Annotated in this window: 61 protein-coding genes (1 of these 61 cut by a window edge); 25 read left to right on the top strand and 36 right to left on the bottom strand. The window is 74.1% G+C overall.

What is annotated here, in order from left to right:
* Positions 1–368, bottom strand: the 5' portion of a protein-coding gene (locus tag ACFYE3_RS14870) for a Pr6Pr family membrane protein (protein ID WP_387610379.1). It extends 355 nt beyond the left edge of the window; the window shows 368 of its 723 coding nt (coding positions 1–368); it begins with the start codon at positions 366–368; its stop codon lies beyond the left edge, outside the window.
* 92 nt (positions 369–460) lie between these two features.
* On the opposite strand from ACFYE3_RS14870, the gene ACFYE3_RS14865 reads away from it, so the two are divergent.
* Positions 461–1,309 (top strand): GmrSD restriction endonuclease domain-containing protein, encoded by an 849-nt coding sequence (locus ACFYE3_RS14865; protein WP_387610377.1) that lies wholly within the window; start codon positions 461–463, stop codon positions 1,307–1,309.
* A gap of 142 nt (positions 1,310–1,451) precedes the next feature.
* Here the strand turns inward: ACFYE3_RS14865 and ACFYE3_RS14860 are convergent, their stop codons facing one another.
* Positions 1,452–1,766, bottom strand: coding sequence for a hypothetical protein (locus ACFYE3_RS14860; protein ID WP_387610375.1), 315 nt, complete (start codon positions 1,764–1,766; stop codon positions 1,452–1,454).
* A 467-nt stretch (positions 1,767–2,233) separates the two neighbouring features.
* Here ACFYE3_RS14860 and ACFYE3_RS14855 point away from each other — a divergent pair, with 467 nt between their 5' ends.
* Entirely contained in the window at positions 2,234–2,884 is a 651-nt protein-coding gene (locus ACFYE3_RS14855; RefSeq protein WP_387610373.1) for a dihydrofolate reductase family protein, read from the top strand.
* A gap of 19 nt (positions 2,885–2,903) precedes the next feature.
* Here ACFYE3_RS14855 and ACFYE3_RS14850 read toward each other — a convergent pair whose 3' ends face one another.
* Positions 2,904–3,791 (bottom strand): LysR family transcriptional regulator ArgP, encoded by an 888-nt coding sequence (locus ACFYE3_RS14850; protein ID WP_387610371.1) that lies wholly within the window; start codon positions 3,789–3,791, stop codon positions 2,904–2,906.
* Positions 3,792–3,861: 70 nt separating this feature from the next.
* On the opposite strand from ACFYE3_RS14850, the gene ACFYE3_RS14845 reads away from it, so the two are divergent.
* Positions 3,862–4,458 carry a LysE/ArgO family amino acid transporter gene (locus ACFYE3_RS14845; RefSeq protein WP_387610370.1) on the top strand — a complete coding sequence of 199 codons (597 nt, stop codon included), beginning with the start codon at positions 3,862–3,864 and terminating at the stop codon, positions 4,456–4,458.
* Between the two features lie 24 nt (positions 4,459–4,482).
* Here ACFYE3_RS14845 and ACFYE3_RS14840 read toward each other — a convergent pair whose 3' ends face one another.
* Complete coding sequence (locus ACFYE3_RS14840; protein WP_387610369.1) at positions 4,483–4,905, bottom strand: hypothetical protein; 423 nt, start codon at positions 4,903–4,905, stop codon at positions 4,483–4,485.
* A 189-nt stretch (positions 4,906–5,094) separates the two neighbouring features.
* On the opposite strand from ACFYE3_RS14840, the gene ACFYE3_RS14835 reads away from it, so the two are divergent.
* Positions 5,095–5,592, top strand: coding sequence for a DedA family protein (locus tag ACFYE3_RS14835; RefSeq protein WP_387610368.1), 498 nt, complete (start codon positions 5,095–5,097; stop codon positions 5,590–5,592).
* 93 nt (positions 5,593–5,685) lie between these two features.
* Positions 5,686–5,991, top strand: coding sequence for a hypothetical protein (locus ACFYE3_RS14830; RefSeq protein WP_387610367.1), 306 nt, complete (start codon positions 5,686–5,688; stop codon positions 5,989–5,991).
* Positions 5,992–6,019: 28 nt separating this feature from the next.
* Here ACFYE3_RS14830 and ACFYE3_RS14825 read toward each other — a convergent pair whose 3' ends face one another.
* From ACFYE3_RS14825 to ACFYE3_RS14810, 4 genes are all read right to left on the bottom strand, one after another.
* Positions 6,020–6,160, bottom strand: a complete 141-nt coding sequence (locus tag ACFYE3_RS14825) for a hypothetical protein (RefSeq protein ID WP_368832328.1) — start codon at positions 6,158–6,160, stop codon at positions 6,020–6,022.
* Positions 6,161–6,193: 33 nt separating this feature from the next.
* Positions 6,194–7,261, bottom strand: coding sequence for an NAD(P)-binding domain-containing protein (locus ACFYE3_RS14820; protein ID WP_387610365.1), 1,068 nt, complete (start codon positions 7,259–7,261; stop codon positions 6,194–6,196).
* A 193-nt stretch (positions 7,262–7,454) separates the two neighbouring features.
* Entirely contained in the window at positions 7,455–8,354 is a 900-nt protein-coding gene (locus ACFYE3_RS14815) for an alpha/beta hydrolase (protein ID WP_387610364.1), read from the bottom strand.
* 25 nt (positions 8,355–8,379) lie between these two features.
* Positions 8,380–8,928, bottom strand: coding sequence for a CueP family metal-binding protein (locus tag ACFYE3_RS14810; RefSeq protein ID WP_387610362.1), 549 nt, complete (start codon positions 8,926–8,928; stop codon positions 8,380–8,382).
* Positions 8,929–9,091: 163 nt separating this feature from the next.
* On the opposite strand from ACFYE3_RS14810, the gene ACFYE3_RS14805 reads away from it, so the two are divergent.
* Complete coding sequence (locus ACFYE3_RS14805; RefSeq protein WP_387610360.1) at positions 9,092–9,904, top strand: hypothetical protein; 813 nt, start codon at positions 9,092–9,094, stop codon at positions 9,902–9,904.
* A gap of 105 nt (positions 9,905–10,009) precedes the next feature.
* Here ACFYE3_RS14805 and ACFYE3_RS14800 read toward each other — a convergent pair whose 3' ends face one another.
* The 3 genes from ACFYE3_RS14800 to ACFYE3_RS14790 all read right to left on the bottom strand — a co-directional run bounded on the left by ACFYE3_RS14800 (position 10,010) and on the right by ACFYE3_RS14790 (position 11,951).
* Positions 10,010–10,372: a YciI family protein gene (locus ACFYE3_RS14800; protein ID WP_368822497.1), complete on the bottom strand. Its 363-nt coding sequence runs from the start codon at positions 10,370–10,372 to the stop codon at positions 10,010–10,012.
* Positions 10,373–10,407: 35 nt separating this feature from the next.
* On the bottom strand, positions 10,408–10,752 hold the full coding sequence (locus tag ACFYE3_RS14795) for a nuclear transport factor 2 family protein (RefSeq protein WP_387610358.1): 345 nt from the start codon (positions 10,750–10,752) through the stop codon (positions 10,408–10,410).
* Between the two features lie 62 nt (positions 10,753–10,814).
* Complete coding sequence (locus ACFYE3_RS14790; RefSeq protein ID WP_387610356.1) at positions 10,815–11,951, bottom strand: Gfo/Idh/MocA family protein; 1,137 nt, start codon at positions 11,949–11,951, stop codon at positions 10,815–10,817.
* 176 nt (positions 11,952–12,127) lie between these two features.
* On the opposite strand from ACFYE3_RS14790, the gene ACFYE3_RS14785 reads away from it, so the two are divergent.
* Together ACFYE3_RS14785 and ACFYE3_RS14780 are read left to right on the top strand one after the other, a co-directional pair.
* Positions 12,128–12,802, top strand: coding sequence for a hypothetical protein (locus ACFYE3_RS14785; protein ID WP_387610354.1), 675 nt, complete (start codon positions 12,128–12,130; stop codon positions 12,800–12,802).
* A gap of 43 nt (positions 12,803–12,845) precedes the next feature.
* The gene (locus ACFYE3_RS14780) at positions 12,846–13,004 is read left to right on the top strand and encodes a hypothetical protein (RefSeq protein WP_387610352.1); all 159 of its coding nucleotides are present in this window, start codon (positions 12,846–12,848) and stop codon (positions 13,002–13,004) included.
* Positions 13,005–13,079: 75 nt separating this feature from the next.
* Here the strand turns inward: ACFYE3_RS14780 and ACFYE3_RS14775 are convergent, their stop codons facing one another.
* The 5 genes from ACFYE3_RS14775 to sigK form a co-directional block, all read right to left on the bottom strand.
* The gene (locus tag ACFYE3_RS14775) at positions 13,080–14,033 is read right to left on the bottom strand and encodes a hypothetical protein (protein ID WP_387610350.1); all 954 of its coding nucleotides are present in this window, start codon (positions 14,031–14,033) and stop codon (positions 13,080–13,082) included.
* A gap of 88 nt (positions 14,034–14,121) precedes the next feature.
* Positions 14,122–14,991 carry a hypothetical protein gene (locus tag ACFYE3_RS14770; RefSeq protein WP_387610349.1) on the bottom strand — a complete coding sequence of 290 codons (870 nt, stop codon included), beginning with the start codon at positions 14,989–14,991 and terminating at the stop codon, positions 14,122–14,124.
* Between the two features lie 41 nt (positions 14,992–15,032).
* Positions 15,033–15,815, bottom strand: a complete 783-nt coding sequence (locus tag ACFYE3_RS14765; protein ID WP_387610347.1) for an aldolase/citrate lyase family protein — start codon at positions 15,813–15,815, stop codon at positions 15,033–15,035.
* 40 nt (positions 15,816–15,855) lie between these two features.
* Positions 15,856–16,626: an anti-sigma factor gene (locus tag ACFYE3_RS14760; RefSeq protein WP_387610345.1), complete on the bottom strand. Its 771-nt coding sequence runs from the start codon at positions 16,624–16,626 to the stop codon at positions 15,856–15,858.
* Entirely contained in the window at positions 16,623–17,231 is a 609-nt protein-coding gene (sigK, locus tag ACFYE3_RS14755; protein ID WP_387610344.1) for an ECF RNA polymerase sigma factor SigK, read from the bottom strand. The genes ACFYE3_RS14760 and sigK overlap by 4 nt, the downstream gene beginning before the upstream one ends.
* Before the next feature lie 292 nt (positions 17,232–17,523).
* On the opposite strand from sigK, the gene ACFYE3_RS14750 reads away from it, so the two are divergent.
* Both ACFYE3_RS14750 and ACFYE3_RS14745 read left to right on the top strand, forming a co-directional pair.
* Entirely contained in the window at positions 17,524–18,294 is a 771-nt protein-coding gene (locus ACFYE3_RS14750) for a hypothetical protein (RefSeq protein WP_387610342.1), read from the top strand.
* 21 nt (positions 18,295–18,315) lie between these two features.
* Positions 18,316–18,987 carry a class F sortase gene (locus tag ACFYE3_RS14745; protein WP_387610340.1) on the top strand — a complete coding sequence of 224 codons (672 nt, stop codon included), beginning with the start codon at positions 18,316–18,318 and terminating at the stop codon, positions 18,985–18,987.
* Positions 18,988–19,099: 112 nt separating this feature from the next.
* On the opposite strand, the gene ACFYE3_RS14740 is transcribed toward ACFYE3_RS14745, so the two are convergent.
* The 6 genes from ACFYE3_RS14740 to ACFYE3_RS14715 form a co-directional block, all read right to left on the bottom strand.
* Complete coding sequence (locus ACFYE3_RS14740) at positions 19,100–19,399, bottom strand: antitoxin (protein WP_387610338.1); 300 nt, start codon at positions 19,397–19,399, stop codon at positions 19,100–19,102.
* Positions 19,400–19,460: 61 nt separating this feature from the next.
* The gene (locus ACFYE3_RS14735) at positions 19,461–20,876 is read right to left on the bottom strand and encodes an FAD-binding oxidoreductase (protein WP_387610337.1); all 1,416 of its coding nucleotides are present in this window, start codon (positions 20,874–20,876) and stop codon (positions 19,461–19,463) included.
* Between the two features lie 182 nt (positions 20,877–21,058).
* Positions 21,059–22,606 (bottom strand): gluconokinase, encoded by a 1,548-nt coding sequence (locus tag ACFYE3_RS14730; RefSeq protein ID WP_387610335.1) that lies wholly within the window; start codon positions 22,604–22,606, stop codon positions 21,059–21,061.
* A complete protein-coding gene (locus ACFYE3_RS14725; protein WP_387610334.1) occupies positions 22,606–23,628 on the bottom strand; it encodes a zinc-binding dehydrogenase in 1,023 nt (340 codons plus the stop codon). Before ACFYE3_RS14725 ends, ACFYE3_RS14730 begins: the two co-directional genes overlap by 1 nt.
* 136 nt (positions 23,629–23,764) lie before the next feature.
* On the bottom strand, positions 23,765–24,532 hold the full coding sequence (locus tag ACFYE3_RS14720; RefSeq protein ID WP_387610332.1) for an SDR family oxidoreductase: 768 nt from the start codon (positions 24,530–24,532) through the stop codon (positions 23,765–23,767).
* 7 nt (positions 24,533–24,539) lie between these two features.
* The gene (locus ACFYE3_RS14715) at positions 24,540–25,919 is read right to left on the bottom strand and encodes a GntP family permease (RefSeq protein ID WP_387610330.1); all 1,380 of its coding nucleotides are present in this window, start codon (positions 25,917–25,919) and stop codon (positions 24,540–24,542) included.
* 122 nt (positions 25,920–26,041) lie between these two features.
* On the opposite strand from ACFYE3_RS14715, the gene ACFYE3_RS14710 reads away from it, so the two are divergent.
* The 3 genes from ACFYE3_RS14710 (at position 26,042) to ACFYE3_RS14700 (ending at position 27,669) form a co-directional block, all read left to right on the top strand.
* Complete coding sequence (locus tag ACFYE3_RS14710; protein ID WP_387610329.1) at positions 26,042–26,782, top strand: FadR/GntR family transcriptional regulator; 741 nt, start codon at positions 26,042–26,044, stop codon at positions 26,780–26,782.
* 50 nt (positions 26,783–26,832) lie between these two features.
* Positions 26,833–27,312, top strand: coding sequence for a nucleoside deaminase (locus tag ACFYE3_RS14705; protein WP_387610327.1), 480 nt, complete (start codon positions 26,833–26,835; stop codon positions 27,310–27,312).
* A gap of 156 nt (positions 27,313–27,468) precedes the next feature.
* Complete coding sequence (locus ACFYE3_RS14700; RefSeq protein WP_368822532.1) at positions 27,469–27,669, top strand: antitoxin; 201 nt, start codon at positions 27,469–27,471, stop codon at positions 27,667–27,669.
* A 151-nt stretch (positions 27,670–27,820) separates the two neighbouring features.
* Here the strand turns inward: ACFYE3_RS14700 and uvrA are convergent, their stop codons facing one another.
* The 7 genes from uvrA to ACFYE3_RS14665 form a co-directional block, all read right to left on the bottom strand.
* Positions 27,821–30,292 carry an excinuclease ABC subunit UvrA gene (uvrA, locus tag ACFYE3_RS14695; RefSeq protein WP_387610571.1) on the bottom strand — a complete coding sequence of 824 codons (2,472 nt, stop codon included), beginning with the start codon at positions 30,290–30,292 and terminating at the stop codon, positions 27,821–27,823.
* 89 nt (positions 30,293–30,381) lie between these two features.
* Complete coding sequence (locus ACFYE3_RS14690; protein WP_387610325.1) at positions 30,382–31,212, bottom strand: FAD:protein FMN transferase; 831 nt, start codon at positions 31,210–31,212, stop codon at positions 30,382–30,384.
* Positions 31,209–31,337 carry a hypothetical protein gene (locus ACFYE3_RS14685; protein WP_387610323.1) on the bottom strand — a complete coding sequence of 43 codons (129 nt, stop codon included), beginning with the start codon at positions 31,335–31,337 and terminating at the stop codon, positions 31,209–31,211. The genes ACFYE3_RS14690 and ACFYE3_RS14685 overlap by 4 nt, the downstream gene beginning before the upstream one ends.
* 177 nt (positions 31,338–31,514) lie before the next feature.
* Positions 31,515–31,949 carry a hypothetical protein gene (locus ACFYE3_RS14680; RefSeq protein ID WP_387610321.1) on the bottom strand — a complete coding sequence of 145 codons (435 nt, stop codon included), beginning with the start codon at positions 31,947–31,949 and terminating at the stop codon, positions 31,515–31,517.
* Between the two features lie 226 nt (positions 31,950–32,175).
* A complete protein-coding gene (locus ACFYE3_RS14675; protein ID WP_387610320.1) occupies positions 32,176–32,547 on the bottom strand; it encodes a hypothetical protein in 372 nt (123 codons plus the stop codon).
* A 234-nt stretch (positions 32,548–32,781) separates the two neighbouring features.
* A complete protein-coding gene (locus ACFYE3_RS14670; protein ID WP_387610569.1) occupies positions 32,782–33,462 on the bottom strand; it encodes a YqjF family protein in 681 nt (226 codons plus the stop codon).
* A 49-nt stretch (positions 33,463–33,511) separates the two neighbouring features.
* Positions 33,512–33,775 carry a hypothetical protein gene (locus ACFYE3_RS14665; protein ID WP_387610318.1) on the bottom strand — a complete coding sequence of 88 codons (264 nt, stop codon included), beginning with the start codon at positions 33,773–33,775 and terminating at the stop codon, positions 33,512–33,514.
* Positions 33,776–33,973: 198 nt separating this feature from the next.
* On the opposite strand from ACFYE3_RS14665, the gene ACFYE3_RS14660 reads away from it, so the two are divergent.
* Entirely contained in the window at positions 33,974–34,849 is an 876-nt protein-coding gene (locus ACFYE3_RS14660; RefSeq protein ID WP_387610316.1) for a serine hydrolase, read from the top strand.
* Positions 34,850–34,865: 16 nt separating this feature from the next.
* On the opposite strand, the gene ACFYE3_RS14655 is transcribed toward ACFYE3_RS14660, so the two are convergent.
* The gene (locus ACFYE3_RS14655) at positions 34,866–36,554 is read right to left on the bottom strand and encodes an ABC-F family ATP-binding cassette domain-containing protein (RefSeq protein WP_387610315.1); all 1,689 of its coding nucleotides are present in this window, start codon (positions 36,552–36,554) and stop codon (positions 34,866–34,868) included.
* A 379-nt stretch (positions 36,555–36,933) separates the two neighbouring features.
* Between ACFYE3_RS14655 and ACFYE3_RS14650 the strand changes: the two genes are divergently transcribed.
* The 5 genes from ACFYE3_RS14650 to ACFYE3_RS14630 all read left to right on the top strand — a co-directional run bounded on the left by ACFYE3_RS14650 (position 36,934) and on the right by ACFYE3_RS14630 (position 41,581).
* Complete coding sequence (locus ACFYE3_RS14650) at positions 36,934–38,037, top strand: glutamate--cysteine ligase (RefSeq protein WP_387610313.1); 1,104 nt, start codon at positions 36,934–36,936, stop codon at positions 38,035–38,037.
* A 213-nt stretch (positions 38,038–38,250) separates the two neighbouring features.
* Positions 38,251–38,511: a hypothetical protein gene (locus ACFYE3_RS14645; RefSeq protein WP_387610312.1), complete on the top strand. Its 261-nt coding sequence runs from the start codon at positions 38,251–38,253 to the stop codon at positions 38,509–38,511.
* 91 nt (positions 38,512–38,602) lie between these two features.
* Complete coding sequence (locus ACFYE3_RS14640; RefSeq protein WP_387610310.1) at positions 38,603–39,571, top strand: LysR family transcriptional regulator; 969 nt, start codon at positions 38,603–38,605, stop codon at positions 39,569–39,571.
* 81 nt (positions 39,572–39,652) lie between these two features.
* Positions 39,653–40,612, top strand: a complete 960-nt coding sequence (locus ACFYE3_RS14635; protein ID WP_387610308.1) for a helix-turn-helix domain-containing protein — start codon at positions 39,653–39,655, stop codon at positions 40,610–40,612.
* Between the two features lie 6 nt (positions 40,613–40,618).
* A complete protein-coding gene (locus ACFYE3_RS14630) occupies positions 40,619–41,581 on the top strand; it encodes a helix-turn-helix transcriptional regulator (protein WP_387610307.1) in 963 nt (320 codons plus the stop codon).
* Between the two features lie 104 nt (positions 41,582–41,685).
* Here the strand turns inward: ACFYE3_RS14630 and ACFYE3_RS14625 are convergent, their stop codons facing one another.
* Both ACFYE3_RS14625 and ACFYE3_RS14620 read right to left on the bottom strand, forming a co-directional pair.
* A complete protein-coding gene (locus ACFYE3_RS14625; protein ID WP_387610305.1) occupies positions 41,686–42,381 on the bottom strand; it encodes an SCO1664 family protein in 696 nt (231 codons plus the stop codon).
* A 10-nt stretch (positions 42,382–42,391) separates the two neighbouring features.
* On the bottom strand, positions 42,392–43,036 hold the full coding sequence (locus ACFYE3_RS14620) for an MSMEG_4193 family putative phosphomutase (protein WP_368822552.1): 645 nt from the start codon (positions 43,034–43,036) through the stop codon (positions 42,392–42,394).
* A gap of 153 nt (positions 43,037–43,189) precedes the next feature.
* On the opposite strand from ACFYE3_RS14620, the gene ACFYE3_RS14615 reads away from it, so the two are divergent.
* Both ACFYE3_RS14615 and ACFYE3_RS14610 read left to right on the top strand, forming a co-directional pair.
* On the top strand, positions 43,190–44,599 hold the full coding sequence (locus ACFYE3_RS14615) for a magnesium chelatase (protein WP_387610304.1): 1,410 nt from the start codon (positions 43,190–43,192) through the stop codon (positions 44,597–44,599).
* A 70-nt stretch (positions 44,600–44,669) separates the two neighbouring features.
* A complete protein-coding gene (locus ACFYE3_RS14610; protein WP_387610303.1) occupies positions 44,670–46,658 on the top strand; it encodes a vWA domain-containing protein in 1,989 nt (662 codons plus the stop codon).
* Positions 46,659–46,710: 52 nt separating this feature from the next.
* On the opposite strand, the gene ACFYE3_RS14605 is transcribed toward ACFYE3_RS14610, so the two are convergent.
* Positions 46,711–47,811, bottom strand: a complete 1,101-nt coding sequence (locus tag ACFYE3_RS14605) for a DUF808 domain-containing protein (protein WP_387610302.1) — start codon at positions 47,809–47,811, stop codon at positions 46,711–46,713.
* Positions 47,812–48,049: 238 nt separating this feature from the next.
* Here ACFYE3_RS14605 and ACFYE3_RS14600 point away from each other — a divergent pair, with 238 nt between their 5' ends.
* Positions 48,050–48,769: an alpha/beta hydrolase gene (locus tag ACFYE3_RS14600; RefSeq protein WP_387610300.1), complete on the top strand. Its 720-nt coding sequence runs from the start codon at positions 48,050–48,052 to the stop codon at positions 48,767–48,769.
* A gap of 117 nt (positions 48,770–48,886) precedes the next feature.
* Here the strand turns inward: ACFYE3_RS14600 and ACFYE3_RS14595 are convergent, their stop codons facing one another.
* The 3 genes from ACFYE3_RS14595 to ACFYE3_RS14585 form a co-directional block, all read right to left on the bottom strand.
* The gene (locus ACFYE3_RS14595; RefSeq protein ID WP_387610298.1) at positions 48,887–49,714 is read right to left on the bottom strand and encodes a gamma-glutamyl-gamma-aminobutyrate hydrolase family protein; all 828 of its coding nucleotides are present in this window, start codon (positions 49,712–49,714) and stop codon (positions 48,887–48,889) included.
* 498 nt (positions 49,715–50,212) lie between these two features.
* Complete coding sequence (locus tag ACFYE3_RS14590; protein ID WP_387610297.1) at positions 50,213–51,250, bottom strand: zinc-binding dehydrogenase; 1,038 nt, start codon at positions 51,248–51,250, stop codon at positions 50,213–50,215.
* Positions 51,251–51,363: 113 nt separating this feature from the next.
* Complete coding sequence (locus ACFYE3_RS14585; protein ID WP_387610295.1) at positions 51,364–51,741, bottom strand: TIR domain-containing protein; 378 nt, start codon at positions 51,739–51,741, stop codon at positions 51,364–51,366.
* Positions 51,742–52,353: 612 nt separating this feature from the next.
* Here ACFYE3_RS14585 and ACFYE3_RS14580 point away from each other — a divergent pair.
* The 3 genes from ACFYE3_RS14580 to ACFYE3_RS14570 form a co-directional block, all read left to right on the top strand.
* On the top strand, positions 52,354–53,088 hold the full coding sequence (locus tag ACFYE3_RS14580) for a GAF and ANTAR domain-containing protein (protein WP_387610294.1): 735 nt from the start codon (positions 52,354–52,356) through the stop codon (positions 53,086–53,088).
* A 275-nt stretch (positions 53,089–53,363) separates the two neighbouring features.
* On the top strand, positions 53,364–53,729 hold the full coding sequence (locus tag ACFYE3_RS14575) for a hypothetical protein (RefSeq protein WP_387610292.1): 366 nt from the start codon (positions 53,364–53,366) through the stop codon (positions 53,727–53,729).
* 114 nt (positions 53,730–53,843) lie between these two features.
* Positions 53,844–54,271, top strand: a 428-nt coding sequence (locus ACFYE3_RS14570; RefSeq protein WP_387610290.1) for a manganese catalase family protein, incomplete at its 3' end; no start/stop codon positions are given.

Genomic DNA, 54,271 nt, shown 5'->3' with positions numbered 1-54,271 from the left:
ATCGTGTGCAGCACCTCGTTGGCCCACGGCTGCTCCAGGCCCAGCTCCTGCGGGAGCCCGCGCAGCAGCGCGTTGTAGACGACCCCGGTGGTGACCGTGTACGTCGTCGCCGCGGCGCGCAGGGCACCGAGCCAGCCGGGGTCGGTGCCCCGCCGGGCGAGCAGGAACCACGCCCCGATCCCGAACACCACGGCGTGGAACAGCGAGGTCTGGATGGTGAAGTAGCTGAAGAAGTTGACGACGTCGACCGCGATGGCCCGGTCCCCGCGGTCGATCCAGAACCTCAGGTAGGCCTGCAGCCGCCCGGCCACGGCCGCGACGAGGGCCAGGCCCATCAGCACGCGGGCCGCGGCGAAGAATCGTCTCATGTCTGCCTTCCTCCGGTGCCGCCATCAACCCACACCGGCTGACCTGCGAGAATAGGACCTCCGAGACCACCGGTCGGAGCGGAGGGAACACCGTGCGCAGGTTCGAGCCACCCCGGCCCCGTGCGCGGTGGGCGGTGCTCGTCCCGCTCGTGCTCGCCCTGGGCCCCGTGACCGGGTGCACCCCGCAGGCCACGGAGGGCGCCTCCCCCGCCGCGCGAGCGCTCGCCGCTCTGCCGGTCGAGGACGCCGGTTCCGGTGAGGACTACGACCGGCTCGCCCAGTTCGGGGACTGGGCCGATCCCGACGGCAACGGCTGCGACGCCCGCAACGACGTCCTGGCCCGGGACCTGACCGGTGACGTCGTCGACGACGACGGGTGCAGGGTCCTCTCCGGGACCCTCGAGGACCCCTACACGGGGCGGACGATCGCGTTCGAGCGCGGACCGCTGACCTCCGCCGACGTGCAGATCGACCACGTGGTGGCCCTGAAGAACGCGTGGGTCTCCGGGGCCGACCGGCTCGCCCCGGACGAGCGCACGGCCCTGGCCAACGATCCCCTGAACCTGCGGGCCGTGGACGGGCCGACCAACGGGGAGAAGTCCGCCGCCGACGCCGCCGAGTGGCTGCCGCCGAACGAGTCGTTCCGGTGCGAGTACGTGGCCACCCAGATCGCGGTCAAGACCCGCTACGAGCTGTTCGTGACGGCTCGCGAGCGGGACGCCATGGCGGACGTGCTGGCCGGGTGCCCGGACCAGGGCGTGCCCAGCGACGTTCCGCCCGCCGCGGACGCCGTCGGCGCGGGTCCGTCCCCGGCGGAGGAGGTCTACTACGCCGACTGCGCCGCCGTGCGCGCGGCCGGCGCGGCGCCTCTGCGCTCGGACCAGCCCGGTTACCGCCCGGCGCTGGACCGGGGCGGGGCCGAGGGCCTGGCCTGCGAGTGACCGCGGGAACCGGGGGACGAGGGTGCTGCGGCAGCGCTCGTGCCGCAGCACGGGGTGCGCGCAGCCTCGTCCGCCGCATGTCCTCGGGTGCGTGCTGGACGACCGTCGTCGACCCGCCCACCGCCCTGACCGATCCGCGGCATCACCTCACGCGGCGGCAGGCGGGCTCGCTCGTGTAGGTGAGGATCACCTCGTCGTCCTCGGGTCGTTCCCGGAAGGAGCGGTGGGGGACGGCGGCCAGCACCGCGGTGATGACCGCTTCGTCGTCCTCGGGGCGTTCCCGCTCGGGACTCCACCGGTGGGGGGAACGCCCGACCTTCTCGACTGGTGAGGCGCCGTGCCGGGTCCGTTCGAGGAGCTGTGCCGGGAACCCTCGAACGGTGCCCTCGATCTCCTGGGGGGCCGGCTGTGCAGGAGGTGTTGATCCGGAGTGGATGCTGGTTGCCGTGGTTGTCATGCTCGCCTACTTCGTTGTAGTGGTGTGCCTGGCCGGTGTCCGCCCGCACAGGGCGTGAGGGACCCGGCGAAGTGCTCCGCTCCCTGGACCCCGCTCCGTCGCGGGGCCGGTGGGATCTCGACGGTCCGGGCGTGCTCGTAGACGCCGAGGACTTCAAGAGGTGCAGACGCCGCACTGGTGGGGACTCGCGTTCGCCCGCAGGTGCACCTGACCATAGTGAACTCGGTCATGGACCGGAACCACTCGACGAAATATGTCGACTCATCGGGACGTGGGGACGAGCAAGAGCGTGCGGGGCCCCGCGCGACCCGGGCCGGCGGCCCGGTGTTCGGCGACGCATTCGGAACGCACCAGCTCCCGGTCTGCGGCGGCGCAGGGCCTCGGCGACAGGTGACTCTTTCCCCGAGTGCGCCGAGCAGTCATCATCGTCGGAGGACTGAGTCGCCGGGATCGAAGGAGCACCCACCATGTCACTGGCCCGCGTCCACAGCTTCTCCGTCTCGCTCGACGGCTTCGGCACCGGTGAGGGCCTGAGCCAGGACGCCCCCTTCGGGCACGCCGGGGAGAGGCTGCATCAGTGGATGGTCGCCACCCGGTGGTGGGATCCCGGCGGCAGCGGTGGCGTGGACGACGCTTTCGCCCAGCAGCACGGTGTGGGGATCGGCGCCGAGATCATGGGGGCGGGGAAGTTCGGGCCTCCCGGGTGGCACGAGGACCCCGGGTGGAAGGGCTGGTGGGGTCCCAATCCGCCGTTCCACACACCCGTCTTCGTCCTCACCCATCACCCGCGCCCATCGATCGAGATGGAGGGCGGCACCACGTTCCACTTCCTGGACGCCTCACCCGCGGAGGCCCTCGAGACGGCCCGCCGGGCCGGAGACGGCCGGGACGTGCGCATCGGCGGAGGTCCCACCCTGGTCCGCGACTTCCTGGCGGCCGGGCTCGTCGATCATCTGCACGTGGTGGTGGTCCCGATCCTGCTGGGCCGTGGTGTGCGGCTCTGGGAGGGACTCGAGGGTCTGGAAGCGGGCTACCGGGTCGAGGCCACCTCCTCGCCCAGTGGAGTCACCCACGTGACCTTCACCCGGACGGTGCGCGGCGTCGCCGAGGCCCCGTGACCGCAGCGGGGGCCGCCGCTCAGCCGTCCTGCGCCGTGCTGCGCAGGTGCGCCCGGCCGATCCGGCGGACGCACTCGGTGATGCGGTGCAGCCGCCCGGAGTCCAGTGACCAGCTCTGCCAGTAGAGCGCGACGTCGTGGTGCGCGTGGTCCTCGAGCAGGTCCAGGGACCCGTCGGCGAGGTCGGTCCCCAGTTGCAGCTCCGGGAGCATGCCCCAGCCCAGGCCGGCCCGCACGGCGGCGAGGAATCCTTCGGCGGACGGGACGGTGTGGGTGGGCGGGGACCGGTCGACGCCGCGGGCGCGCAGGGCGTGCTGCTGCAGGTCGTCCTTGGCGTTGAACCGGAGCACCGGCATGTCCGCCCAGTCGACTCCGGCGTCGGTGGTGAACCGCCGGCGCAGGGCGGGGGCGGCGACGGGGACGTAGCGCATGTAGCCCAGCCGCTCGAGCCGGCACCCGCTGACGGGTGCGGGGTCCCCGGTGACGGCACCGATGACGTCCCCCTGGCGCAGGAGCCGGCTGCTGTGGTCCTGGTCCTCCACGTGCAGGTCCAGGGTGGTGTCCGTCCAGCCGGCGGCCTCCTGCAGGACGGGCACGAACCAGGTGGCCAGGGAGTCGGCGTTGACGGCCACCGGGGTCACCGTCCGGGAGGAGATCCCGTGGCCGAGGGAGTGCAGGGCCTCTGCTTCGAGGACCTGCACCTGGCGGGCGGTGCGCAGCAGCACGGCCCCGGCCTCGGTAGGGGTGCAGGGCACGCCGCGGCGCACCACGACCTGTCCCACGGAGGTCTCCAGGGCCTTGATCCGCTGGCTGACCGCCGAGGGGCTGATCCCCAGGGCGTCCGCGGCGGCCTCGAAGGTGCCCTCGTCGACGATCGCGGTCAGGGCGCGCAGGTGCTCGAAGTTCATGAAGCAAATCTAATGCACCCGTCGATTGTTTCGTTTGTCTGAATCCAGCCGGCTGGCTACCGTCGAAGCCATGTGGAGCATCTGGGGTACCGGGCTGATGAGCGGGCTGGCACTGATCGTCGCCCTCGGCGCGCAGAACGCATTCGTGCTGCGGCAGGGCATCCGCCGCGAGCACGTGGGCGTGGTGGTGGTGCTGTGCGCGGTCAGCGACGCGGTGCTGATCCTCGGCGGCACGGCCGGGATCGGGGCCCTGGTGTCCCGGTTCCCCGAGGCCCTGGTCGTGCTGCGGTGGGGTGGTGCCGCCTACCTGGCGTGGTGGGCCGCGCGCTCCTTCGCCTCGGCCCTCAAGCCGTCCTCCTTGACCGTGGAGGCCCCGCGGTCCCGCGGATCGGTGATCGCCACCACCCTGGCCCTGACCTACCTCAACCCCCACGTCTACCTCGACACCGTGGTGCTGCTCGGCAGCCTCGCCAACCAGCACGGCCCCGACGCCCGGTGGATTTTCGCCGGCGGGGCCGTGGTGGGCAGCGTCGTGTGGTTCTCCGCCCTGGGCTACGGCGCCCGGGCGCTGTCCGAGGTGCTCAGCAGCCCGCGCACCTGGCGGGTGGTGGACCTGGTGATCGGCGTGGTGATGCTCGCCCTGGCCGTCAACCTGATCCAGGGCTGATCCCGCCGCCACGCACCACGACCGCTACCGCCCCGATGTGCTCTCGTGGGACTCCGGGCCGGACCGTGTCGAGACCGGATCGCCCTCGGCCGGGATCGGCTCCTCGGCGGCAGGATCCTCGGTGGCCGGCTCCTCGGTGGCCGGCTCCTCGGTGGCCGGCTCCTCGGTGGGCGGCTCCTCGGTGGCCGGCTCCGGCGGCGTCGCCTCGGTCCAGGAGGCGCCGGGTTGCCGGGGCACCCCGGCGGCGAAGGCGCGCCGGACGGCTTCGGCCTGCTCCTCGGGGCCGGCGTGCTCGGCGGCGGCGATCACCGTGGCGAACGCCTTCGTGTCCCGGACCAGCTCGGTGATCGTCTCCGGCGAGTCGACGCACCAGGCGTAGGCCGTCGCGTAGTCCACGGGGCGCCCGTTGGCGGTCACGGTCCCGTGCTCGTCGATCTCCACGCTCATGCGTCCTCCTGGGTCGGGGTTTCGGCTCCGAGGGCGGGCCGGCCGTACGGCGAGAGTACCCTCGGGCGGCACGACGGGACCGAAGGACAGCTCCTGCCGACCGGAGCCGTCCTGCCTCCCCGGCGTGCCCCCTCCCAGAATGACAACCTGTCGTCAGTGGTTGTCAGGCGCGCTCCCTAGACTGGACGGGTGCAGGCCTGGCTGGAGTCCCTCCCCCTCGGTGCCGCGATTCTGTTCTTCTGGGCCGGGGCCATCGTGCGGACCACCACCATCTTCGCCCTGGGCCGTGCCGCCGCCACCGGTGGGAGCCGGCGCTCCGACCGCGTCCGCGGGCTCATGGACACCGCCGTCTACCGGCGGGCCCAGCGGCTGGTGCACCGCTGGGGCGTCCTGGCCGTCCCCGCCTGCTTCCTGACCGTCGGCTTGCAGACTGCCGTCATCCTCACCACCGGCGTCACGGGCATGCCCCTGCGCCGGTGGATCCCCGCGATGCTCGTCGGCACCCTCATCTGGGGTGTCGTCTACGGCACCGTGGGCATGGCGGTCGTCTGGGCGTGGCTGGAGCAGCCGTGGGTGGTCGCGCCGGTCGTCGTCGTGGTGCTCCTGCTGCTGCTCGGCCGCAGGGCCCGCGCGCGGTGCCGAGCCCGCGGCGAGCGCCGCGACGAGGACCTGCCGATCCCCCGGTGAGCACCCCGGGCCCGGCGAAAGCCGACCGGTCCTCCCGCCGGTCTCAGCGAACTCTTATGAACGGGGGGTAATATTTCGGCAGTGATGTCACCGATGCACACCCCCATTCCCCACATGTATGCCGCGCCCCTCTATGCCGCCGAGCGGCTGCTCGCGGAGGCCATCCACGACGAGCACGTCAGCGTCGACGCCGTGGTCGTCCTCGACGCCCTGGCCGAGCACGTCACGGCCGAGGAGGGTCCCGCCCTCGAGGCCGTCGCCGAGAACGCCCAGCTCACCTGCGAGGAGCTCACGGCCGCCCTGGGCGACCTCGAGGACCTGGGCTACCTCCAGGAGCTGGCCGAGCACGCGCCGCCCCTGTCCGCCCTTCGCGCCTCGCTCCTCGGAACGGCTGCCTGACCCCGGCGGAACGGAGCCCGGGACCGGCTCAGTCCTGCTGGTCGGACTCCTCGTTCTTGGCGTCCCCGTGCTCGTGCGGGACCGGGGTCATCTCGGTGGTCATGTCGGCGTCGTCGTTGGAGGCCGCGTCCTCGATGGGGTCCGGACTGGAGGTCGGCTGCTCGCTCACGGGGTGCTCCTTCGTCGGAATGGCTCAGTGGTCTCAGCCTACGGCTCCGGCGGGAGCCGGGGACAGCAGCCGCACCGCCTCGCGGGCGGCCGCCCACCCCGCACGGGTGGCGCCGAGGGTCGAGGCCGAGGCGCCGTAGCCCACCAGCAGCACCCGCGGGTCGCGAAGCACCCGCACTCCGTCCATCCGGATGCCGCCGCCCGGTTCCCGCAGCCCCAGGGGGGCCAGGTGGTCCAGGGCGGGCCGGAACCCGGTGGCCCACAGGATCGCGTCCGCCCGCACCTCCCGGCCGTCGGCGAGCCGGACGCCCACGGGCGTCACCGCCCGCAGCGGCCCGGCCGAGACGAGCGTCCCGCTCTCGATCCCGGCCCGGTACGGTGCGGTCAGCGGCAGCCCGGTGGCCGAGACCACGCTGGCCGGCGGCAGCCCCGCCCGGGTCCGCTCGTCGACCCGGCGCTCGACGTCCCGCCCCCAGTCCGGGTCGAACTCCCGGTCCGTGAAGCGCGGGGGCCGGCGGGTGACCCACGTGGTGGTGGCGCCCGCCGCGGCGAGCTGGAGCAGGAACTGCACGGCCGAGGTGCCGCCGCCCACGACCACCACGTGCCGGCCGCGGAACTCCTCCGCCGAGCGGAAGTCGTGGGTGTGCAGCTGCCGCCCCCGGAAGGACTCCCGCCCGGGGTAGTACGGCCAGTACGGGCGGTCCCAGGTGCCGGTGCCGTTGATCACCAGCTCCGTCCGCCAGGTGCCGGCGCCCGTGACCACGTCGAGCGGTCCGTCGTCGGACTCCGCCTCGACCCGGCGCACGGCGACGGGCCGGTGGACCGGCAGCCCGAAGCGCCGCTCGTACTCGCCGTAGTAGCGGGCGACGACGGCGGAGGCCGGCTCGGCCGGGTCCGGCACCCCGAGGGGCAGCCCGGGCAGGTCGTGGATCCCGTGCGCGCCGCCGAAGGTGAGCGAGGGCCAGCGGTGCCGCCACGCTCCTCCGGGGCCGGGATTGGCGTCGAGGATCACGAAGTCCTCCTCGGGGACCAGTCCCCGGCGCCGCAGGTGGTGGGCCGCGGACAGACCGGCCTGCCCCGCCCCGATGACCACGACCTTCATGCCGCACTCCCCTTTGGTTGATGCATCACCAAACAGGGAACGGCCGGGGCGCCCGGGCTATTCCGGCCCGTGGCGCCCGAGGGGAGGCCGGCGCTCCCGCCGGGCACGGCCGGGCGCCGCACCCCGCATCCTCTCGGGCGCGGCGGGGGAATCCTCCGGACGGACCGCGCCGATCCGCGGCGGATCCGGCGGACTACCCCGCCGCCGGGAAGGGGGCCCCGAGCAGGGAGCGCACGTGCCGCACCGCCCGGCGGGCCTCCGGCGTCCACCAGGCGCCCACGTAGACGTGGAAGGCGCCGGGCTCGTAGAGCAGCTTCCCCGGGTTGCCCGCCCGCGCCAGGTCCCGGGCGAAGGCCAGGGCGTCGGCGGCCAGGATGTCCTTGCCGCCCTGGACCACGTGCACCGGTGGCAGCCCGGCCACGTCCCCGTAGAGCGGGCTGACCAGCGGATCGGTGAGCTCGCGGTCCCGCGCCCAGGCCGCGGCCAGGGGCACCACCCGGTCGGTGCTCAGCATGGGGTCGTGCGGGTCGATCTCCCGCACGGCCGGGTGCGTGGCGGAGACGTCCACCGCCGGGGAGAAGCCCACCACGTGGTCGGGCAGCCGCCGCCCCGTGTCCCGCAGGCGCATGGCCAGCCCGATCGCCAGGCACCCGCCGGCGGAGTCACCGGCGACCACGATCCGGTCCGCGCCGGGCCGGGCCACGAGGTCGGCCCAGGCCGCGGCGAGGAAGTCGTAGCCCTCGTCCACGTGGCCCTCCGGGGCCAGCCGGTACAGGGGGACCGTGACGGTGGTCCCGGTATCCTTCACGAGCTCGCGCACGATCCACCAGTGCGCCGGCAGCAGCGGGTTCACGAACGCTCCGCCGTGCAGGTAGATCAGGTGGGACCCGTCGGCCCCGGCGCGCGGGGTCAGGCGCAGCAGCGGGCGCCCGGCCACCTCGGTGCGCCCCACGGCGTGCGAGCGCCGCAGGTCGGCCGGGATCCTGGCCGGCTCCGGATACCGGCGCCCGTGCAGCTGCTCCACCGGGGTCCACGGCTGCAGGCGCGCCCGCAGGCGGACCGCCTGGGCCGTCACGGCCATGCTGATGCTCATCCGGTCACCTTCCCTCGCGCCGGGCTCAGGCCAGCTGCATGGTCGTGAGGCAGGTCGGGCTGTCCCGGGTGGTCGCGAACCCGGACTCGGCGCGGCCCTGCTCCGAGCTGATCGCGAGCGTGCCGGTGATGTCCTTGGGCAGCCAGAAGCCCACGAACCCGTTCTCGTAGCTGGTCACGTTCTCGTCCACCAGCACGGCCCCGGAGTCGTCGGTGATCCGCACGTCGAAGTCCTCGCCCACGAGCTCGCCCTGGCACCCGGAGAGGCTGTGGGAGAAGCACTCGTGGGTCGTGGTGGTCCACGGGGCGACCGCGAGGTAGAAGCGGTCCTCCGGCATGGGCAGGGTCGTCTCGGTGGTGCCGTCGTCGAGCACCACCTCGTCGTAGGTCACGGAGCCGGCGAGCCCGGCGTCGCGGTCCTTGTGCGTGCGGTCGAGCTGCTCGACGACCTCCTGCGTGCTCGCGCCCTCGAGCCCGTGCTCCCGGAGCAGGTCGTCCTGCTCGGAGCTCACGCCCACGCAGGCGGAGACGAGGAGGAGGGCGGCGGCGGACACGGACAGCACGGCGGATCTCATGGGTCCAGGATATCGGCGGCCCGGGGGCGCGCCCGCTCCCCCGCCGTCGCCCCCCGGGACTCCGGGCGGTGCCCGGCTGGGAACTTTCCGGGGACCGGTCACAGATTCCGCACCGGCGGCTACAGTGGATGTCCAGTGGTGTGAGGGTTCGGGAGGATCCGCCATGAACAACACCGAGAACAACGACGTCTCCGGGATCGTGCTCCTGATCGCCGGGGCGGTCGTCCTGTCCGTGGTCTCGTTCGTCCTTACCCACCTGGGCACCATCCTTCTCGTCCTCCTGGCCGTGGCCGTCCTGTGCCTGCTCGGCGTGCTCCTGCGAGCGCTCGCCCGCTCCCTGACGGAGCGAGCGACCGCAGGGCGGCAGAGCACACCGCGGACGACCGCGCGGACTGTCGAGCGGACCGCGGAGCAGGCCCGGCGGACCGCCGCGGAGGACATGCGCACGGCCTGGCTGCGGTGGCAGCTCGGCGTCCTGCCACCGCAGCAGCGGCACGGGGACGCCACCTTCATCGCCGTCCGGCTGGCCGAGATCCCGCGGGCCGAGTGGGACGCGACCCGGCTCCGGCGGCACGGCCAGGCCCTGTGGTCCGTGCGGGAGGCGGCCGTCAGGACGCCCCTGCACGGGGATGTCGAGGCCCGTCTGGACCGGGTGGCCGCCATGCTCTCGGAGCTGACCGACGAGGAGTTCGACACCCACCGCGGCCAGACCGACGACCGCTACCTCTACCACCCGGACCGCGAGGTCCGGGCCGCCTACCTGGCGGGCGGCTCGCAGGGCGTCGAGGCCATCATGGGCACCATCACCGCCGTCCGCGCCCAGGTCCGTGAGGACGCCGCCGCCCGGGCGGCCGCGGACTCCCTGGCGCGCGAGCGCAACGCCGCGCTCCGGGCCCTGCGGGAGACCCGCCGACCGGCCCGGCCGCGGGACGCCCACGCCGCCTGGGAGGCGCAGGCCGAGCAGATCGGCCGGTGAGCCTCTCGCGGGTGTGGGCCACGAGGGAGCGCACGAGGTCGGCCCTCGAGGGGAGGTGCAGACAGGACGTCGCCCGCGTGGTGCCGCGACGGACCGGGGCGGGCGCTACGCCAGGTGCTCCTCCGGCTCGCCCTGGAACTCGCGCACCTCCACCGGGAGGGTGGTCGCCTGCGCCAGCTTCCGGCCCCACTCGATGGCGGCGTCGTAGTCCGGGGCGGCCACGATGCAGATGCCCCCGGCGTGCTCGTCCTCGCGCTCGTACGGGCCGTCCGTGGTCACCACGTCGTCGCCGTGGAAGCGCACGACGACGGACGCCTCCGCCCGGTCCAGGCCTCCGGCGAAGACCCATGCCCCGGCCGCCCTGAGCTCCTCGTTGAACGCGGCGACGTCCCGCATCACGGGTTCGAGGATCTCCGGGGCCGCCGGTCCGCCGTCGGGCTGTTCGATGCTGAGCAGGTAGTGCTTCATGGCGAGCCTCCTGGGCGTCGGATGGTCCTCGGAGTCTACGGTCGCGGCGGGCCGCCGAAATAGACCTGGGCCTCCACGACCTGCCCGTCGCGCACGGTGATCGCCTCCATGTTCCGGAAGGTCCCCCCGGTGCGGAGCTCGTACTCGTACCGGACGAGCACGAGGCCGGGCTCCGCCTCGACCACCTCGAGCAGGTCCTGCCGGGTCACCCGTTGCGCCGTGGGGAAGCACCGCTCGAAGTACGCGGCCCGGTCGATGTGGTCGTCCTGCGGAGACGTGAAGCGGAACCCGTCCCCGACGAGCGCGGGGGCCGCCGCCTCGTCCTGCGCGAGGTAGGCGGCGAAGAGCCGCCGGACGACGTCCGTGCTGCCGGGACTCATGCCCGCAAGCTACTCCCGGGCGGGACGCGGGACAAGCACCGGACCCGGTCCGTCCGCGGGGCTCAGCCGTTCTGCGGGACCTGGGCCACCAGCTCGTCGTCGCCGGGCTCCGGCACGGGCGGCAAGGTTCGGACCTGGTCCGCGGAGGGGCGCACCGCGCGGTCGGCGGGCTCCAGGCGCACGGTCCGGCCCGTCCCCAGGGACGCGAGCACGGCCTCGTGCACCCGGATGTCCATCAGCCCCTCCTCGCCGTCGGCCTCGGGGTCGGTGCCGGCGAGGATGCAGTCCGAGAAGTACTCGGTCTGACCCGCGAACTGCTCCACCGGGTCGTGGGCGCGGGTCTCGCTCCGCCCGTCCCGGGTCACGGTCCAGCTGATGCCCACCTCTGGACCGAAGCCGAAGCACGGCTGCGCCGCGACCACGCCCTCGGTGCCCACCACCGTGAACTGCTCGGTGGCCTCGCCCGCGTAGCTGATGGTGAACTGCGCCAGCCGCTGCCCGGGGAAGCGCAGCGTCACCGCCACGGTGTCGTCGAAGTCGAAGCCGCGCCCCGGGGTCCGCACGCCCATCGCGTGGACCTCGAGGGGCTCGGCCGCGAAGAGGTGGCGCACCGCGTTGAGCGGGTAGCTGCCCATGTCCGGGATGGGCCCGCCCCAGAACCCGGAGTGCCCGCGGTGGTTGGCCTCGTCGATGTCCTGGGTGAAGACGGCGGTGAACAGCCGCGGGTCGCCCACCAGCCCCTCGTCCCGGACCCGGGTGATCAGCTCGAGCGTGCCGGGCTCGTGGTGCAGCCGGTACGCGACCATGAGCCGGGCCCCGCCGCGCGCGGCGGCGTCGACCATCGCCCGGCAGTCCTCCACGGACGCCTCCATCGGCTTCTCGACCAGCACGTGGACGCCCGCCTCGAGCGCCGGCTCGGCGAACTCGCGGTGCCGGAACACGGGCGTGGCCACGTAGACCGCGTCCACGTCCCCGGAGGCCAGCAGCGCCGGGTAGTCCTCGTAGGAGTACGCGGGCACGCCGTACTCGGCCGCGAGCTTCCGGGCCTTGTCCGGGGTGCCGGTGACCAGCGCCGCCAGCACGGAGTTGCCGGCCCGGGACATGGCAGGCAGGAACGCCTGCTGGGAGATCTGGCCGAGCCCGACCACCGCGTAGCGCACGGGGCCGTTCGTCGAGGGGGTGGTCCGGGGAGAGGTCATGGGGCATCCTTCGCGGTCGGGACGGACGGACGGTCCCGGCCAGACTAGCCGCGCGCGGCCCCGGCCGGCGGGAACGGGCCGGGCCTTCCCGGGTGCCCCCGGATCTCCCCGGATGCGCGATCATGGGAGGTCAGAGGGACCGCTGACGCGTCCGTCCCCGCCCGTCAGGAGGATCCGTGCCCAAGAGCAAGCCCCGCAAGAAGGCCGCCGCCAAGAAGAAGCAGCAGCGGCGGGAGTTCCACGCCGCCGCTGGCGCCCGCACCGTCGACATCGAGGGCGCCGCCCAGGGCACGTGGGACGACGACGCCCAGGAGCTGCTCGTCGCCCGCGGCTGGGTGGCCTACCGGGACCTGGAGATGGACCAGCTCGGCGACGGCTGGGAGTGGCTGCCGTCCCAGCTGCCCCTCGACGCCGGCGTGGGCGGGGAGCCCGGGCCCACCACCGTGTTCGCCGCCGCCGAGGGCGGCTACGACGTCGAACTGGCCAACGCGAACGGCTCCGTGGACCCGGACCGGGCGGGCCACTACGACACCCTCGAGGACCTCGCGGCGGACCTCGACAGCCTCGAGGCCTGGCGCGTGCCGGCCGGCGAGTACGTCCTGCCCGAGGTCCCCACCTTCTCCGCGGACACCCCGTGGGCGATCTGCCAGCTCTGGGCCGGCGGGATGATCGACCACTGGGAGCTCGCGGCGGACCTCATCCACTTCCCGTACGAGGAGACCGAGGAGGGCTTCGCGGCGGTCGAGCGCGCCCACCGGACCGGGCTGATCCCCGCGCAGCTCTACGCCGCGATCCGCGCCGGCCGGGACGCCCAGCAGGATCCTCTTGTCGGGGCGTCGGGCCCGGCGTAGCGTGAGCCGGGACCATCACCCTGCTGAGCACACGAGGAGCGGCATGAGCGAGACGACCCCGGACCCCGCCGAGAACAGGCCGTCCCAGGCCGAGGGGGACGTCCCCGGGGACCAGAGCGTGCAGTCGGCCGTCGACCCGGGCGACAACAAGCCCTCCCAGGCCGAGGGGGACGCCCCCGCGGACGCGCCGGGCGACGACTGAGCCCCGGCACGGACAGACCCGGGTGCCCCCGACCGGGGCGCCCGGGTCTGTCCGTGCGCTGCCGCTCGTCCGGGGTCAGTGGCGGGTCAGTCCCCGGTCGTCCCTGGCGGAGGCGCTCTTCGGCGCCCACTCGTCGGGGCCGAGGAGGTCGGCCACCTCGCGGTAGTGGCTCGTGGAGAGGATGCCGAAGCCGGCCTCGACCGCGCGGCGGTAGAAGTGGACGTCGAGGGCGTCGGCGGGCAGGTTCTCGTCGTAGCGGTGCAGGTCGAGCCGCATGGGCACGTTCCAGCTCCGCATCCGCAGGCTGTCCTCCATGTCCGGGATGTAGTGGCCGGCGAACCCGACCACCCGGCGGAGGTCGGGGACCTCCCGGTGGACGTCCTCGACCGTGGTCAGGCCGTCCGGGTGGGTCGGCACGAAGTACACGAGGTCGGGGGCGATCCGGCGGTAGACGGCCAGCTCCGTCAGACCGTGCACGCTCACCACCACCTGGCCCTCGGCCCGGTGCCCGCGGACGAGCTCGACGACGGCCTCCGGGGTCACGTTCTTGACGTCGAGCCACAGCACCGCGCCGGCCAGCACCGCCCAGGTGAGGAACTCGCCGGCCTCCCGGATGGGGAAGGGGCTGACCTCGCCGTAGTTGTCGACCAGGTGCTGGCTGAGCACGTAGTCGGCCGACTGCTCGCTCACGGGGCCGGCGCCGGTGCTCCCGTGTCCCATGACGGCCTCGTGCAGGACCACGCACCGGCCGTCGACCGTGGTGCGCAGCTCGATCTCGATCATCGTGCGCGCCCGGGTGGCCAGGACGTTCTGGGCGGACTCGAGCGCCGAGCAGGGCCAGGAGCCGTCGGGGTGGAACCCGGCGCGGCGGGCGAGCAGGAGGGGCCCGGCGGCGGCCAGGCGGTCGTGGCGGGTGTAGGCGGCCAGTTCGGCTGGCGAGTCGAAGACGATCGAGTGCCCTGCTGCGCGCGCCGGCACGTCGGCGGCGACGTGGTCCGGCGAGTCCGGGCGGCGGTAGTTCTTCGGCATGGGAACTCCTGGGGGGATGGGAGCGCGGACAGCGGCCGCGGGGGGACGGCCGGCGGGCGGGAAGCGGGGGAACTGCCCGTCCACGTGCTCAGGGGCCCTCGGCCACCCGTGCACGCTCCAACTCTTCCACGTCCGAGGCCGAATACGTGGCTGCGATCTGCATGTCGTTGCCTCCGCGCAGTACATTGCGCGTGCTGAGACCCCTGAAGAGCGTCCGGGGAATGGGCCGGTAGGCGGTGCGGCCGTCGCGGACGGGTCGGATCCCGGTCCCGTGGCGCAGGGCGACGGCGTGCAGCCACACGTCGTCGGCCATCGGCGCGCACGCGGTGAACGCGGTGCCCAGCTCGCGCAGGGCGTCGAGCAGGTGCGGCGGATAGAGCACGCCGGAGGAGCCCGTGGCGAAGGTGCGGACGGACGCCTCCGCCGGAGCACCGGGGCTCCACGTGGCGTAGGGCAGGATCCGTCCTCCGTCGAGGCGGATCCGGTGGGTGCGGTGGGCGACCACGTCGTGGGGGTGCCGCGCGTGGACCGCCAGCAGCTCCTCGAGCCACGTCGCGCCGTAGAGCACGTCGTCGTCCGCGATGACCAGCGGCAGCTCGTGCCTCGCCCGGGACCGGACGTAGGGGTAGTACTTCTGGTGGGGCCCCCAGTCCTCGGTGCACCTCAGCTCGAGGCCCCGGCGCACCAGCCGGGCCAGCGGTGCGGGCGGGTCGGCGACGACGTCGGCCTCGCGCAGCCACAGGATCAGCCGCTGCGGGCGCACGGTGCCGTGCGCCATCGACTCGACGGCCAGGTGCACCGCGCGGATCCGGCTCCCGTAGGACGTGAGGCTCACCACCACGGGCGCGTCCCCCCGCACCGGCGCGGTCGAGAAGCGGTTCCGGACCCGGAAGTACAGGGCGCTGCGGCTGGTCCGGAACGAGCGCAGCCAGTCGCGGACCAGCTCCCGGGACAGCACCCACCGCAGGGGGTGCGGGCGCCTCCCGACCGGCCGGGATCTCATGAAGGGCGGGCCAGTGCCGCCCGGGCCGCCTCACCGCCGAGCCGGAGGACGCCGGTGTCGGTCGTGACGGCGACCCAGGAGAAGCCCTGCGCCCGCAGCGCGGCGGCACGCTCGGGCGAGCCGGCGTAGGCGCCGGCCAGGACACCGGCCTCGCGGCACGCGCGCACGATCGTGGGCAGGGGCGCGTCCTGCGCGGTGTCCGCGAGCAGCTCGTCGACGTCCCGGCCCAGGGCGAGCGCGAGGTCGAAGGGCCCCACGAAGACCATGTCCAGGTCCGGGACCGCCGCGATCGCCCGGACCGCGGCGACCGCGGGTTCGGTCTCCACCATCACGGCGCACAGCGGCCGGGGCGCGGCCACCACCCCGGCGGAGGGGTCCCGCGTGCCGGGCAGCGGCCCCCAGCTCCGGGCGCCCCGCGGCGGGTAGTGTGCCGCGGCGACCGCGGCCTCGGCCTGGGCCGCGTCCTGGACGAGCGGCACGACGACGCCGTCGGCGCCGGCGTCCAGCGCCCGGCCGATGAGCGTGGGGTCGTTCGCGGCGACCCGGACCAGCACCGGGGCGGCCGGCTCGCGCCGCAGGGCGAAGAGACCACGGACGGCGGCGTCGTCGAAGTGGCCGTGCTGGGCGTCGACGCCCACCCAGGCGAAGCCCGCGCGCTCGAGGGCGAGCACGGTGCGGGCGTCGCCGAGCGTGGCCCACACCCCCGCACGCACCCCGTCGTCGCCGCCGTTGCGGTTGCCGTTGCCATTGCCGTTGCCGGAAGGTTGTGCCTCGGTCATGGCCTCATTCTGGCAGGAGCCGCGGCGTGGGGAGCTGCGCTCAGATCTCCGTGGTGGCCAGCACGGGCAGGGTGGGCGTCTCGGAGCCGCCGGCGGGCTCCACCGTCATGGCCACCGCCCCGGCCCGGTCGATGTCGCCGTCCAGCCAGACCTGCACCTGTCCTCCGCCGAAGTGCACGTCCGGCACGGGGGTCTCGCCCTGGACGAGCCACAGCTGGTACTCCCGGCCCTCCCCCGGTCCGGCGAGATCGGAGGCGACGAACAGCGCCGCGTCCTCCTGCGCCGAGACCACCAGGGTGGCCGGGTGACCGTCCACCTCGAGCTGGCGGGTGGTGACGTCCGGGGCGCTCAGCAGCCGGTTCTGCCGGTCCTGCTCCTGGGCCATGAGCTGCTGCTCCCGCTGCTCCGTCTGCGTGCCGACGGCCCAGCCGCCCAGGGCGGCGCCGGGCAGCAGCACGGCGGCCGCCGCGGCGGCCAGCCACCGGCGCCGGGGTCGGCGCCGCTCCGCCAGGGACACGGGCGCGCCCCCGGTCCGGTCCTCCTCCCGGTCCTCCGGTCGCTGCTCCTGCCGCGTCCCGCGCACGGCCGCGAGGACGTTCTCGCGCAGCGCAGGCGGCGGCGGCTCGGCGGCGGCGGAGGCCAGGTGCGCCCCGACCTCCCCGAACGCGGCCACCTCCTCCTGGCAGGCCGCGCAGCCGCGCAGATGGAGTTCGAACGCGGCCCGCTCGCCGGGCTCGAGGGCGTCCACGGCGTAGAGCGCCGCGTCGGCGTGGACGTCGCCGGCCCGGTCGTCCCCCTGGATCTCCTTCACTGCTTCACCCCCAGTGCCGATCTCAGATTGTTGAGCCCGTCGCGGATCCTGGCCTTCGCCGTGCCCAGCGGGACGTCCAGGTGCTCCGCGACCTGCCGGTGACTGTACCCCCGGTAGTACACCAGGCAGACGGCCTCCCGCTGGAGCGGGCTGAGCGCGCCGAGCTGGGCCCGCACCTCCCCGGAGTCCAGGGACTGCTCCACCTCGCTCCACGTGGAGTCGGACGGGGTCTCGGCCTGCCGGACCTCGTACTGCTGGTCCCGGTCCCGCTCCCGCTGGTTCTGCCGGATCCGGTCGACCGCGCGGCGGTGGGCCATGGTGCACAGCCAGGCCAGGGCCGTGCCGCGGGCGGCGTCGAAGCGCTCCGCCTGCTGCCAGGCCATCAGGTAGACCTCCTGGACCACCTCGGCGGCCAGCTCCGGGGAGCGGACCAGCCGCAGCACGAGCCCGTAGAGCGTGGACGACGTCGCGTCGTACAGCTGGGCGAAGGCGTGCTCGTCGCCTCCCACGACGCGCCGCAGCAGCTCCGCGTGTTCCTCGGTCCGCCCGGGGACGGGAACCGAGGCGCCGGTTCCGCGGCTCCGGCCGGTCGGTCCTTCGCTCACACGATCTCGCTGTTCACTCGGAGAGCAGCACCTCGCCCGGGTCCCGGACGAGAGCAGTGTCGATCTGCACCCTCCCACACCAGGTCGATGTGAGGCCATCGACACACTCATCGTCTCCATGACTCCTGTTCGTCGCGGAGCGGGCATCGGACGGGTCCGCTGCCCGCTCGGGTGCGTCGAGAAGATTTCTCCCCCCGCACCCATCCGGGGGCCGCGCGGCGGCGAACTCACCGTGCACACACCGAAAGTGCGCACACGGCACGATCCCCCGCACGACACAGGAGAGCAACTGATGCGCAAGTCCATGTTCCTCACAGTCCCCACCCTGGCCCTCGGCGCGCTCACGATGGCGGCGGTCCCCGCCTCCGCCCACGAGGGTGACATGTGGTCGACCCAGGCCACGCTGAACTCCCTGAACGGCTCCGGAACCACCGGCGACGTCATGGTCGACGTCCACGGCAGCGAGGCCACCGTCACGATGAACGTCTCCGGCGCTGCCGAGACGTTCATGGACGGCCCGTTCCCGCACGCCCAGCACATCCACATCCACGGCCAGGGCACCTGCCCCGGTCCGGAGGCCGACACCGACGGCGACGGCGTGGTCAACACCACCGAGGGCCACCCCTCCTACGGGATGATCGGCACCTCGCTGACCACGGAGGGCGACACCAGCCCCGAATCCGGTCTCGCTGTGGAGCGCTTCCCGGGCGGATCCGCCTACTCCTACGAGCGGACCTTCGAGCTGGACGGGCCCACCACCGAGGCCCTGAAGAACGGCACGGCAGTCGTCGTGGTCCACGGCGTGGACCCGGCGAAGATGCCGGCCGCGGCCGCCGAGAAGATGAGCGACCTGGACCCGGCGCTGCCCGCGGCCGCGACCCTGCCGGCCGCGTGCGGCACCCTGACGGCCGCCCAGATGGGCGCGATGCCCGAGGGCGGCGCTGACACCGGCGTGGCGCAGGAGACCGGCTCCACCACCGAGGCCGTGGCTCTCGGCGGCGGGATCCTCGCGGCGGTCGCCGGCAGCGCCTGGGCGCTGCGTCGGCGTGCTGTCCGGGCCTGATCCCACAGGACGGTTCCTGCCATGACGGGATCGACCACCGGTCGTCGCGGAGGCCTGCTGGCCTCCGCGGCGACCGCCGTCCTGCTCGCCACCGGCTGCGCCGCCTCCGACGACGGCGCCCCGGCGACTCCCAGCCCCCCGGCGTCGTCGACCGCGGCGCCGTCGACCGCGGCGCCGAGCACTGCCCCGCGCGCGAGCACGGCACCGAGCACGAAGCCGAGCCCGCAACCGCCCGTGCTCGACGCCTCCACACCTGTCTCACTGACCATCCCGGCGATCGGCGCCGAGTCCGAGCTGCTGCACCTGGGGCTGCGCGAGAACGGCTCCCTCGAGGTCCCGCCCGAAGGACCTGGCGCCCCGGCGAGCTGGTACACGGCCTCCCCCACGCCGGGCGAACGCGGCCCCGCGGTGCTGCTGGGCCACGTCAACGCCACCGGTGGCGGCCCCGGGATCTTCGCGGACCTGCGGGCCCTGGAACCCGGGGACACGGTCGAGGTGGCCCGTGCGGACGGGTCCACGGCCGTGTTCGCCGTCGAGCGCGGGGAGCAGTACGGCAAGGACGACTTCCCCACCCTCGAGGTCTACGGCAACACGGAGGGGTCCGAGCTGCGCCTGATCACCTGCGACGGCTACGACCCGGCCACCGGGGAGTTCGACGACAACTATGTGGTCTACGCGTCCCTGGTCCGCTGAGCCGCACCGCCGCGGGCGCGACGACTAACAGCGCCGCCCGGACGACGACGGACCCCGCCTGCCGTGCGCTCGAGGCACGGCAGGCGGGGTCCGATCCGGTCCTGGGACCCGCTCAGTGGCGGGGACCCGGGGCCTGCCCCTCGTGGCCGGGCACGTCACCGGGCCGGTCGGTCGCCGCCGGTCCTCCCGGCTGCCCGTCCCGGCGTTCGCCGGACGTCGGGCCGCCCGTGGCGTGGCCGCCGCCGAGGAACTGGCGTGCCTTCTGCTGGACCGTGCCCACGTGGCGCTCGTACTTGCGCCCGGTGCGCTTGTCCACGAAGCGGCCGGCCTGGTCGAGGACCTTGTCGACCTTGTCCGGGTTGCGCTGGGCGAGCTGCTTGGCCTTGGCCGTGAGCCCCTTGAAGTTCACCATCACGTCTCCTTCCGAGAGTGGTCACCGCGCGCGGGACCGCCGCGGTGCTGCCACGAGTCCATCATGCGGAGCTGTCCGCCGGCTGGCCGCTGACGGGAGGTCGGTGCTCCTGCCCGACCACGTGCTGGAAGCGCAGCAGGTTGTCCGGGTCGTAGAGCGCCTTGGCCCGGACCAGACGGGCGTAGACCTCCTCGGACCATGCCCGGGCGTGCTCGCGCTCCCCGCCCGGGACCCCGTGCATGTTCACGAAGGCCCGCCCCGTGGACCACGGGGCCATGGCCTGGAGGATCTCGGCCAGCGCCCGGGGCGTCGCCTCGGCCACGTGGGGCGCGAGCCAGCCGATGAGCTCCAGGAAGAACGCCGCGTCCCGCCCCGTGACCGCGTCCTGGATGCCGTCCGTCCGGGTGAAGGCTCCACCCATCAGACGGATCCCCACCTCCGGCAGCGGGCACCGGCTGCCGGGTCCGGCACGCTGCAGCAGCGTCATGACCGCGGCGGCGTCGAACTCCCGCAGGAACTCCCCCGTGAGCACGTAGAGACCCGGTTCGGTGGCGTCCATGTGCACCTGGTCGATGTCCCGGTAGTCCATGGACCCCACGAGGTCCAGGACCGGCCGGGAGACCTCCCGCATCGGCGCGAGGAGCCGGACCCCCTCGTCCTCCGGGCCCACCCAGCAGAAGCGCAGGTGCACCAGCATCTGCTTGTGCAGCTGCTCGGGGACGGTCGGGTCGTGCGGCATCCAGCGCAGGGCCACGGACGTGGAGGCGTGCTCCGGCAGGGTGGGCGCCCACCGGCTGAATGCGCTCAGCACGTCCTGGGCGTCGGCGCCGGGGTAGAAGATCCCCCCGCCGTAGAGGCCCTCCAGCGGGACGAGGTCGAGGGTCATGGAGGTGACGAGCCCCAGGTTGCCCTTGCCCCCGCGCAGCAGGGCGAACAGCTCCGGCTCGTGCCGGGCGTCCACGTGGCGCAGCCGCCCGTCGGGGGTCACCACGTCGAGGCCCAGGAGGTGGTCGGCGGCGAAGCCGAAGACCCGCCCGAGCACCGGCAGCCCACCGCCCAGGGTGTAGCCGACGGCCCCGGCGTCGCTGGCCGAGCCGTTGAGCACCGCGAGCCCGTGGGGCGCGACCGCGTCGATCACGCGGCGCCACCGCACGCCGGCGCCGATCCGCGCCGTCCGGCGGCGGGGGTCGACCTCGAGCTCCTGCATCCGGTGGGTCGTGACGAGCAGCCCGCCCTCCATGGGCTGGTCCGCGCCGTGCCCCGTGGACTGGACCCCCACGGGCTCGTGGTGGGCGGCGGCCCAGTGCATCACGGCCACCACGTCGGCGGCGTCGGTCACGCCGACCACCGCGTCCGGGTGGTGGACGGTGGCCAGGTTGAAGCCGGCGACCTCCTGCTCGAAGCCGTCCTCGTCCGGCAGCAGGACCGGGCCCCGGACCTGCCGGTGGAGTTCTTCCACGTCCGTTCTCGAGATCATGGGGCCCCCTCGGCACCGACGATCCGCGGTGCGGGGCCGGACGGTCCCGCACGCACCACAGAACGGCTCCATTCTCCCACGCGGACCCGCCGATGCGCCCCTTCGGACCGTGCACGGGATCGTCACGGAGCGCCGGGCGGGTCGGCCCGGCCGCCGTGGCCGGAACGGAGCGGCGGGAGGGTTCAGCCGCGCTCGAGCGGCAGGGCCGGCGCCAGCCGGCGCAGGGACGTGAACGTGGGCACGAGGGCCTCGTAGAGCTGCTCGAACACCGGTTGCAGGGACGCGTGGACCGCGGCGTCGGCGGGGTCCGGGCGCACCACGGACTCCACCTCCACCAGCTCCGAGGCCACGTCGACGGACTCGATCAGCCCGAGGGCCTGCATCCCGAGCAGCGCGGCACCGAACCCGGAGCCCTCGTGGCCCGGGGCGAAGGAGATGTCCGTGCCGAGGACGTCGGCGAGCAGCTGCCGCCACAGCGGGCTGCGGGCGAAGCCGCCGGTGGCGCGGATCTGCTCCACGGCCAGACCGGCCGAGCGCATCGACTGCAGGACCAGGCCGAGCTGCTGGCACACTCCCTCCAGGGCCGCGCGCACCAGGTGCTCTCGGCGGTGGGCGCGGGTCAGCCCCACGTAGGCGCCCTTGGGCAGGGAGGTCCAGTGCGGGGCGCGCTCGCTCAGCAGGTAGGGCAGCATGAGCAGCCCGCCGGACCCGGCCGGGACGCTCGCCGCGAGCGCGAGCAGCTCCTCCTCCGGCTCCTCCCCCAGGTCGGGGGCGAGGGCGTCCCCGGCCCAGCCCAGGACCACGCCGCCGTTGTTGATCGCCCCGCCGACCACCCAGCGCCCCGGCGTCAGGGCGTAGCAGAAGACCCGTCCCAGCGGGTCCACCACGGGGCGGTCGACGACGACGCGCAGCGCGCCGCTCGTGCCGATCGAGCAGGCCGCGACCCCGGGCCGGACCGCGCCCAGGCCGAGGTTGGCCAAGGGCCCGTCGCTGGCCCCCACCACGACGGGTGTGGTGGCGGGCAGCCCGGTGGCCCGGGCGCCCTCGTCCGTCAGCCCGTGCAGGACGTGGGTGGTGGGCACGAGCTCGGGGAGCTGCTCGGGCAGGATCCCGGCGTGGGCGAGGGCCTCCCCGTCCCAGGCGAGCTCGTGGATGTTCATGAGGCCGGTGGCCGAGGCCACGGAGTGGTCCACCACGAGCGCGTCGCACAGCCGCAGCAGCACGAACTCCTTGATGCCGGCCCAGAACGCGACGCGCTCGCACAGCTCGGGCTCCTGCTCGTGGAACCACACGAGCTTGGGCAGCGGGGACATCGGGTGCACCGGGGTGCCCGTGCGCCGGTGCAGGGCCAGCCCGCCCGTGCTCGCGCGCAGCCGTTCCGCCTGGACGCCGGCCCGGGTGTCGGCCCAGGTGACGAGCGGGGTGAGGGGCTGACCCTCGGGCGAGAGGCCGAGCAGGCTGTGCATCGCGGCGCTGAAGGACAGCCCGGCCACGCGCTCCGTCCCGACCTCCTCGACCACCGCGTGGACGGTGTCCAGCACCGCCTGCAGGATCAGCTCGGGGTCCTGCACGGCGTGGCCGGGGTGCGGCTCCTCCAGCGGGTAGCCGGCGGAGGAGGCGGCGAGCTGCTCCCCGCCCACCGCGAAGGCCACCGCCTTGGTGCTCGTGGTGCCGATGTCGACGCCCACCACCACGGGGGCAGGGTGCCCGGCTCCGGCCGGCCCCGGCATCAGCGCCGCTCCCCGGTGACCAGCGACACGAGGACCTTGCCGGAGACGGCGGAGTCCCGGGCCGTGGCGAAGGCCTCGACGGCGCGGTCGGCGGAGAACTCGTGCGTGACCACGTCCTCGATCCCGGGGCGCGCGGCGAGCAGCTCGATCGCCTCGCCGATCTCGTCGTCGAACCGGAAGGACCCGCGCAGCTGGAGCTCCTTGGAGACCAGCGGGGCCAGGTTCACGGGCCGGGCCTCGTCCGGCACCATCCCCACCTGGACGACGACGCCGCCGCGGCGGGCGCCCACCAGCGCGGGTCCCACGGCCGCCGGCACGCCGGAGCACTCCAGCACCACGTCGAACGCCCCGGGCGGGATCTGCTCGGCCCCCACCCGGACGGTGCCGTGCACGCCGATCCCGCGCGCCCGCTCGAGCGGGCCCTCGAGGACGTCGGCGGCCACGACCTCGGCCGCGCCGCGGGCCAGGGCCGCCGCGGCGGCGAGCAGGCCGATCGGCCCGGACCCGGAGACGAGCACGCGCCGGCCGGTCACGTCCCCGGCCACGGTGAGCCCGTGCAGGGCCACGGCCAGCGGCTCGGCGAGCGCGGCCCGGCGCAGCGGCAGGCCGGCCGGGAGCACCCGGACCATGTCCCGGCGGACCAGCAGGTACTCGCTCATCCCGCCCTGGGTGTGCGGCCGGGTGGAGGCACTTCCCAGGTAGGCTCCCCCGGGCCACAGGTGGCGCCGGTCCTCGATCCCGGGCTCGGGCGTGCCGAACGTGGCCGGGTGGACCGTCACCGGGGTGCCGGGTGCCAGCTCGCCGACGGGGTCGAGGTCCACCGTGCCGGAGACCTCGTGACCGGGCACGAGGGGCTCCCGGACCACGTACTCGCCGTTGGCGCCCTCGGCCCAGTAGTGCAGGTCCGACCCGCACACCCCGCCGTAGGCGATCCGGAGCCGGACCTGTCCCTCGGCGGGCTCCGGGGTGGGCAGCTCCTCGACGCGCAGGTCGTCCTTGCCGTGGATCACGATGGCCTTCATGAGCTCTCTTCCTGGTGCGTCCCGGGGCGTCGCCGCGGGACGGTGCGTGCCGAGCGGTGCTGCGCGGCGGTGCGGTGGCGCGCCGCTGTGGGGCTGTGCGACGGGGTGGGGCTGTGCGGCGGGGTGGTGCGGTGGATCAGAGGACGGAGGTCATGCCGCCGTCGACCAGGACGTTGTGCCCCGAGACGAAGCTGGAGGCGTCCGAGCACAGGTAGACCAGCGTGCCCACGAGCTCCTCGACCTGCCCCCAGCGCCGGGCCGGCGTGCGCTCGACCACCCAGTGGTTGAACTCCTCGTCCTCGATCAGCGCCTGGTTCATCTCGGTGGCGAAGTACCCGGGCGAGATCGCATTGACCTGGATGTTGTGCCGGGCGAGGTCCGCGGCCATGCCCTTGGTGAGCATGACCACCCCGCCCTTGGTGGCCGAGTACGGGGCGATGGTCTGCCGGGCGAGCACGGACTGGACGGAGCCGATGTTGACGATCTTGCCCGAGCCGCGCTCCTGCATCCCGGGGACCACGGCCCGGGACACGTGGAACACGCTCGAGAGGTTCGCCGCGACGATGTCCTCCCAGTCCTGGGCGGCGAACTCGGCGAAGGGGGCGCGGCGCTGGATCCCGGCGTTGTTCACCAGGATGTCCGGGACGCCGTGCTCGGCGAGGACCGCGTCGATCCCCGTCCGGACGGCCTCGGCGTCGGTGAGGTCGAAGGCCGCCGTGGCCGGAGCCGTGCCCGTGCCGGCGGCGATCTCGTCGCGCACCCGGGCGAGGGCGTCGGCGTCGCGCCCGTGCAGGACCACGCGGGCGCCCGCCCCGGCGAGGCCCGTGGCCAGGGCCCGCCCCAGCCCCCGGGAGGATCCGGTGACGAGGGCGAGCCGGCCGGTGATGTCGAAGACGTCCTTCACGTCCGCCTCAGGCGATGTAGAAGACGGCGAGGACGATGGCGAAGCCCACGACGGACTGCAGGGCCTGCTGGACGGTCCACGTCTTCAGCGTGGTCTTGACGTCCATGCCCATGAGCCGGCCCACGAGCCAGAAGCCGGAGTCGTTGACGTGGCTGGCGAACACGGACCCGGCGGCGGTGGCCAGGACGACGGCAGCGACCTCCACGGAGTTGAAGCCACCCGCGGCCACGGCCGGGGCCATGAGGCCGGCGGCGGTGACGAGGGCCACGGTGGCCGAGCCCTGGGCCAGGCGCAGGACCACGGCGATGATGTAGGCGGCGAAGATGACCGGCAGACCGACGCCGTCCAGCGAGGACGCCAGGGCGTCACCGATGCCGGAGGCCCGCAGGATGCCGCCGAACATGCCGCCGGCGCCGGTGATGAGGATGACGGAGGCGACCGGACCCAGGGCGGAGTCGACGACCTTCTCCAGGGCGGTGCCGTGCTCGCCGCGGCGGGTGCCGAGGACGAACAGGGCCACGAGGACCGAGATCAGCAGAGCCACCGGGGAGGCGCCGATCATGGAGAGCACGGCGAACCACGGAGCGTCCTCGGAGACGGCGCCGGCGGCGCGGAGGTAGTCCAGGCCGGTGTTCATGAAGATGAGCACCAGGGGCAGCAGCAGCAGGGCGATGATGGTGCCGACCTTGGGCGGATTGGCCGGCTGGTCGTCGTCGATCTCGCCGAAGAGGCCCGGCACGGGCAGGACGAACTTCATGCCCACACGCTTGCCCCACAGGTACCCCGAGACGTACCAGAGCGGGAAGGCCAGCAGCAGGCCGATGAGCAGGACCATGCCGAGGTCGGCGCCGTAGAGCTCGGTGGCGGCCACGGGACCCGGGTGCGGCGGCACGAAGACGTGCATGACCGAGAACGCGCCGGCGGCGGGGATGCCGTAGAGGAGCACGTTGGTGCCGCTCACGCGGCGGGCGACCGCGAAGATGATGGGCAGCATGACCACCAGGCCGGCGTCGAAGAAGATCGGGAAGCCCATGATCAGGGAGGCGATGCCGAGCCCGAAGGGCGCCCGCTTCTCGCCGAAGACGTCCACGAGCTTGTCGGCGAGCACCCGTGCGCCGCCGCTGTGCTCCACGAGCTTGCCGAGCATGGCGCCGAGGCCGATCAGCAGGGCCACCGAGCCGAGCGTGCCGCCGAAGGCGGTGACCGCGGTCTCCACGATCAGTGCCGGCGGGATGCCCGTGGCGAGCGCCGTCAGCAGCGCCACGAGGATCAGGGTGAGGAAGGCGTGCAGCTTGAACTTGATCACCAGGACCAGGATCAGTGCGATGGCAGCCGCTGCGATCGCCAGCAGCGGCGCGGTGCCGAGGGTCTGTGTCCAGTCTTCCACTGAGTTTCTCCGTTGATCTTGTGCCCGCGGGCAGGCCATGGGGTCTCGTCGTGAGCCACGACACACGCTAGGCTGACAGAAAGATCATACTTTTGGCAACAAGGGGGCGTGACCTCGCCCACATGACGGACGGAGCGTCCATGCACGGGGTGGAGCAGCACAGCGGGGTGCTGGACCGGCTCGGCGAGAGCATCGCGTCCGGGGCGCGGGCCCCGGGCACCGTCCTGACGCTCGCGGCCCTCGAGGAGGAGTTCGGGGTCTCCCGCACGCTCGTGCGGGAGGTGGTGCGCGTGCTCGAGTCCATGGGGATGGTGGAGTCCCGGCGGCGGGTGGGCGTCACCGTCCGTCCACCGCGGGACTGGAACCCGTTCGACCCCCGGCTGATCCGGTGGCGGCTCGGCGGCCCGGGACGGGACGAGCAGCTGCGGAGCCTCACCGAGCTGCGGACCGCCATCGAGCCCGTGGCCGCCCGCCTGGCCGCGGTCCGCGCCGACGAGCCCACCCGGCGGCGCCTGGTGGAGCTCGCCGCCCGGCTGCGGGAGCTCGGCGAGGCCCGCCGCGGCACGGACCCCGAGTACCTGGAGGTGGACACCGCCTACCACGCGCTGCTGCTGGAGGCGAGCGGCAACCCCATGCTCGCCGCCCTCCAGGGCGTGGTGGCCGAGGTGCTCTCCGGCCGCACCGCGCTGGGGCTCATGCCCCGCTCCCCCGACCCCGGGGCGCTCGAGGACCACGAGGCCACGGCTGCCGCCGTCGCCTCCGGGGACGCGGCCGCGGCCGAGGCCCGGGCGCGCGCCGTGGTGGTGGAGGTGCTCGAGGGGGTCGTCGACGTGACGGACGGACGTGCGGGAGGGGCGCCCTGATGTGGCCGGGAGGCTGCGGCGAGCCGGCGCCCCGCCCGTAGGCTGGGCCCATGGGCATCTCGGAGACCGACCGCGGACACCTGCGACGCTGCGTGGAGCTGGCCCGCGAGGCCCTCGACGCCGGGGACGAGCCGTTCGGCTCGGTGCTCGTCTCGGCCCGGGGGGAGGTCCTGTTCGAGGACCGCAACCGGGTGGCCGGCGGTGACGCGACCCGGCACCCCGAGTTCGAGATCGCCCGCTGGGCGGCCGCCCGCCTGACCCCGGAGCAGCGCTCCGCGGCCACGGTCTACACCTCGGGCGAGCACTGTCCCATGTGCTCGGCCGCGCACGCCTGGGTGGGGCTGGGCCGCATCGTGCACGCCTCCTCCTCGGCGCAGCTCGGCCGGTGGTTGCACGAGCTCGGCGCCCCGCCCGCCCCCGTCGCGGCGCTGCCGATCTCCCAGGTGGCCCCGGGGGTGCCCGTGGACGGACCGTGTCCCGAGCTGGCGCCGGCGGTGCGGGAGCTGCACCGGGAGCGGCACCGGGGCTGACCCGCGAGACGGCAGGTGACGGCCACCGCCCACGGCTGCGTCGCCGTCAGGCGCATCCTCGGCGCGGGGTGGCCAGGGACCCCGCCCGGGGACCAGGATGGAGGAACAGCTCCGGTGGGCCGCGCCCACCGGAACCGCTCGACGAGAGGAACGATCATGGTGGACATGGGAGGATTCGCGGACAAGGCGAAGAACCTTGCGGACCAGCACCCCGACAAGGTGCAGCAGGGCATCGACCGGGGCGGCGACGCCGTCGACGAGCGCACGGGCAAGAAGTACGAGGGCCAGGTGGACCAGGCCCAGGAGAAGGCCGGCGGCTTCCTCGGCTCCGACGAGAAGGACCAGCAGCAGAACTGATCAGCAGCGGCTGACCGCAGCCCCCGCCCGCCGTCCGGCGCGCGGGGGCTGCGGCGTTGCGGGCCCCTTCCTCCCCGCGAGGTCGCGGCTGACGGCGACGTGGCCGTGCCCGGTCGCCGCCAGCCGCGACCTCGGCGCAGCAGGGGGGAGCTCAGGCGAGCGCCGCCGCCAGGTAGGGCGCGGTCCGGCTCCGCTCGCACCCGGCCACGCCCACCGGGGTGCCGGCGCACACGATCCGCCCGCCGGCCTCGCCGCCGGACGGGCCCATGTCGATCACCCAGTCCGAGGACGCCACCACGTCCATGGCGTGCTCCACCACCACCACGGTGTTGCCGGCGTCCACCAGGCGGTTCAGCTGGCGCAGCAGCAGCTGCACGTCCTGCGGGTGCAGGCCGGTGGTGGGCTCGTCCAGGAGGTACAGGGTGTGGCCGCGCCGGGCCCGCTGCAGCTCGGTCGCCAGCTTGATCCGCTGTGCCTCGCCCCCGGAGAGCTCGGTGGCCGGCTGGCCGAGCCGCAGGTAGCCGAGCCCCACGTCGAGCAGGGTGCGCAGGCTGCGCGCGGCGGCCGGGACGTCCGCGAGGAACTCCGCGGCGGTCTCCACGCGCATGCCCAGGACGTCGGCGATGCTGCGGCCCCGGTGGGTGACCTCCAGCGTCTCGGGGTTGTAGCGGGCGCCCCGGCAGTCGGGGCAGGGCCCGTAGGTGCCGGGCAGGAACAGCAGCTCGACGGCCAGGAAGCCCTCGCCCTGGCACGTCTCGCACCGTCCGCCGGTGACGTTGAAGGAGAACCGCCCGGCCCCGTAGCCGCGGGCGCGCGCCTCGTCGGTGGCGGCGTAGAGCTTGCGGACCGCGTCGAACAGCCCGGTGTAGGTCGCCAGGTTGGAGCGCGGGGTCCGGCCGATGGGCCGCTGGTCCACCCGGATCAGCCGGTCCAGGTGCTCCAGGCCCTCGACCGCGTCCACCCGCGCTCCGCCGGCGGGCGCGGCGTCCTCGGGGTCGGCGGTCTCCGGGGCCGCCCCACCGTGCACGTGCCGGCCGACCGTCTCGGCCAGGACCTGGCTGACCAGCGTGGACTTGCCCGAGCCGGAGACCCCGGTGACGGCGGTGAGCACGCCCAGCGGGATCTCCGCGTCGAGGTCCACCAGGTTGTGGCGCGTGACCCCGCGCAGCCGCAGCCGCCGCTCGACCGGGCGGGGCGTGCGCTCCGCCGTCGTGGTCTCCCGGGAGCCGTCCGGGAACAGGAACGGGCGCGTGGCGGACTCCGCGATCCCGGCCAGGCCGGGGACGGGGCCGCTGTACAGCACCGAGCCGCCGCGGTCCCCGGCCTGGGGCCCCACGTCCACGACCCAGTCGGAGCGCCGCACCACGGCCATGTCGTGCTCCACCACGAACACCGAGTTCCCGGAGGCCTTCAGCTCCTCGAGCACGGCCAGCAGCGGCTCGGCGTCGGCCGGGTGCAGGCCCGCCGAGGGCTCGTCGAGCACGTAGACCACGCCGAAGAGCCCGGAGCGCAGCTGGGTGGCGATCCGCAGCCGCTGCATCTCCCCCGGGGAGAGCGTGGGCGTGGACCGGTCCAGGCTCAGGTAGCCCAGGCCCAGGTCCAGGAGCACCTGCAGCCGGGCGAGCAGGTCCTTGGTGATGGTCACCGCGGCCTCGCTGCGCTCCCCCGAGGACACGGCCCGGGAGGCGGTGCCGGCGTGCTCCAGGGCCGCCGTGGGCCGGACCACCTCGGCCAGCTCGGCCAGGGACGCCCCGTTGAGCTCGGCGATGCTCCGGCCGGCGAAGGTCACCGCGAGCGCCTCGGGGCGCAGTCCGCTGCCGGCGCACCCGGGGCAGGGTCCCGTGACCACGTACTGCAGGACGCGCTCGCGCATCTGCTGGCTCGCGGAGTCCGCCAGGGTGTGCAGGACGTAGCTCTTCGCGCTCCAGAACCGGCCCTTGTACGGCTTCGCCACCCGGTCCCGCTGCGGGGTGATCTCCACGACCGGCTGCTCCTCGGTGAACAGGATCCAGTCGCGCTCCTCCCGCGGCAGCTCGCGCCAGGGGACGTCGACGTCGTGGCCCAGGTGGCTCAGGATGTCGCGCAGGTTCTTGCCCTGCCACGCGCCGGGCCACGCCGCGACGGCCCCGTCCCGGACGCTGAGCGCCGGGTCCGGGACCAGGGAGGACTCGGTGACGTCGTGCACGGTGCCCAGGCCCGAGCACCGGGGGCACGCGCCGGCGGCGGTGTTGGGCGAGAAGGCGTCCGAGTCCAGGCTGCCCGCGGCGGACTCGGGGTAGGTGCCCGCCCGGGAGAAGAGCATGCGCATCGAGTTGGACAGCGTGGTGAGGGTGCCCACCGTGGAGCGCGAGCTGGGCGCGCCGCGCCGCTGCTGCAGGGCGACGGCCGGCGGCAGCCCGGTGATCCCCTCGACCGCGGGGTTGTGCCCCTGCTGGATCAGGCGCCGGGCGTAGGGCGCCACGGACTCGAGGTAGCGCCGCTGCGCCTCGGCGTAGATGGTGCCGAAGGCCAGGGAGGACTTGCCCGACCCGGAGACGCCGGTGAAGGCGACGATCGCGTCGCGGGGGACGTCCACGTCCACGTGGCGCAGGTTGTTCTCGGAGGCCCCTCGGACCCGGACCATGCCGGTGCGGGTGGGGTCGGGGGCCGGGGCGGTGTCGGGGTGGGTGCTCACCGCCTCCACCCTAGCCACCGGCGGGGCCGTGCGAGGACTCAGCCGGTGAGGTGGTGCTCCCGGCGGACGGACCACGCCGTGTCCGCGGGGGCGGGGTCCACACCCCAGGCGGACCACTCGTCCAGGCCGGTGAACCAGCGGGCCCCGTCCCGGCCGGCGACCACGAGGGCCGTGGCGAGCACCCCGGCCAGCCGGGCGTCCGGGCCGGCGACCGTCGCGGACCGGGCGCCCGTCGCGGGTCGCCCGGTGCGCGGGTCGACGACGTGCGCCGGGCGCTCGGCGGTGCCCGACGTCGACACCGCGCCGTTGCCGGGCAGCACGGTCCAGGTGACGGCGCCGGCGTCGTCCGGGTGGCGGATCCCGACCGCCCAGGGCTTCCCGGGCGCGGCGGACCCGCGGGTCACGACGTCCCCGCCGGCCTCCACGCAGACGTTCGCGCACCCGGCGCGGACCATGTCGTCGGCGATCCGTTCCGCGGCCCACGCCGTGACGTAGCCCGAGGGGTCGAAGCCGCCGCGCACGGCCCACGGGTCGAAGCAGCCGTCAGTCAGCTGCCGGGCCTCCCGGCAGCGCTGGAGCACGTCCAGCAGGGCACCCTCGGCGGCGTCCCACCGGCTGAGCCGGCGCTCGTCGAGCAGGCCGGAGCGGAGCGCCGTCACGAGCGAGTCGGGACGGTAGGTGGAGAAGACGGCGTCGACCCACCGCATGTTGGCCACGGCCGTGGCCAGCGCGTGCTGCACGGCGGGCTCGGGCGGCAGGCCCTCCTCGCCGGCGCGGACGTCGACGGTCACGGAGGTGCCCCAGACCAGCTCGCGGCGGCGGTGCCACCGGCCCTCGGGGCGGCGCAGCTCGACGGCGGGGGCGCTCACAGCCCGGCCCTCTCGAGGAGCTCCCGGCAGGCTGTGCGGTAGCCCTTCACGGCGGCGTCGGGGCCGCTCACGACATCGACCCGCGCCGGCTGCCTCGTGAGGGTCTCCTCGTGGAGGACGGGCACGGCGCGGTCGTCGAGCCACTGCGGGGGGCGTGGGGGGAGCGATGTGCGGTCGATGCTTTCGACTATAGAACTGGGGGTGGTGCCGGGCACTGGACTTTCGGACAGAGTTCCCGGTCTGGGGACGCGGAACGGCCCCGCCCCTGCGCCGGCGCAGGAACGGGGCCGTCCTCTCCCGACCTACTCGGCCTGGTCCGCGTCCTCGTCACTGATCTGGATGACCTGCAGCGGCAGGGTCGTGCCCGTCCCGCAGAACTCCGTCTGGCACTCCTGGATGAATCCCGAGAGCACGGCCGGCCCCTCGTCGAAGGCCATGTTGAAGGCCACGGCCTCGTAGTCCAGCTCGACCTCACCGCCCTCGCAGACCCACTGCTTGAAGTAGCTGCCGTTGGCGATCCGTCCCTCGGAGACCCGCTGGGTCACATTGAGGGAGACGAAGATGTTGCTCCCGGCCGTGCACGTCACCGTGTAGGTGCCCTGGACGGCCGCCCCCTCGGCGATCCGCGTGGCGTCGCTGATGTCGGAGATCTCCATCGCCTGCGCCGGTGCGGCGGCGACGAGACCGACTCCTGCCGCGAAGGCGGCGGCCGTGACTGCCCTGGTGGTTCTTCTCATTGTCCTGTCCCATCCGGTGGAGAAGCGAGGACCGCTTCGCGACTGGTGCCGGCCCGTGGCGCGTTCCCCCGAACGCCCCCGGGCCCCGTGTCTGGTGCGACGTCACCAACGTAGGCGCAGGTCAGGGCGCATCGGCCAACATGGGCGAAGATGACGGACACGATTCGGACACGGTCCCGGTGCGGCCGGGGACCGTTCCGGAACGGGACGCGGGACGGGAGGGCCCTCAGAACGCGTCGTCGATGGGCACCGGCCGGCCGTGCCGGTCGTAGTAGTAGACCCCCTGCGTCTCCGGCGCCTCGTCGGCCGGATCCTCCGGGGACCCTGCCGAGAAGGGACCGCTGTCCTCCCGGGCGCCGACCGCGAGCACCCCGACCGACACGAGCAGCAGGAGCGCCACCGTGAGCAGCGGTCCCAGCGGCACGGCGCGGACGAGGACGGCCAGGGCCACGGCCAGCGCAAGGAGCAGGAGCAGGAGCAGGGCGCCCGTGACCGCCGGCTCGATCGCACGGTCGGGGCGTGCGGCTCCCGGCTCGGCCGAGGACCGGCCGGAGAATTCCGGCAGCTGCGGCAGCTCGGGAGCGGTCGGAGTGGTCACGGCGGGCCTTTCGCGTACGGCTCCCCCGGCGGATCGGTCGCGGGGGTGAGCGGCTCCGGGAGCGACCTCGACCGGAGTCCCCCCGGTCGCCCCTGCGGGAGCTGCTTCCATCCTGCACCGCCCGCACGGTCCGGGGCCTGCCCACTCTTGTGGGGCTGGTGGGGGCCGGAGGACGTGATTCGGGGGACGCAGGGCCCCCGGGCTGCGGTGGAAGGTGCGCGCGGGCCCGGCGGATCAGGGGCTCCGCACCGTCCGGGGCCGCCCGATCCGGGTCCGGACGCCCGGCGAGAACAGCACCGACTCGGGCGGGCCGTCGACGTGGAGGCCGGCCGCGGCCAGCAGCCCGTCCTCGAGGTGCGTGACCGTGGCGGGGTGCAGCGGCCACGGCTCGTGCGAGACGGGGACGTGCACCGTCCGGTCGGCGAACCTGCTGTGCAGACCGAAACGTGCGGTGAGCTCCACCGACAGCTCGTCGTCGGCGCGGACGGTGCGGTCCGGACGCACGGCGAAGGAGGACGTCGTCCGTCCGCGGCGGCGTTCGACGTCGTAGCCGCAGTCCGGGTCCGCCCCGTCGGGCACGACGGCCCGGCACCGCGACCACACGTAGGGGAGGCCGGCGGCGCGGGCGCCGAGGACCACCGCGAGCCGAGAGGCGTCGAGGGACAGGAACACCACTCCGCGCGTGCCGTCCGGCTCGCGCGAGTAGAGGCGCACGTTGATCTCGGGAAAGCTCCCCCACCAGAGCAGGGGCACCGCGGCGCCGAGCCGGATCCGGTGCATGCGGAACCCGACGAGGCCCGCCCAGGCGGAGTCGTCGACCACGTCGGCCCGGACCCCCGGAGGCATCCGCGCCGCCGCGGCGGACACGGAGATCCGCCAGTGCAGGAAGACGGCGTCCTCCCAGCGCTGGTCCATCAGGTGGGGGCGGGGCAGCTCCGGCGCCGCCGGCCAGGGGTCGGCCGGGTCAGCCGTCTTCCTGCTCGTCATCCCGCTCCGCCGGGCCCTCGCCCTCCGTGGGACTGATGGGCCCGGTCGTGGACTCCTCCTCGATGGCGTCGGTGGCCTCGTCGCCGGCGGTCTCCTCGCCTCCGGCGGGGGCCTCCTGCTCCGTGCTCTCCTCGCCGCCGGACCCGGAGTCGTCGCACCCCGCGAGTCCCAGGGCGGCGAAGGACAGGAACCCGATCGCCAACATCCTCCGCCACCAATTCTCGCCCGCAGCTGCAGCCATGACCCCTCCTCCGTGGTTCTTCATGAATCCTCAAAGACAAGCACGCTTCCCAATCCGACACAAGGGACGGGGACGGGATTGGCGGAACATGCTCAGCAGAAATCCAGGAGGGCGCCGGTACGGTCGAATGCGGGACCGGCGTCGCCCGCCGGGGCGATCCGCCCTCGTCCCCGTCCGTCCGGGAACGAAAGGCGCACCGTGCGCACGAGCCGTCGAGGGACCCGAGCCCGCCCCGCCGCGGCACTGGGCGTCGCCCTCGCCCTCCTCCTCGGCGCCTGCGGCGGGGACGAGCTGGTGACGACCGCCGACCCGACGATCGAGGCCGCCGCCGCGGACCTCGCGGCGGACCTGGAGGATCTCGCCGCCGGCGTGCCCGGGGAGTTCGGGGTCGTGCTGCTCGACCCGGAGGGGAGAGAGGTGGTGGCCCGCAACGCCGACCGTCCGTTCACGAGCGCGAGCCTCTACAAGCTCTTCCTGGCCCATGCGGTCCTCGACGAGGCCGACCGGGGCGCCCTCGCCCTCTCGGACGTCGTGCCGGAGCTGGGCCTCACGGTCGAGCAGGCCCTCGACGTGATGATCAGCTGGTCGGACAACGCCTCCGGTGCGGCCCTGGGCCGCTGGCTCGGGTGGGAGGAGGTCGAGGCGTTCGCGCACGAGCAGGGCTTCGCGGCCACCACGTTCGATCCCGCCACCGGGTCGCAGGACGTCGCCGCGATGACCACCACGCCCGCCGACGTCGCCGCCCTCCTGGAGCGCCTGCGCCGGGGCGAGCTGCTCTCCGGCTCCTCCACCGCACTGCTCCTGGGCTTCCTCGAGGAGCAGCACCTCGACTACGCCCTCTCCAGCGGCTTCTCCCCGGACGTCGGCTTCGCGCACAAGACCGGTCTGCTGGTGGATGTCTCGCACGACGCCGGGATCGTCGCGCTCGGCGGGCGCGACTACGTCGTCGCCGTGCTGACCGACGGGTGGTCCGACTACGAGGAGTCGGCACCCTGGTTCGGGGACGCCGGGCGGGAGATCGAGGCGTACGTGCGCGAGGACGCCGCCTCTCCCCTGCCGAGAGCGGCGCCGTAGCCGGCCGCGGAGGCGGTCAGGCCGTCCCGGGCCGCACCGGGACGACCCGGCCCCGCCAGCGCCGCCGGACCCACCGGTCGTGCGTGGCCAGCACCACCGTCCCCGGGAAGTCCTCCAGGGCCCGCTCGAGCTCCTCGGCCAGGGCCAGCGACAGGTGGTTGGTGGGCTCGTCCAGCAGCAGCAGCGGGGCGGGCTCCGCGACCAGGGCCGCGAGCGCGACCCTCCGGCGCTGCCCGGGGGAGAGCTCCCCGAGGGGACGGGAGGAGTCGCCGGCGCGCAGCAGGCCCAGCTCCTCCAGCGTCGGGGCGCGGTCGCCGTCGCGCAGCCGGGAGCGGAAGGCCGCCTCGGCCGTGCACGACAGGTCCGGCCAGGCGTCGTCCTGGGCCAGGCGGCCGACGACGACGGAGCCCTGCCGCTGCACGGTCCCGCCGTCGGGGCGCAGCTCCCCGGCCAGCACGGCGAGCAGCGTCGACTTCCCGGCGCCGTTCGGGCCCTCCACCAGCACCCGGTCCCCGGCGCGCAGCTCGAGGTCGGTCGCCGCCAGGCGTCCCTCGACCTGCGCTCCGGTCAGCCGGACCAGCGGGAGCTCGGCGTCGATCGCGGTGTCCGCGCCCCGGTCGAAGCCCGCGAAGCGCAGGGGTTCCGGCGGGGCGCCCAACGCGGTCCGCTCGAGGGCGGCCAGCCGGTGGCGGGCCGAGCGCACCCGGCCGCCGACGGTCTTGGCGGCGCGGTCGCTGTAGAACTTCCGGGTGATCCTCCCCTCGGACTTCGGGGCCGTGGTGTGGAAGATCTCCCGGCCGGAGACCTCGGCGATCTCCTGCAGCCGCTCCCGCTCCTGCCCCTGGGCGGCGAAGCGCTCGGCCCAGCGGCGGCGGGCGAGCTCCCGGTGCTCGAGGTAGGAGCTGTAGCCGCCCGTGGACGACGTGCCCTGCCGGGGCGGCCCTCCGGCGGACTCGTCGGGCCCCAGGGCGGGATCGAGGTCGACCACCCCGGTGGCCACCGCGTCCAGGAACCAGCGGTCGTGGCTGGCCAGGAGCACCGGGCCCCGCCAGCCGGCGAGCTCGCCCGCCAGGAAGTCGACGGCGTCGTCGTCGAGGTGGTTCGTCGGCTCGTCGAGCAGCAGTGCCGTGGGCCGGGCCAGCAGCAGCGCCGCCAGCGCGAGCCGGCGCCGCTGCCCGCCGGACAGCTCCCCGACCGCCCGACTCCTGGGCAGCCGGGCCAGGCCGAGCCCGTGCAGGACCGTCTCGATCCGGGCGTCGAGGGCCCAGAGGCCGTGGCGCTCCGCGTCCCGGAGCACGGCGTCGTAGGCGTCCGCCGTCGCGGGGTCGCCGGGCGCCTCGGCGATCCCGGCGGCGAGCACCACCAGCCGGTGCTCCAGGGCGCGGACCTCCGCGACGGCCTGCTCGACGACCTGCTCCAGGGTGGTGGCGGCGGGGAGGTCGAGCTCCTGGTGGAGCAGCCCGGTGCGCTCGGGCCGGTGCACGGTGCCGGTGCCCGGCACGAGGAGGCCGGCGGCCACGTGCAGCAGGGTGGTCTTGCCGGCGCCGTTCTCCCCGATCAGGCCGATGCGCTCACCGGCGGTGACGGTCAGCGACACGTCGGTGAGGACCCGGCGGCCGGGGTGGCTGACACCGATGCCGTCCAGGCGCAGAGGGGCGGAGCGGTGCGGGGCGGCGGTCGCCGCCGAGAGGGCGGTGGAGGTCACGGTGGGGTCCTGTCGATGCTGGGGGTCGGGCCCGCCGGGCGAGTGCGGCACCGGATGCGCGCAGCCCTCCGGGCTCGGATCGACGGTGCCGGCCGCGGACGCGGGTCGGGGCATCAGGACAGGAACATGGCCACCAAGCTACGCCCGCGCCCGGCTCCCGGCAAGAGCTCCGGGGGCCGCGCGCGCACCCCGGGCGAGCAGGGTGACCACCTCCGGGACCACGAACGCCGGCAGCAGGAACCACCGTGCAGGTCGACGTCCGGGACCGGGCGCGGCACCCTCCCGGGACGCCGAGCCCCCACCCGCCGCCACGGACCCGCCGCCCGCGGGGCGGTGCTACGCTCCCCCCGAACACGTGCCGAGACGGGGAGGCTGCGGAGTGCGGACGTTCGGCGTGGAGGAGGAGCTGCTGCTCGTCGATGCGCAGACCCTGGAGCCGCTGCCGGCCGGGGAGCAGGCCGTGGGCCTGGGCGGGGCGGCCGCGGACACCGGCCACAGGCTGTCCACCGAGCTGCAGCAGGAGCAGATCGAGGTCGACTGTCCCCCGCAGACCACTCTGGACGGGCAGCTGGCGGTCATCCGGACGGGACGGGCCCTGGCGGACGCGGTCGCCGTCCGGGTGGGCGGACGGGTCGTGGCCCTGCCCACCGCACCGGGCCGCGTTGCCCCGCACATCGGCCACGAGCGCCGCGCCCAGCTGGTCAGCGCGCGCTTCGGGCTGACGGCCCGGGAGCAGCTCACGTGCGGATTCCACGTCCACGTCGCGGTGGGCTCGCGCGAGGAGGGCGTCGCGGTGCTGGACCGGATCCGGGTGTGGCTGCCCGTGCTGCTGGCCCTGAGCAGCAACTCCCCCTTCTGGAACGGCGCCGACTCGGGCTACAGCAGCTTCCGCTACCAGGCCTGGAGCCGGTGGCCCACCGCCGGCCCGCCGGAGACCTTCGGCTCCGCCGCCGCCTACGACCGCCACCGGCAGGACCTGCTGAGCTCGGGGGTGCCTCTGGACGGGGGCATGCTCTACTTCGACGCCCGCCTGTGCGAGCACCTGCCCACCCTGGAGGTGCGGGTCGCGGACGTGTGCCTGGACGCCCGGCACGCGGCCGTGCTGGCGGCCCTCACCCGCGCCCTGGTCGAGCACGCCGCCCGGGACTGGCGCGCGGGAGCCGCGGCACCCGAGGTGCGCGCCTCGGTGCTGCGGGCGTGGATGTGGCAGGCCAGCCACACCGGGGTCCGCGGCCCCCTCGTGAGCCCCGTGACCCGAACGCTGGGCCCCGCCGCGGACGTGGTCGCCCAGCTGCTGGAGGTGCTCCGCCCGGTGCTCACCGAGCACGAGGAGGCCGAGCAGATCGGCTCCGTGGTCGCGGAGATCCTGCACCACGGCTCCGGCGCCCGGCGCCAGCGCGAGGCCTTCCGCGCCGGCGGGGTGCTCGCCGTGGTGCGCATGGCGATCGAAGCCACCCACAGCACTGCCTCCCCCGCCGCGTAGCGCGGACGGCGGGCCACGTCGCCGAGGCGACGTCCGCGCCGGTCGAACCCTTCGGCGCAGCTGAACAGTCGTGCGGAACTCTTTGCTGGTCCTTCCCGGTGGACGCTTCCAGACTGGATGGCACAAAGGTTCGACGGCGCGGCAGCCCGGCCCCTCGGGGACGTGCTCACCGGCGCCGCCAGACCCAGGAGAACGATCCGAGAGGAACTTCCGATGGTCTCGATCCTGTTCGTGGGAAGCGCCGTGGTCTCCGTGCTGGCCGTCTACACGGTCATCGGACGCCTGGCGATCCCCCCGCAAGAACGCGTGGCGCTGCACCGGCTGGGATGGGCGGGGTGGCTCCACACGCTCCGGCGCAGCATGGTCCTGCTCGGCGACGCCGCCCCCGCCGGGCGCCGCGCACTCCCTGGGCACGCCACCGTCGAGGGGACGGCGCGGGCAGTGCCTCCGGCCGGGGGCCGGGTGACCCGGTGACTGACCGGGGCCGGTGCCCCACACTGGTGCCACGACTCGTTCCGGTGACCCGTTCCCGTGGCCCGGTCCAGCGATGAGGAGGGTGGTCCCCGTGCTCGACGTGCGCAGGCTGCAGGTGCTCCGGTCCGTCGTGGCGACGGGCTCGGTCAGCGGGGCGGCGCAGGCCCTGGGGTACACCCCCTCCTCGATCAGCCAGCAGATCTCACTGCTCCAGCGCGAGGTCGGCGTGCAGCTCCTGGAGCACGTGGGGCGGGGGATCCGCCCCACGGCGGCCGCCCGGCTGCTGGACCAGCGCGCCTGCGCGGTGTTCGAGGAGCTGAGCCGGACCGAGCAGGCCCTGGAGGACTACCGGCGCCGGCGCCGCACCAGGCTGCGGGTGGAGTACTTCAGCACGGCAGGACGGTCACTCATCGTTCCCGCCGTGGCCGCCCTCACGCGGACCCACCCCGACGTCCAGGTGGAGCTGCAGCTGCAGCCCGACGGCGATCCCACCGGGCGGGTGAGCCTCGGCGAGGTGGACCTGGCCCTCGCGGTGACGGAGCTGCCCGTGCGGGCCGACGGCGTGACGTGGACGCACCTGCTCGACGACCCGTTCGACGTGGTGCTCCCCGTGGGCCACCCGCTCGGCACGGAGGCGGAGATCGCCCTCAGCGATCTGGCCGAGATTTCCTGGGTCACCCACGAGTGGCCCTTGGGGACGTGCAGCCGGCGGGTCCTGGAGGCGTGCTCGGCGGCGGGCTTCACCCCGCAGTACCGGGTGGAGTGCAACGACGTCGACACCGCCATGGGACTGGTCGCCGCCGGACTGGGCATCGGCGTGATGCCCCGCCTCGGCCTCGTCCGCCCGCACCCGGACGTCGTCATCCGGAGCCTGCGCCGCCCGGTGCCGACGCGCCGGGTCCACGTGCTGCACGGATCCTCCTTCCACGAGTCCGAGGCCGCCGCCGCGTTCGTCGCCGATCTGCGCGCCGCCTCGGCGACGGCCTCCGGACCCGGGAGTCACCGGGGCCGGCCGGACGGTCCGGGTCCGGAGGCGGAGCGTACCCGACCGGCCGGCTGATCCGGGCACGCCGACGTCACGATCCGGGACGAGCCGGACCTGCCGTCGACTCCTCCCGCGGTGCGGCGTAGCCTGCGGACCATGGACTCCCAGGTGCAGCGGTCCTTCTTCGCCACCCGTGACCCGGCCGAGGGCGTCGCGGTGCTCGACGAGGTCTTCGCCGTCCGGGGGGTGCGCCGGTCCCCGGACGGCGATTTCGACATGGCCCTGGCCTCCACCGCGATCGGCGCCATGGCCTACGAGCGTGTGCGGTTGAAGGGCTCCTCGTGCACCGGCAGGACGGACGGCGACGACGTGCTGCGGGTGTGCTGCGTGACAGCGGGCGTGCTGATCGCCACCAGCGCCGGCGACCGCTTCCCCCGCACTGGACCCTTCCTGTTCCCCCAGCGCACCTTCACCACCTGGTGGGAGGACCTCGAGGCGACCACCGTGAACCTGGACCCCGTGGCGGTGGAGGAGCACGCCCGGCGGCTGCTGGGGAACGAGAGCTTCCGGCTGGAGTTCACCGGAACCCGCCCGGTGTCGTCGGCCATGGCGCAGTACTGGCAGGGAACTGTCTCCCACCTGGCCCGCGACCTCGTGCCCGACGACAGGGCGATGCGCAGTCCCCTGATCCGGGCGGAGGCCTCCCGCTCCCTCGCCACCGTCCTGCTGCACACCTTTCCCGGCTCCTTCCTGGACCGCAACGAGACGGTTGCCGGGCAGTCCCGCCCGGCTCCCGCCGGAGTGCGGCGGGCGGTCGCCTTCATCGAGGAGCACGTGGCCGCCGACATCGGCCCGGCCGACATCGCCGCGGCCGCCAGGATGAGCGTGCGCGGGCTCCAGGCCGCGTTCCGCCGGGAACTGGACACCACCCCGATGGCCTATCTGCGCGCCGTCCGGCTGGACGCCGTCCACCGGGAGCTGCTGGCCGCCGACCCCACCGCCGGCTCCACCGTGGAGGCGGTCGCCCTGCACTGGGGCTTCACCCACCGCGGACGCTTCGCCGCCGCCTACCGGGACCGGCACGGGCAGGCCCCGGCCACCACCCTGCGGAGCTGAGACGGGATGCACCAGGAGACGGAGGCGCCGATCCACCTGAACGTGACGACCACCGACCCGGAGGTCGCCCTCGAGGCGCTGCGGCAGATCTACACCAGTGCGCGCATGGGCACGGTCGCCGACGAGACGTCGTTCCTGTACGGCCACGAGGTGCGGGGCGACACCGACCTCAATCTGGGGCGGCTCACCTTTCGCGGCAGCATCGCCGGCCGGATGGTGCTCGACGACGTCTTCTCGGTCGTCCTGCCTCGCGCGGGGGGCGTCGACTGGAGCATCGACGGCCGGTCAGGCAGCGGGCTCGGGGTGTTCCTGCTCCAGCCGGACCAGGAGTACTACGGCGAGGTGGACCAGCTGCTGGTCGACTCGGTCAACATCGGCCGGTCCACGCTGCGGGAGACCGCCCGGACGGTCTACGGGGACGAGACCCTCGAGGTCGCCTTCCACGACCCGCGCCCGCGCTCCCCCGCGCGGGAGAGGCACTGGAGGAGCACCTTCGCGTTCGTCCAGCAGGTCCTGGCCGACCCCGCGGTCGCCTCCGTCCCCCTGCTGCGCGCCGATCTGCGGCGGCGGATGTCGGTGGCGACCCTGGAGGCGTTCGCCCTCGCGGAGGAACCCGGGTCCCGGCGCGCGTCGGCCGCCGGGCAGCACTCGGCCTACCGGCGCGCCGTCGAGTTCCTGCACGCCGCCGCGTCCTCACCGATCACCGTCGAGGACGTCGCCCGGCACGCGGAGGTGAGCACCGTGGAGCTCACCCGGGCCTTCCGCTCCCACGCCGGGACCACGCCCGGCGCCTACCTGCGCGAGCTGCGGCTGGTGGCCGCCCACGACGACCTCGTCCGGGGCGACCCGGCACGCGGCGACACCGTGCGCGGCATCGCCCTGCGCTGGGGCATGACCCACCCCGGCGACTTCGCGCGCCGCCACCGGCAGGCCTACGGCGAGAACCCTGCCACCACCCTGCGCCGGTAGACCGTTCCGCGACCGCCGGTGGGCGGTTCCGGCACGGCGGGGAACGCGGTCGCGGGCCGGCCGGAGACCCCGCGCACGAGCTGCTCAGGACGGCGCTCTCGCGGTCAGAGGAGCGGCCAGGGGATCCGGCGACCGGTGGCGTCGACCGGCAGGACCGCCTCGTCGAGCAGCCGGCGCACCCGCCGCCGCAGCGCGGCCACCTCCGTGGCGTCGAGGAGCTCGGCGAGCTCGGCGGGGACGTCGTCGGCCAGCGGGGCGATGTCCTGGAGCAGGTCCTCGGGGACGGGTTCGCCGGAGAAGTCCCAGACGACGGTCCGCAGCTTGAACGCCGCCGCGAAGCACAGTCCGTGGTCGATCCCCCAGATCCGGCCGTCGGCGCCCCGCAGCACGTGGCCGCCCTTGCGGTCGGCGTTGTTGGCCACGAGGTCGAACAGCGCGATCCGGCGCAGGGCGTCGTGGGTGTCGGGGGCGGCGTCGTAGAGTGTGAAGTAGTGCTGCCGCGGGTCGTGCTCGACGAACCGCTGCAGGGAGCCCGTGCCGAACGGGCCGTCCTGCCGCAGGACGGTGGGCGGGACGATGCCCCAGCCCAGGAACTCGCTCAGCACGTACGCGGCGCGCTCCCGCCGGTGCAGGCCGGGCCGGAAGTCGATCAGCGGCCGCTCGCCCTCCAGGGGCTTGTAGATCCCCCAGACCGACTCCTCCTCGAGCGTGACCTCGACGAGCAGCGCCGAGTTGCTGCTCTCCCGGATCAGTCCGAGGAGCTCCAACCGGCCCTCCGTCAGGAGCACGAGCTCGCCCATCAGCGTCCGCTCACGACGCCCTCAGGCCGGCCAGCGGCTCGCCGGTGGAGTTCACCGTGAGCACGACCGGCGCCTGCCCCGGCGCGTACGAGATCGCCGAGACCGAGCACGGGCTGACCACGATGCGCTGGAAGAGGTCCAGATGCGTGCCCAGGGCGTGGGCGAGCGCCGCCTTGATGGGGTCGGCGTGCGAGAAGCAGACCACCACCCCGCCCTCGTGGGCCGCGCGCACCCGGTCCACGGCCCCGACCGTCCGCGCCTGCATCTCCGGGAAGCTCTCGCCGCCGGGGAACCGGAAGGTGGAGGGCGCCCGCTGGACGGTCGACCAGGCCTTGAGCCGGGAGAGGCGGGAGAGCTCCTCGCCCGTCCACTCCCCGAAGTCGCACTCGAGCAGCCCCGGCTCCACGACAGCCTCCCGGCCCGTCCGGGCCGCGGTCGGCGCCGCGGTCTCGCGGGTGCGCTCGAGCGGGGAGGTGTACACCGCGTCGACCCGCACCCCCGCGAGCCGCTCCGCCACCCCGTCCGCCTGGGCCCGGCCGCGCTCGGACAGGTGCAGGCCGGGGGCCCGCCCCGGCAGGACCTTGCCCGTGGTGGGGGTCTCCCCGTGCCGCACGAGCAGGACGAGGGTGCTCCGTGGTGCCTTGCGAGTGACCATGATGCACCAGCGTACTGGCGGGGCCCCCGCGGCCACAGGGGCCGCCGTCGGTCGTCGTCGTCGGACGCCGTCGGACGCCGTCGGGTACGGCCTGCGGCGACGCCGGGACCCTGTGCACCGGCCCCCTCTTGACGCCGGGGTTAGGTTGGCGCTGTGACTGACCGGAGCGATCACCCTGACATCCGCACGCTCGGCGAGCTCCGCGCCGCCGGCGTCGCCCACCGGACGCTGCGCGAGGAGGTCCGCGAGAACCTCCTGCGCACGCTGGCCGAGGGCGGTGACCCCTGGCCGGGCCTGCACGGGCTCGGGCGCACGGTCCTGCCCCAGCTCGAGCGGGCCCTGCTCGCCGGCCACGACGTGGTGCTGCTCGGCGAGCGCGGCCAGGGCAAGACCCGCCTGCTGCGCACCCTCGCCGGCCTGCTCGACGAGTGGTCTCCCGTCATCGAGGGATCGGAGCTCAACGAGCACCCCCTGGAGCCGCTGACCGAGGCGTCGCGGCGCCGGATCCTGCTCGAGGGCGACGAGCTGCCCGTGGTCTGGCGGCACCGGTCGGAGCGCTACGTCGAGAAGCTCGCCACCCCGGACACGTCCGTGGCGGACCTCATCGGGGACGTGGACCCGATGCGCGTCGCCGAGGGCCGGCGGCTCGGCGACCCCGAGACCATCCACTACGGGCTCGTGCCCCGCTCGCACCGCGGGATCGTGGCGATCAACGAGCTGCCCGACCTCGCCGAGCGCATCCAGGTGGCCATGCTCAACGTCATGGAGGAGCGGGACATCCAGATCCGCGGGTACGTCCTGCGGCTGCCGCTGGACGTGCTGGTGGTGGCCACGGCCAACCCCGAGGACTACACGAACCGCGGCCGGATCATCACGCCGCTCAAGGACCGGTTCGGCGCCGAGATCCGCACCCACTACCCGCTCGAGCTGGAGGACGAGATCGCCGTGATCCGCCAGGAGGCCGAGCTGATCGCCGAGGTCCCCGACACGATCCTCGAGACCCTGGCCCGGTTCACCCGCCTGCTGCGGGAGTCCTCCGCGGTGGATCAGCGCTCGGGGGTGTCGGCGCGCTTCGCGATCGCGGGCGCGGAGACGGTCGCGGCGGCGGCGCTGCGGCGCGCCACGATCCGCGGCGAGGAGGAGGCCGTCGCGCGGATGGTGGACATGGAGACGGCCACCGACGTCCTGGCCGGCAAGATCGAGTTCGAGTCCGGGGAGGAGGGCCGCGAGCGCGCGATCCTCGACCACCTGCTCCGCCGGGCCACCGCCGAGACCGTGCGCGGCCGCTTCCGCGGTCTCGACCTCGGGCCGGTCGTGGAGGCCTTCGACGGCCGCACGACCGTGTCCACCGGCGACGATGTCTCCGCCCAGGACTTCCTCGCCGGGCTCCCGGAGCTGACGAGCGACGACGGGGCCGCGACCGCCTACGACGAGATCGCCGCACGCCTCGGCGCGGTCACGCCGGGGCAGCGCGCCAGCGCGATCGAGCTGGCGCTCGAGGGGCTCTACCTGGCCCAGAAGATCTCCAAGGACGCCGACGAGGCCGGCACCGTCTACGGCTGACCGCACGGACGGCACCAGGACCCGCACCGGATCGCAGAGAAGACACAAGAGAAGACACAGAGGGGGCGTCATGCCCGCACACCACCGGTCCTCGAGATACGGCCGGTACACCGGAGGACCCGATCCGCTGGCCCCGCCGGTCGACCTGTCGGACGCGCTCGAGGCCGTCTCCGAGGACGTCATGGCCGGGTACTCGCCGGAGGACGCGCTGCGCGAGTTCCTCAGGCGGGGCGGCCACGGCCGCGACGGTCTGGACGACCTGTCCCGGCGCGTGCAGCAGCGGCGGCGCGAGCTCCTGAAGCGCCACAGCCTGGGCGGCACGCTCGAGGAGGCGAAGAAGCTGCTTGAGAAGGCGCTGCGCCTGGAGCGCGAGCAGTTCCTGCGGGACGCCCGGATGGACCCGATGGACCGCTCCTTCCGGGAGATGCAGCTCGACGGGCTGCCGAGCTCCACGGCCGCCGCCGTCAGCGAGCTCGCGTCCTACGACTGGCAGTCCCCGTCCGCGCGAGAGGCGTACGAGCAGATCAAGGACCTCCTCGGGCGCGAGCTGCTCGACCAGCGCTTCGCCGGGATGAAGCAGGCTCTGGAGAACGCCACGGACGCCGACCGGGAGGCCGTGGCGGGAATGCTCCGGGACCTCAACGAGCTGCTCGAGAAGCACGGGCGGGGCGAGGACACCGACGAGGACTTCCAGGACTTCATGGCGAAGCACGGGGACTACTTCCCCGAGAACCCGCAGTCGGTCGAGGAGCTGATCGACGCCATGGCCCAGCGCGCCGCGGCGGCCCAGCGGATGCTGAACTCCATGTCGCCGGAGCAGCGCCAGGAGCTGATGCAGCTCTCCGCCCAGGCCTTCGGCTCGCCCGAGCTCATGGACCAGCTCGGCCGGGTCGACGCCAATCTGCAGGCTCTGCGCCCCGGTGAGAACTGGGGCGGGTCGGAGGACTTCGAGGGCCAGGACGGTCTGGGGCTCGGCGACGGCACGGGCGTGCTCCAGGACATCGCCGAGCTCGACGTGCTCGCCGAGCAGCTGGCGCAGCACCACCGGGGCGCCACCCTCGACGACATGGACCTCGACGCGCTCGCCCGCCAGCTGGGCGACGACGCCGCGGTGTCGGCCCGGACCCTCACGGAGCTGGAGCGGGCGATGCGGGACAGCGGCTACCTGCAGCGCGGCGCCGACGGGGACCTGCGGCTCTCGCCCCGCGCCGTGCGCCGGATCGGGAAGGCGCTGATGCGGGACGCCGCGCAGAACCTGTCCTCCCGGACCGGTCAGCGCGACACCCGCCTCGCCGGGGCGGCCGGCGAGCCCTCCGGCGCCACCCGGGAGTGGCAGTTCGGGGACGCCGAGCCGTGGGACGTGACCCGCACCGTGACCAACGCGATCCGGCGCACGGCCGCCGAGGGCGGCGACGCGCGGCGGGGGCTGCGCCTCGACGTCCGCGACATCGAGGTGGCCGAGACCGAGGCGCGCACGCAGGCCGCCGTCGTCCTCCTCGTGGACACCTCGTTCTCGATGGCCGCCGAGGGCCGCTGGGTGCCCATGAAGCGCACGGCTCTCGCGCTCCACCACCTCGTCACCACCCGGTTCCGGGGGGACCAGCTGCAGATCGTCGCGTTCGGCCGCTACGCCCGGGCCCTGCCGGTCGACGAGCTCACGGGGCTGCCGCCGGTGCGGGAGCAGGGCACCAACCTGCACCACGCGCTGCTGCTCGCCACGCGGTTCTTCCGCAAGCACCCCTCGATGCAGCCGGTCCTGCTCGTGGTCACCGACGGGGAGCCCACGGCGCACCTGCTGCCCGACGGCGAGAGCTGGTTCTCCTGGCCCACGGAGCCGGAGACCCTGCGCGCCACGGTCGAGGAGCTCGACCGGCTGGGACGCATGGGGGCCCAGGCGACGTTCTTCCGGCTCGGCGACGACCCGGGGCTGGAGCGGTTCCTGCGGCGGATGGCCGAGCGGATCGACGGGCGCGTGGTGGCGCCGGACCCGGGGGATCTGGGCTCCGCCGTCCTGGACGAGTACCTCAGCGCCCGCGCCGGGGACCCCGACGACCTCTGAGCGGAGGTCCGACGGGCCCTCTGACGGACGGACCGACCCGGCCGGGCCGCGGTCACCGGGCCGCGGTGGAGCCCCCGTCGGCCGGCGGGGTGGGGTCGGACGGGCCGCTGCCGTCCTCTCCCGAGGACGTTGCCGAGGAGGACGCCGCCGTGGAGTGCTTCCCGTGGTGCTCGCCCTGCGCCTCGTGGGCGCCGTGGGCGGCGTGCCCGGCCTCGTGCTCGCCCTTGCCGAAGGGCAGCAGCTCCCACACCAGCACCAGGACGGCGCCCCAGAGCAGGCCCGCGACCGCGGAGAAGAAGGTGTTCGTGAGCCAGGCGAGCGCCGCGCCGAGTCCGCCGGGGACGGCGTCGTGCACGAGGACCTCGACGTGGTGCACGGCCCCGTACGGTGCGTGCCAGCCCAGGTCGTCGAGGCCGACGAGGATGATGTGCCCGCCCACCCAGATCATGGCGGCGGTGCCCACGATCGAGATGACCGTGAGCAGCCCGGGCATGCCCTTGACCAGGCCGTGGCCGATCTTCTGCGTGGTCGGGGAGGACCGCGCGGCCAGGTGCAGACCGAAGTCGTCCATGCGGATGATCAGGGCCACCACCCCGTAGACCAGGACGGTGATGCCGATGGCCACGACCACCAGGATGGCCGCCCGCGAGAGCAGCGGCTCACCGGCCACCTCGTTGAGGGAGATGACCATGATCTCGGCCGAGAGGATCAGGTCGGTGCGCACCGCGCCCCCGACCATCGTGTCCTCGGCGCTCTTGCCCTTCTCGACCACCGGGGTCCTGGCCTTGGCACCGTGGCCCGAGACCTTCGACCAGATCTTCTCGGCGCCCTCGAAGCACAGGTAGCTGCCGCCGAGCATGAGGATCGGGGTGAGCAGCCACGGTGCGAACTGGCTCAGCAGCAGGATGACCGGGAGGATGAAGATCAGCTTGTTGCGCAGCGAGCCCTTGGTGATCCGCCAGATGATGGGCAGCTCGCGGGCCGGGGAGACGTCCTGGACGTACTGCGGGGTCACAGCCGTGTCGTCGACGACGACGCCGGCGGCCTTCATGCTCGCCCGTCCCGCGGCCGCGCCGATGTCGTCCACGGAGGCGGCGGTGACGCGGGCGATGGCGGCGACGTCGTCCAGCAGGGCCATCAGACCGCCGCTCATCGGAGGACCTCCGGCGCGGTCTGAACAGGGGCGGGCGGAGCCGCGGTGGTGATCAGCATGATGACAGAGTAGGTCCTCGGACGCCCGGATGCGCCCGCGCGGGACGAACGGGCACCGATGTCCTGCTGTTCCGCGGAGCAGACGGTGCTCGCCCGGTGACCCGTTCCGCTCCGCCACGGGCCCGGCCACCACCGACCAGGAAGCACCGACCAGGAAGCACGACCAGGAGGCACCACGCATGGACCCAGTTCCCCCGGCCGCCGGACCGGCGAGCGCGACACCGCCCGCGGCGCCGCCCGCTCCGCACGTCGTCGTCCTCCCCGGGGGCGGGTACGCCCGGCACGCGGACCACGAGGGCGAGCCGGTGGCCGAGTGGCTCCGTGCGCTCGGGCTCTGCGCCGGGGTCCTCCGCTATCCCGTGCACGCCAGGCACCCCGCCCCCGTGGACGCGGTGCGCGCCGAGGTGCGCCGGGTCAGGGCGGCCGGGGCCGAGCGGGTCGTCCTGCTGGGGTTCTCCGCCGGCGGGCACCTGGCCGGGCACGCCGCGCTCACCGCATCGTCCTCGGGGCCCGAGCGGGTCGACGCCGTGGTCCTCGGCTACCCGGTGGTGTCCATGCAGCTCGACACGCACCAGGGGTCGCAGGAGGAGCTCCTGGGCCCGGATCCCTCGGCCGAGCTGCGGGCGGTCACGTCCCTCGACCGGTTGGTGACCCGGGCCGCTCCGCCCTTCTTCGTGTGGCACACCGCCGATGACGCGTCCGTGCCGGTGCAGCACTCCTACCTGCTGGCCCAGGCGCTGGCGCGCCAGGGGGTCCCCCACGCCCTCCATGTCTTTCCCCGTGGACCGCACGGTCTCGGCCTGGCCGGCGGCACCGGTGCGCCCGCGTCCTGGCCGGCGCTGTGCGCCGCATGGCTGGCCGGCCTGGCGGAGAACGTCACACCGTCCGCTTCTCGGTGACTCTCCCCGATCGGGCACGCCTCCTCGGGCAGATCGGTCCGCTCCTGGTCCGGGTGCTGCCCTTCCTGTCCGCGCCGCGGCGTGGCTCTCCGCTGCGCGGACAGGAAGCCGACCTGCTCATGCGGCCAGCACACGCGACCTCGGGGCGCGGCGCCGGGCGGCCCCGGCCTGCGCCACGAAGGCGGAGAACAGCTTCCCGCGATCCGCGGCCGGACCGTGGGAGTCCTCCGGGTGCCACTGCACACCGATGGCCCAGGCGCGATCCCGGTGCTCCGTCGCCTCGACGACACCGTCATCGGCCACGGCGGCGACGCGCAGCTCGGGGGCCACGACACCCACCGCCTGATGGTGGTCGGACCGGACGGTGAGCCGGTGAGCACCGAAGACGGTGGCCAGCCTGCTCCCCGGCTCCAGGACGACCTCCTGCTCCGGGCACATCGGGTCCCCCGGCTCACCGCGGTGCCCGTGGCCGGTGCCGAGATCCGGGACGAGAGTGCCCCCGCACGCGACGTTGAGCAGGTGGGATCCCCGGCCGACGGCCAGCAGCGGGACGTCGCGGTCGAGGCTCCGACCGAGGAGGTCCATGGTGTAGAGATCAGCGCGCCGGTCCACCCCGTACGCGTTGGGCACGGACCCTCCCACGCCGTAGAGGTCAGGGTCGACGTCCCCTCCGCCGAGCACCAGCACCGCGTCCGCGGTCGCGGTGACCGCGGGGTCGGGCAGCTGCCGGGCACTGGAGTCGACCAGGATCGGCCGGGCTCCGGTGTTGACCAGGCCCTGCAGGGCGGTGCGGGTGAAGCGGCGCATCAGGTCCCGGGTGTGCGGCGTGAGGCCGGGGAAGTTCAGCGACACCACGGTCGCCACGGTGGGCGCTTTGGCACGAAGACTCCACAGTCCTACGGGAGTCACCTCGTGCGCGTTCAGTTGAACGGCCTGTCGGTTCATGCGGTCGTCTCCTGTTCGATCGTGAGGTCCTCGCTCCGTGCCGGGTGACGGGCGCACGCGGCGCCGTCAGGCCGGTCGGAGAGAAGGTCGGGCCCGAAGCGTTCTCGGGGGCACCTGGTGGGTGGTTGCGGAGCTGGACGGCGGCGGTGGAGCCGACCGGGAGCGGAGCGGCGGACACCGGGGTGAACGGCGGTCGCCCTTCACGCGATGCACCCGGGAAGTTCGCATCCCCCGAGTGGTGCAGATCACTCCGCCCGAGACGGAGAGGGGTGCACCCCTCTTTTCCGGGTGAACATTGTTGATTCTTCGCGATCCACGAAAATCGGCTGTCAGGACGCGGGGGGCGGGGGGCCGGGCGGAGGCACGTGGTTCCCGACGCCGCGGTCGATCCGCGCGCCCCCCGCCCCCGGGATCAGCGCCGGGGTGCTCGATCGGCGCCGAGTGCGCAGCGCCCCCTCGGCCCAGGGCGGGACGCCCGCACGCCGCCTTGGAGCGGGTCTACAGCGCGGGGTCGATCATCGTCATGCCGGCGACCGCCGCGGTGTCGAACACGGGCAGCAGCACTGCTGCTGCCTCGAGTCCGATGGTGCGTTCGATGAGCTTCTGGGGGTGCAGAGCCCCCTGCTCGATGAGCGACATCATGGCCGGATAGTCGGCCGCTGCCATGCCGTGGCTGCCGAGGAGGTCGAGCTCCCAGCCGATGACCCGCGCCATCGGCACCCGCGGGTGGCCCTCGACCGGCGGCAGCAGGCCGATCTGGACGTGCCGCCCGCGCCGGCGAAGGCTGAGGATCGCGTCAGCGCAGGTCTGCTCGCTGCCCACGGCGTCGACGGCGACATGGCTGCCCCCGCCGGTGAGGTCGGCGACAGCCGCGGGGATGCCGGTCCCGTCCGCGCGCAGGATGTGCTCCGCACCCAGCTCGCTGGCGATGGCGAGTGCCTCGGGGTTGCGGTCGACCGCGATCACCCGGCCGCCCAGCGCGCGGGCGATCATCACCGCGCTGAGCCCCACCCCGCCGGCCCCGACCACGGTCACCCACTCCCCTTCGGCGACGCGCGCCCGACCGGCCAGGGCGCGGTAGGCCGTGGCGAACCGGCACCCCAGCCCGGCCGCCGTGGCGAAGTCGACGCGCTCGGGAACGGCCACGAGATTCGTGTCGGCCCCGTGCAGGGCGACGTACTCGGCGAAGGACCCCCAGTGGGTGAAACCCGGCTGTTCCTGATCGGGACAGACCTGCGCGTTGCCGGACCGGCACCAGTCGCACCGCCCGCAGCCGCACACGAACGGGACGGTCACCCGGTCGCCGGTCCTCCACCGCCGCACGCCCGCGCCCACCGCGGCGACCACTCCGGCCAGCTCGTGCCCGGGGACGTGGGGCAGCACGATCTCGTCGTGCCCTGCCCAGGCATGCCAGTCGCTGCGGCACATCCCCGTGGCCATCACCTGGACGACCACCCCGTGCGGCGGTGCCGTGGGCTCGGCAACGTCACGGACCCGGGGCTGACCTCGGACTGCCTCGACGACCACTGCACGCATGCCCCCACTCTCCCACGCTCGTCCGGCACCGACAGGGCCCTCCCCAGAACGGTGTACCAGGCGCCCGCCGCCCGCCCAGGTCCTGGCCGGCCGCGGGGCGCTCGACCGGTGGATCAGAGGCGGTCGAGGAAGTCCCCGATGTTCTCCCACGTCCAGGACTCGCAGCGCGCCGGGCCCATCTCGGCCGGCTTCGACCGGTGCTCGGTCTCCACCCACAGGCCCAGCAGCGGCTTGCCCTCGTCCACCGCGCACCGGATCTGCCACAGTGCCGCGGCCGAGGCCGGTGTGGAGCCGCCGATCAACGCGATCACCCCGTCGCAGTCGCGGATCCGCTCCCGCACGTGCCTCTTCCACTCACCCGGGCGCGTCCCGTCACCGAGTGCATCCAGAACCCGGGCCTGGTCCCCCGCCCGGGCCCACTGGGTGGTGAACAGGTCCCGGAACAACTCGTCCTGCTCGGCGAAAGCCAGAAAAACCGTCTTCGGCGCCATTGCCGTCAACTCCCCACAGATCGAACATCGGTGCAACCGGGAGCCACCCTATGGGTCAGGACCTTCTGACGCTCCGGCACCGAGCAACATGCCTTAACGAACCACTCCCCTGCTGGAGGAGACCGCCGGTGCGCAGGAGACTCCCTGCACCGCCGGTCGGGGCGCGGCACGCGGCGAGGTGGCGTGGTGACCGTCGCCGGACGACTCGGCAGACCGGCAGCGGGCCACCGGCCCCGCGCAGCAGGCAGTAAGCTGGTCGGCAAGAAGGGGCCGGCGGGACGAGGCGCCTTCTTCGCTGACGGACTCGGCAGCGGCCATCGCGCCAGCCCGGTCATCCCCGCTGCACGGCGCACGCCGTGTCACCTGAACCTCCACCCGGTGAGCCGAGTTCCGTCTTCGCCCAGCCGCACGGAACGCTGCTGTCCAAGACGGATGTCACCACCGCGGCGGGCCGGTCCGGGTGGCTCAGCAGGTGATCCCGGGCGCGACCGGGGCCCTGCTGGACGACGACGGCACCGGGCCACCCGTGGACCGACACCCACACCGCCCCTCGCCGGGATGCCCTCCTGTGGCAGTGCCGGGGCTCACCGAACCGCGACGAAGGAGACGATCATGACCGAGCACGGAACCGGCGGCAGCCCCCAGGCGGGCCTCCAGGAGCTGCTGCTGGAGTCCGAGGACATCAGCGGGTTCCTCGACGCCTTCAGCACCACCCTCGCCCAGGCGCTGTCCACCGACGACGAAGAGGTGTGGTGCGCGGTGACCCTGCTGCGCCCCAAGCGTTCCGTCACCGTGGCCTCCTCCAGCCCCCGGGCCGAGGCCTTGGACGAGATCCAGTACCACTACGGTGACGGCCCCTGCCTGACCGCCGCCCGGGAGCACCGGGTGGTCTACCTCCGGGACACCCGCACCGATCCGCGGTGGCCGGCCTACGGACAGGCCGCCGCCGCCAACGGGATCCGCTCAGCCCTGGGGGTGCCCCTCGACCTCGGCGGGGAGGCCACAGCGGGTCTGAACGTCTACGCCGATGTCCCCGGCGCCTTCGATCAGGCGATCCTTCAGGTCGTCGAGCGCCGGGTGGCCGAGGCCTCCACCATCCTGCGCCTGGCCGTACGCCTGGCCCGCCACCGTGAGACCGAGGCCGACCTGCGGACCGCGATGGAATCCCGGACCACCATCGACCTGGCCGTGGGCATCGTCATGGCCCAGAACCGCTGCACCCAGGAGAGAGCCTTCGAGATCCTGCGGGCGGCCTCCAGCCACCGCAACGTCAAGCTGCGCGAGGTCGCCGCGGACCTGGTCGCCACTGTCAGCCGCGGACCGGCCACCACCCACTTCGACGCCTGACGAGCGAACTGACGCGACTCGGGTTCACGCTGCTGCCGATGCTCCCGGAGGTGAGAGCCGCACGCTGCTCGTGGATGCGATCTCCGGCGCCCGGCCTCCCGTGGTGCCCGGCCCCGGTGGTGATCGGCTGCTCGGCGACCTCTCACAGCCCGAGGCGCGCCCTCGAGCTGAGCACACCCTGCCCGTCCCTGGTGGGGATGGAGCGACGCGAGTACCGTGGGGAGTGGTCAAGAAGGCGGACATGAGACAGATCGCATGCGACGAAGGATGCTCTCGTGGACCACAAGCTTTCCGTGCTCGTCCAGGTCGACCTGGACGAGGCCTGTGTGCGCCTGGCCGTGACCGGGTGCCTGACCGAGGCCAACCAGCACGTTTTGTATCCGCTGGTTCGCCGGGCCCGGACGCTGATCCCCCCGGTGAGCGCCAGCGTCGATCTCACCGCCACCCGCCATGTCGAGGCGATCGCGGTGGACCTGTTGCGCTGGGCGATGGACCACGACGAGTCCCTGGACGGGTCCAGCCCGGTGGAACTGCTCGTCCCCGACGAGCTGCCCGCCCACGGGGAGACCGCGTCCCCGCTGTGCACCGCCTGGAGGCCTCGGGGCGGGGCGGACGAGGACGCCCGGTCCCACGTCGTTTAATCAGCACACTTCCATTTCTTTCCTCCGGTTACTACCGTGGAGAGCAGAGCCGGTGACGGAGGGCGCGGGATTCCGCGCCACGGCCGGGCAGTGCAGTCGATGACGGAGGTCGAGATGTTCTTGCATCAGCAGAAGCTCCAGTACAACGCCACCCCCGAGGCCCCGGACGCGGTGTACGCGCGCAAGCTGCAGGAGGTGATCGGCGGGCAGTACGGGGAGATCACCGTGGCGATGCAGTACAGCTTCCAGGCCTGGAACGCCCACATCCCGGGCAAGTACCGGGACCTGCTCTTCGGCACCGCCGCCGAGGAGTTCGGCCACATCGAGATGCTCGCCACGATGGTCGCCCAGCTGCTGGAGAAGGCCCCGGTGGGCATCACCGAGGACGCGATCCAGTCCGATCCGGCGGTCGCGGCGGTGATCGGCGGCACGGACCTGCAGCACGCGATCGTGGCCGGGGCCGGGGCGCGTCCGGTGGACTCGATGGGCAACCCCTGGTCGGGGTCCTACGTGACCGCCTCCGGGAACCTGCTGGCAGACAT

The organism is Kocuria arenosa (genome assembly GCF_042879215.1).
Classification (GTDB): Bacteria; Actinomycetota; Actinomycetes; order Actinomycetales; family Micrococcaceae; genus Kocuria; species Kocuria arenosa.
This window is presented reverse-complemented; position numbering and strand designations above follow the sequence as displayed.

Coding starts and splice junctions, on each gene's coding strand:
- ACFYE3_RS14845 (WP_387610370.1), top strand. CDS start 3,862: ATGTGGAGCATCTGGGGTACCGGGCTGATGAGCGGGCTGGCACTGATC.
- ACFYE3_RS14765 (WP_387610347.1), bottom strand. CDS start 15,815: ATGACCGAGGCACAACCTTCCGGCAACGGCAATGGCAACGGCAACCGC.
- ACFYE3_RS14605 (WP_387610302.1), bottom strand. CDS start 47,811: ATGAGCGGCGGTCTGATGGCCCTGCTGGACGACGTCGCCGCCATCGCC.
- ACFYE3_RS14730 (WP_387610335.1), bottom strand. CDS start 22,606: ATGCCGGGGCCGGCCGGAGCCGGGCACCCTGCCCCCGTGGTGGTGGGC.
- ACFYE3_RS14600 (WP_387610300.1), top strand. CDS start 48,050: ATGGACCCAGTTCCCCCGGCCGCCGGACCGGCGAGCGCGACACCGCCC.
- ACFYE3_RS14625 (WP_387610305.1), bottom strand. CDS start 42,381: ATGGGCGAGCTCGTGCTCCTGACGGAGGGCCGGTTGGAGCTCCTCGGA.
- ACFYE3_RS14580 (WP_387610294.1), top strand. CDS start 52,354: ATGACCGAGCACGGAACCGGCGGCAGCCCCCAGGCGGGCCTCCAGGAG.
- ACFYE3_RS14725 (WP_387610334.1), bottom strand. CDS start 23,628: ATGAAGGCCATCGTGATCCACGGCAAGGACGACCTGCGCGTCGAGGAG.
- ACFYE3_RS14750 (WP_387610342.1), top strand. CDS start 17,524: ATGCGCAAGTCCATGTTCCTCACAGTCCCCACCCTGGCCCTCGGCGCG.
- ACFYE3_RS14700 (WP_368822532.1), top strand. CDS start 27,469: ATGGTGGACATGGGAGGATTCGCGGACAAGGCGAAGAACCTTGCGGAC.
- ACFYE3_RS14595 (WP_387610298.1), bottom strand. CDS start 49,714: ATGAACCGACAGGCCGTTCAACTGAACGCGCACGAGGTGACTCCCGTA.
- ACFYE3_RS14745 (WP_387610340.1), top strand. CDS start 18,316: ATGACGGGATCGACCACCGGTCGTCGCGGAGGCCTGCTGGCCTCCGCG.
- ACFYE3_RS14815 (WP_387610364.1), bottom strand. CDS start 8,354: ATGAGCATCAGCATGGCCGTGACGGCCCAGGCGGTCCGCCTGCGGGCG.
- ACFYE3_RS14800 (WP_368822497.1), bottom strand. CDS start 10,372: ATGAAGCACTACCTGCTCAGCATCGAACAGCCCGACGGCGGACCGGCG.
- ACFYE3_RS14680 (WP_387610321.1), bottom strand. CDS start 31,949: ATGAGAAGAACCACCAGGGCAGTCACGGCCGCCGCCTTCGCGGCAGGA.
- uvrA (WP_387610571.1), bottom strand. CDS start 30,292: ATGGTCCGGGTCCGAGGGGCCTCCGAGAACAACCTGCGCCACGTGGAC.
- ACFYE3_RS14780 (WP_387610352.1), top strand. CDS start 12,846: ATGAGCGAGACGACCCCGGACCCCGCCGAGAACAGGCCGTCCCAGGCC.
- ACFYE3_RS14670 (WP_387610569.1), bottom strand. CDS start 33,462: ATGGACCAGCGCTGGGAGGACGCCGTCTTCCTGCACTGGCGGATCTCC.
- ACFYE3_RS14740 (WP_387610338.1), bottom strand. CDS start 19,399: ATGGTGAACTTCAAGGGGCTCACGGCCAAGGCCAAGCAGCTCGCCCAG.
- ACFYE3_RS14645 (WP_387610312.1), top strand. CDS start 38,251: ATGGTCTCGATCCTGTTCGTGGGAAGCGCCGTGGTCTCCGTGCTGGCC.
- ACFYE3_RS14850 (WP_387610371.1), bottom strand. CDS start 3,791: ATGAACTTCGAGCACCTGCGCGCCCTGACCGCGATCGTCGACGAGGGC.
- ACFYE3_RS14795 (WP_387610358.1), bottom strand. CDS start 10,752: ATGAGTCCCGGCAGCACGGACGTCGTCCGGCGGCTCTTCGCCGCCTAC.
- ACFYE3_RS14810 (WP_387610362.1), bottom strand. CDS start 8,928: ATGAGATCCGCCGTGCTGTCCGTGTCCGCCGCCGCCCTCCTCCTCGTC.
- ACFYE3_RS14610 (WP_387610303.1), top strand. CDS start 44,670: ATGCCCGCACACCACCGGTCCTCGAGATACGGCCGGTACACCGGAGGA.
- ACFYE3_RS14705 (WP_387610327.1), top strand. CDS start 26,833: ATGGGCATCTCGGAGACCGACCGCGGACACCTGCGACGCTGCGTGGAG.
- ACFYE3_RS14830 (WP_387610367.1), top strand. CDS start 5,686: ATGCACACCCCCATTCCCCACATGTATGCCGCGCCCCTCTATGCCGCC.
- ACFYE3_RS14805 (WP_387610360.1), top strand. CDS start 9,092: ATGAACAACACCGAGAACAACGACGTCTCCGGGATCGTGCTCCTGATC.
- ACFYE3_RS14590 (WP_387610297.1), bottom strand. CDS start 51,250: ATGCGTGCAGTGGTCGTCGAGGCAGTCCGAGGTCAGCCCCGGGTCCGT.
- ACFYE3_RS14860 (WP_387610375.1), bottom strand. CDS start 1,766: ATGACAACCACGGCAACCAGCATCCACTCCGGATCAACACCTCCTGCA.
- ACFYE3_RS14820 (WP_387610365.1), bottom strand. CDS start 7,261: ATGAAGGTCGTGGTCATCGGGGCGGGGCAGGCCGGTCTGTCCGCGGCC.
- ACFYE3_RS14840 (WP_387610369.1), bottom strand. CDS start 4,905: ATGAGCGTGGAGATCGACGAGCACGGGACCGTGACCGCCAACGGGCGC.
- ACFYE3_RS14855 (WP_387610373.1), top strand. CDS start 2,234: ATGTCACTGGCCCGCGTCCACAGCTTCTCCGTCTCGCTCGACGGCTTC.
- ACFYE3_RS14710 (WP_387610329.1), top strand. CDS start 26,042: ATGACGGACGGAGCGTCCATGCACGGGGTGGAGCAGCACAGCGGGGTG.
- ACFYE3_RS14620 (WP_368822552.1), bottom strand. CDS start 43,036: ATGGTCACTCGCAAGGCACCACGGAGCACCCTCGTCCTGCTCGTGCGG.
- ACFYE3_RS14630 (WP_387610307.1), top strand. CDS start 40,619: ATGCACCAGGAGACGGAGGCGCCGATCCACCTGAACGTGACGACCACC.
- ACFYE3_RS14790 (WP_387610356.1), bottom strand. CDS start 11,951: ATGACCTCTCCCCGGACCACCCCCTCGACGAACGGCCCCGTGCGCTAC.
- ACFYE3_RS14585 (WP_387610295.1), bottom strand. CDS start 51,741: ATGGCGCCGAAGACGGTTTTTCTGGCTTTCGCCGAGCAGGACGAGTTG.
- ACFYE3_RS14665 (WP_387610318.1), bottom strand. CDS start 33,775: ATGGCTGCAGCTGCGGGCGAGAATTGGTGGCGGAGGATGTTGGCGATC.
- ACFYE3_RS14635 (WP_387610308.1), top strand. CDS start 39,653: ATGGACTCCCAGGTGCAGCGGTCCTTCTTCGCCACCCGTGACCCGGCC.
- ACFYE3_RS14775 (WP_387610350.1), bottom strand. CDS start 14,033: ATGCCGAAGAACTACCGCCGCCCGGACTCGCCGGACCACGTCGCCGCC.
- ACFYE3_RS14735 (WP_387610337.1), bottom strand. CDS start 20,876: ATGATCTCGAGAACGGACGTGGAAGAACTCCACCGGCAGGTCCGGGGC.